The 56030-nt window shown below is 71.5% G+C and carries 52 protein-coding genes and 1 pseudogene (1 of these 53 only partly in view); 26 read left to right on the top strand and 27 right to left on the bottom strand.

Annotation, left to right across the window (positions count from 1 at the left end; translation table 11 throughout):
- Both ACFWV2_RS16315 and ACFWV2_RS16310 read left to right on the top strand, forming a co-directional pair.
- A protein-coding gene (locus ACFWV2_RS16315) for a right-handed parallel beta-helix repeat-containing protein (RefSeq protein ID WP_384405687.1) crosses the window boundary here: on the top strand, window positions 1-553 show its 3' portion. The gene continues 1118 nt to the left of window position 1, outside the view; the window shows 553 of its 1671 coding nt (coding positions 1119-1671); its start codon lies beyond the left edge, outside the window; its stop codon occupies window positions 551-553.
- 227 nt (window positions 554-780) lie between these two features.
- Complete coding sequence (locus ACFWV2_RS16310) at window positions 781-1359, top strand: TetR family transcriptional regulator (RefSeq protein WP_384405686.1); 579 nt, start codon at window positions 781-783, stop codon at window positions 1357-1359.
- 319 nt (window positions 1360-1678) lie between these two features.
- Here the strand turns inward: ACFWV2_RS16310 and ACFWV2_RS16305 are convergent, their stop codons facing one another.
- Complete coding sequence (locus tag ACFWV2_RS16305) at window positions 1679-2818, bottom strand: helix-turn-helix domain-containing protein (protein ID WP_384405685.1); 1140 nt, start codon at window positions 2816-2818, stop codon at window positions 1679-1681.
- Window positions 2819-2904: 86 nt separating this feature from the next.
- Here ACFWV2_RS16305 and ACFWV2_RS16300 point away from each other — a divergent pair, with 86 nt between their 5' ends.
- Together ACFWV2_RS16300 and ACFWV2_RS16295 are read left to right on the top strand one after the other, a co-directional pair.
- Window positions 2905-3960, top strand: coding sequence for a ferredoxin reductase (locus ACFWV2_RS16300; protein ID WP_384405684.1), 1056 nt, complete (start codon window positions 2905-2907; stop codon window positions 3958-3960).
- Between the two features lie 7 nt (window positions 3961-3967).
- A complete protein-coding gene (locus tag ACFWV2_RS16295) occupies window positions 3968-5086 on the top strand; it encodes a fatty acid desaturase family protein (protein ID WP_384405683.1) in 1119 nt (372 codons plus the stop codon).
- A gap of 235 nt (window positions 5087-5321) precedes the next feature.
- Here ACFWV2_RS16295 and ACFWV2_RS16290 read toward each other — a convergent pair whose 3' ends face one another.
- On the bottom strand, window positions 5322-5972 hold the full coding sequence (locus tag ACFWV2_RS16290; protein ID WP_384405682.1) for a hypothetical protein: 651 nt from the start codon (window positions 5970-5972) through the stop codon (window positions 5322-5324).
- A 308-nt stretch (window positions 5973-6280) separates the two neighbouring features.
- Between ACFWV2_RS16290 and ACFWV2_RS16285 the strand changes: the two genes are divergently transcribed.
- Window positions 6281-6592, top strand: coding sequence for a hypothetical protein (locus tag ACFWV2_RS16285; protein WP_384405681.1), 312 nt, complete (start codon window positions 6281-6283; stop codon window positions 6590-6592).
- Between the two features lie 283 nt (window positions 6593-6875).
- Here the strand turns inward: ACFWV2_RS16285 and ACFWV2_RS16280 are convergent, their stop codons facing one another.
- The 3 genes from ACFWV2_RS16280 to ACFWV2_RS16270 all read right to left on the bottom strand — a co-directional run bounded on the left by ACFWV2_RS16280 (window position 6876) and on the right by ACFWV2_RS16270 (window position 10241).
- Window positions 6876-8138, bottom strand: coding sequence for an ABC transporter substrate-binding protein (locus tag ACFWV2_RS16280; protein ID WP_384405680.1), 1263 nt, complete (start codon window positions 8136-8138; stop codon window positions 6876-6878).
- A 320-nt stretch (window positions 8139-8458) separates the two neighbouring features.
- Window positions 8459-9058, bottom strand: coding sequence for a tetratricopeptide repeat protein (locus tag ACFWV2_RS16275; RefSeq protein WP_384405679.1), 600 nt, complete (start codon window positions 9056-9058; stop codon window positions 8459-8461).
- 265 nt (window positions 9059-9323) lie between these two features.
- Complete coding sequence (locus tag ACFWV2_RS16270; RefSeq protein WP_384405678.1) at window positions 9324-10241, bottom strand: TetR/AcrR family transcriptional regulator C-terminal domain-containing protein; 918 nt, start codon at window positions 10239-10241, stop codon at window positions 9324-9326.
- 115 nt (window positions 10242-10356) lie between these two features.
- On the opposite strand from ACFWV2_RS16270, the gene ACFWV2_RS16265 reads away from it, so the two are divergent.
- Complete coding sequence (locus ACFWV2_RS16265) at window positions 10357-11940, top strand: MFS transporter (protein ID WP_384405677.1); 1584 nt, start codon at window positions 10357-10359, stop codon at window positions 11938-11940.
- Between the two features lie 104 nt (window positions 11941-12044).
- Here ACFWV2_RS16265 and ACFWV2_RS16260 read toward each other — a convergent pair whose 3' ends face one another.
- The 3 genes from ACFWV2_RS16260 to ACFWV2_RS16250 form a co-directional block, all read right to left on the bottom strand.
- Window positions 12045-12422, bottom strand: a complete 378-nt coding sequence (locus tag ACFWV2_RS16260) for a hypothetical protein (RefSeq protein WP_384405676.1) — start codon at window positions 12420-12422, stop codon at window positions 12045-12047.
- 110 nt (window positions 12423-12532) lie between these two features.
- Window positions 12533-12967 (bottom strand): hypothetical protein, encoded by a 435-nt coding sequence (locus ACFWV2_RS16255; RefSeq protein WP_384405675.1) that lies wholly within the window; start codon window positions 12965-12967, stop codon window positions 12533-12535.
- Window positions 12968-13087: 120 nt separating this feature from the next.
- Window positions 13088-16357, bottom strand: a complete 3270-nt coding sequence (locus tag ACFWV2_RS16250) for a BTAD domain-containing putative transcriptional regulator (protein ID WP_384405674.1) — start codon at window positions 16355-16357, stop codon at window positions 13088-13090.
- A gap of 255 nt (window positions 16358-16612) precedes the next feature.
- On the opposite strand from ACFWV2_RS16250, the gene ACFWV2_RS16245 reads away from it, so the two are divergent.
- The 7 genes from ACFWV2_RS16245 (at window position 16613) to ACFWV2_RS16215 (ending at window position 22105) form a co-directional block, all read left to right on the top strand.
- On the top strand, window positions 16613-17278 hold the full coding sequence (locus tag ACFWV2_RS16245; protein ID WP_384405673.1) for a M15 family metallopeptidase: 666 nt from the start codon (window positions 16613-16615) through the stop codon (window positions 17276-17278).
- Between the two features lie 121 nt (window positions 17279-17399).
- Window positions 17400-17882: an RNA polymerase sigma factor gene (locus ACFWV2_RS16240; protein WP_384405777.1), complete on the top strand. Its 483-nt coding sequence runs from the start codon at window positions 17400-17402 to the stop codon at window positions 17880-17882.
- Between the two features lie 158 nt (window positions 17883-18040).
- The gene (locus ACFWV2_RS16235) at window positions 18041-18916 is read left to right on the top strand and encodes a C40 family peptidase (RefSeq protein ID WP_384405672.1); all 876 of its coding nucleotides are present in this window, start codon (window positions 18041-18043) and stop codon (window positions 18914-18916) included.
- Window positions 18917-19010: 94 nt separating this feature from the next.
- Complete coding sequence (locus ACFWV2_RS16230; RefSeq protein ID WP_384405671.1) at window positions 19011-19781, top strand: M23 family metallopeptidase; 771 nt, start codon at window positions 19011-19013, stop codon at window positions 19779-19781.
- Window positions 19775-20194, top strand: coding sequence for a hypothetical protein (locus tag ACFWV2_RS16225; protein WP_384405670.1), 420 nt, complete (start codon window positions 19775-19777; stop codon window positions 20192-20194). The genes ACFWV2_RS16230 and ACFWV2_RS16225 overlap by 7 nt, the downstream gene beginning before the upstream one ends.
- Window positions 20195-20445: 251 nt before the next feature.
- On the top strand, window positions 20446-21645 hold the full coding sequence (locus ACFWV2_RS16220) for a hypothetical protein (protein ID WP_384405669.1): 1200 nt from the start codon (window positions 20446-20448) through the stop codon (window positions 21643-21645).
- A gap of 88 nt (window positions 21646-21733) precedes the next feature.
- Complete coding sequence (locus ACFWV2_RS16215; protein ID WP_384405668.1) at window positions 21734-22105, top strand: peptidase inhibitor family I36 protein; 372 nt, start codon at window positions 21734-21736, stop codon at window positions 22103-22105.
- Between the two features lie 459 nt (window positions 22106-22564).
- On the opposite strand, the gene ACFWV2_RS16210 is transcribed toward ACFWV2_RS16215, so the two are convergent.
- The 5 genes from ACFWV2_RS16210 to ACFWV2_RS16190 form a co-directional block, all read right to left on the bottom strand.
- Window positions 22565-22945 carry a toxin Doc gene (locus tag ACFWV2_RS16210; protein WP_384405667.1) on the bottom strand — a complete coding sequence of 127 codons (381 nt, stop codon included), beginning with the start codon at window positions 22943-22945 and terminating at the stop codon, window positions 22565-22567.
- 2 nt (window positions 22946-22947) lie between these two features.
- Window positions 22948-23199 (bottom strand): antitoxin MazE7, encoded by a 252-nt coding sequence (locus ACFWV2_RS16205; RefSeq protein ID WP_360792226.1) that lies wholly within the window; start codon window positions 23197-23199, stop codon window positions 22948-22950.
- A gap of 353 nt (window positions 23200-23552) precedes the next feature.
- Window positions 23553-24287 carry an SOS response-associated peptidase gene (locus tag ACFWV2_RS16200; RefSeq protein WP_384405666.1) on the bottom strand — a complete coding sequence of 245 codons (735 nt, stop codon included), beginning with the start codon at window positions 24285-24287 and terminating at the stop codon, window positions 23553-23555.
- 156 nt (window positions 24288-24443) lie between these two features.
- Window positions 24444-24878 (bottom strand): DUF6892 domain-containing protein, encoded by a 435-nt coding sequence (locus ACFWV2_RS16195; protein WP_384405665.1) that lies wholly within the window; start codon window positions 24876-24878, stop codon window positions 24444-24446.
- A 338-nt stretch (window positions 24879-25216) separates the two neighbouring features.
- Window positions 25217-27904, bottom strand: coding sequence for an FAD/NAD(P)-binding protein (locus tag ACFWV2_RS16190; protein ID WP_384405776.1), 2688 nt, complete (start codon window positions 27902-27904; stop codon window positions 25217-25219).
- Between the two features lie 224 nt (window positions 27905-28128).
- Between ACFWV2_RS16190 and ACFWV2_RS16185 the strand changes: the two genes are divergently transcribed.
- From ACFWV2_RS16185 to ACFWV2_RS16165, 5 genes and pseudogenes are all read left to right on the top strand, one after another.
- Window positions 28129-28590 (top strand): RrF2 family transcriptional regulator, encoded by a 462-nt coding sequence (locus ACFWV2_RS16185; RefSeq protein WP_384405664.1) that lies wholly within the window; start codon window positions 28129-28131, stop codon window positions 28588-28590.
- Between the two features lie 168 nt (window positions 28591-28758).
- Window positions 28759-29280, top strand: a pseudogene (locus ACFWV2_RS16180) (phosphotransferase); the annotation flags it as partial.
- A gap of 205 nt (window positions 29281-29485) precedes the next feature.
- Complete coding sequence (locus ACFWV2_RS16175) at window positions 29486-29794, top strand: hypothetical protein (RefSeq protein ID WP_384405663.1); 309 nt, start codon at window positions 29486-29488, stop codon at window positions 29792-29794.
- Between the two features lie 151 nt (window positions 29795-29945).
- A complete protein-coding gene (locus ACFWV2_RS16170; RefSeq protein ID WP_384405662.1) occupies window positions 29946-31346 on the top strand; it encodes an APC family permease in 1401 nt (466 codons plus the stop codon).
- Between the two features lie 489 nt (window positions 31347-31835).
- Window positions 31836-33086: a PP2C family protein-serine/threonine phosphatase gene (locus tag ACFWV2_RS16165; RefSeq protein ID WP_384405661.1), complete on the top strand. Its 1251-nt coding sequence runs from the start codon at window positions 31836-31838 to the stop codon at window positions 33084-33086.
- A 145-nt stretch (window positions 33087-33231) separates the two neighbouring features.
- Here the strand turns inward: ACFWV2_RS16165 and ACFWV2_RS16160 are convergent, their stop codons facing one another.
- A complete protein-coding gene (locus ACFWV2_RS16160) occupies window positions 33232-34278 on the bottom strand; it encodes a fatty acid desaturase family protein (protein WP_384405660.1) in 1047 nt (348 codons plus the stop codon).
- 318 nt (window positions 34279-34596) lie between these two features.
- On the opposite strand from ACFWV2_RS16160, the gene ACFWV2_RS16155 reads away from it, so the two are divergent.
- The 3 genes from ACFWV2_RS16155 (at window position 34597) to ACFWV2_RS16145 (ending at window position 36842) form a co-directional block, all read left to right on the top strand.
- On the top strand, window positions 34597-35022 hold the full coding sequence (locus tag ACFWV2_RS16155; protein ID WP_384405659.1) for a hypothetical protein: 426 nt from the start codon (window positions 34597-34599) through the stop codon (window positions 35020-35022).
- Between the two features lie 447 nt (window positions 35023-35469).
- Window positions 35470-35886 carry a DUF2243 domain-containing protein gene (locus ACFWV2_RS16150; RefSeq protein ID WP_384405775.1) on the top strand — a complete coding sequence of 139 codons (417 nt, stop codon included), beginning with the start codon at window positions 35470-35472 and terminating at the stop codon, window positions 35884-35886.
- Window positions 35883-36842 (top strand): cytochrome c oxidase assembly protein, encoded by a 960-nt coding sequence (locus ACFWV2_RS16145; RefSeq protein ID WP_384405658.1) that lies wholly within the window; start codon window positions 35883-35885, stop codon window positions 36840-36842. Before ACFWV2_RS16150 ends, ACFWV2_RS16145 begins: the two co-directional genes overlap by 4 nt.
- Before the next feature lie 239 nt (window positions 36843-37081).
- Here the strand turns inward: ACFWV2_RS16145 and ACFWV2_RS16140 are convergent, their stop codons facing one another.
- A complete protein-coding gene (locus tag ACFWV2_RS16140; protein WP_384405774.1) occupies window positions 37082-38716 on the bottom strand; it encodes a cellulase family glycosylhydrolase in 1635 nt (544 codons plus the stop codon).
- Window positions 38717-39082: 366 nt separating this feature from the next.
- Window positions 39083-39256: a CsbD family protein gene (locus ACFWV2_RS16135; protein ID WP_384405657.1), complete on the bottom strand. Its 174-nt coding sequence runs from the start codon at window positions 39254-39256 to the stop codon at window positions 39083-39085.
- Window positions 39257-39525: 269 nt separating this feature from the next.
- Between ACFWV2_RS16135 and ACFWV2_RS16130 the strand changes: the two genes are divergently transcribed.
- A complete protein-coding gene (locus ACFWV2_RS16130) occupies window positions 39526-39732 on the top strand; it encodes a hypothetical protein (protein ID WP_384405656.1) in 207 nt (68 codons plus the stop codon).
- Window positions 39733-39947: 215 nt separating this feature from the next.
- Here ACFWV2_RS16130 and ACFWV2_RS16125 read toward each other — a convergent pair whose 3' ends face one another.
- The 9 genes from ACFWV2_RS16125 to ACFWV2_RS16085 form a co-directional block, all read right to left on the bottom strand.
- On the bottom strand, window positions 39948-41171 hold the full coding sequence (locus ACFWV2_RS16125; protein ID WP_384405655.1) for a hypothetical protein: 1224 nt from the start codon (window positions 41169-41171) through the stop codon (window positions 39948-39950).
- A 293-nt stretch (window positions 41172-41464) separates the two neighbouring features.
- A complete protein-coding gene (locus ACFWV2_RS16120) occupies window positions 41465-42013 on the bottom strand; it encodes a YciI family protein (protein ID WP_384405654.1) in 549 nt (182 codons plus the stop codon).
- 90 nt (window positions 42014-42103) lie between these two features.
- Entirely contained in the window at window positions 42104-42526 is a 423-nt protein-coding gene (locus ACFWV2_RS16115; protein WP_384405653.1) for an acyl-CoA thioesterase, read from the bottom strand.
- Window positions 42527-42936: 410 nt separating this feature from the next.
- Window positions 42937-43551: an HAD family hydrolase gene (locus tag ACFWV2_RS16110; RefSeq protein WP_384405652.1), complete on the bottom strand. Its 615-nt coding sequence runs from the start codon at window positions 43549-43551 to the stop codon at window positions 42937-42939.
- Between the two features lie 260 nt (window positions 43552-43811).
- Window positions 43812-45137, bottom strand: coding sequence for an MFS transporter (locus ACFWV2_RS16105; RefSeq protein ID WP_384405651.1), 1326 nt, complete (start codon window positions 45135-45137; stop codon window positions 43812-43814).
- Window positions 45134-46174 (bottom strand): Gfo/Idh/MocA family protein, encoded by a 1041-nt coding sequence (locus ACFWV2_RS16100; protein ID WP_384405650.1) that lies wholly within the window; start codon window positions 46172-46174, stop codon window positions 45134-45136. The genes ACFWV2_RS16105 and ACFWV2_RS16100 overlap by 4 nt, the downstream gene beginning before the upstream one ends.
- A gap of 226 nt (window positions 46175-46400) precedes the next feature.
- Entirely contained in the window at window positions 46401-47933 is a 1533-nt protein-coding gene (locus ACFWV2_RS16095; RefSeq protein WP_384405649.1) for a GMC family oxidoreductase, read from the bottom strand.
- Between the two features lie 46 nt (window positions 47934-47979).
- Complete coding sequence (locus tag ACFWV2_RS16090; protein WP_384405648.1) at window positions 47980-48768, bottom strand: SDR family NAD(P)-dependent oxidoreductase; 789 nt, start codon at window positions 48766-48768, stop codon at window positions 47980-47982.
- Window positions 48765-49973, bottom strand: coding sequence for a sedoheptulose 7-phosphate cyclase (locus ACFWV2_RS16085; RefSeq protein WP_384405647.1), 1209 nt, complete (start codon window positions 49971-49973; stop codon window positions 48765-48767). The genes ACFWV2_RS16090 and ACFWV2_RS16085 overlap by 4 nt, the downstream gene beginning before the upstream one ends.
- Before the next feature lie 664 nt (window positions 49974-50637).
- Between ACFWV2_RS16085 and ACFWV2_RS16080 the strand changes: the two genes are divergently transcribed.
- Entirely contained in the window at window positions 50638-51531 is an 894-nt protein-coding gene (locus tag ACFWV2_RS16080; RefSeq protein ID WP_384405646.1) for an oxaloacetate decarboxylase, read from the top strand.
- A gap of 338 nt (window positions 51532-51869) precedes the next feature.
- Here ACFWV2_RS16080 and ACFWV2_RS16075 read toward each other — a convergent pair whose 3' ends face one another.
- Together ACFWV2_RS16075 and ACFWV2_RS16070 are read right to left on the bottom strand one after the other, a co-directional pair.
- Window positions 51870-52148 (bottom strand): GlsB/YeaQ/YmgE family stress response membrane protein, encoded by a 279-nt coding sequence (locus ACFWV2_RS16075; RefSeq protein ID WP_221743200.1) that lies wholly within the window; start codon window positions 52146-52148, stop codon window positions 51870-51872.
- 377 nt (window positions 52149-52525) lie between these two features.
- A complete protein-coding gene (locus ACFWV2_RS16070; RefSeq protein WP_384405645.1) occupies window positions 52526-53641 on the bottom strand; it encodes an AI-2E family transporter in 1116 nt (371 codons plus the stop codon).
- Between the two features lie 121 nt (window positions 53642-53762).
- On the opposite strand from ACFWV2_RS16070, the gene ACFWV2_RS16065 reads away from it, so the two are divergent.
- The 3 genes from ACFWV2_RS16065 to ACFWV2_RS16055 all read left to right on the top strand — a co-directional run.
- Window positions 53763-54266, top strand: coding sequence for a hypothetical protein (locus ACFWV2_RS16065; RefSeq protein ID WP_384405644.1), 504 nt, complete (start codon window positions 53763-53765; stop codon window positions 54264-54266).
- Between the two features lie 213 nt (window positions 54267-54479).
- The gene (locus tag ACFWV2_RS16060; RefSeq protein ID WP_384405643.1) at window positions 54480-55373 is read left to right on the top strand and encodes a DUF1206 domain-containing protein; all 894 of its coding nucleotides are present in this window, start codon (window positions 54480-54482) and stop codon (window positions 55371-55373) included.
- Between the two features lie 290 nt (window positions 55374-55663).
- A partial coding sequence (locus tag ACFWV2_RS16055) for a tectonin domain-containing protein (protein ID WP_384405642.1) occupies window positions 55664-56030 on the top strand: 367 nt, incomplete at its 3' end.

Below are 56030 nucleotides of genomic sequence, written 5' to 3'. Positions count from 1 at the left end.
CGGTGGCAAGGCTCCCGAGGTCAAGGGTCCGCACGACATCGTCGCCGACCCGAAGTTCGTCGACGCGGGCACCACGGCGGAAGCAGCCTTCCGGCTGCGAGACCACTCCCCGGCCATAGGGTCGGGCACTCCGTTCCCCGCTGTCACCGCCAGCGCCCACCGGGCCGGCGGCGCACCTGACCGTGGCGCCTACGGCTTCGGTGCCGGTACGGGTCCCGGTGCCGGTGACATGACGCAGGGCGCCTCCGAGACCGACCCCGGCGATTCCGGCCCCGGCAGTCAGCAGGATGAGGCCCGGCCCAGCGAAGAGCAGCCCGGCGAAACCGACGCAGGCACCTCGCCCGGCACGAGCGGAACCACCACATCGGCGCCCAGCACAGGAGGACCGAGCGACGACGGGGGTGACAGCGGCTCCAGCCTGCACGCGAACGGCGAAAGCGGTCCGCTCGCGCAGACCGGCGGCTCCGATCCCCTGGTCCCTCTCGGCATCGCGACGGCCGTCCTCGCCCTCGGCGGCGGTCTCGTCCTGGCCGCCCGTCGCAAGCGTTCCTGACAGTCCGATCCACCCGGACTCCCTGACGTGGTGCCGGCCCCGTCCCCCGTACCAAGGGGTCGGCACCACCGCATCCTCATCCGGCCCCCTGCTCACGGACCGTTTCGTGCTCCGGCGGCTCAACCCGCGGACGGGCTTGTGTCATGGCAACCCGACAACGACGCAGAACGACACACCTCGCAGATGAAGAAGCACCCGATCCCCCGCGCGTCGCCTGGCGCAAGCAGATGAGGGAAAGCGTCCTTGCCGCCGCTTACGAACTGACCTGCGAAGCCGGGTGGGACCAGGTCAGTCTTTCGGCCGTCGCGGCACGCGCTCAGGTCTCCCGTCCCTCCGTCTACAAGGAGTTCGGCAATCGAGCCGATCTGGGACGCGCCCTGGTGGTCCGTGAGACCCGGCAGTTCCTCGCCGGGGTGGCCGACACGTTCTACCCCGGCCTGCCCGAGTCCCCAGCCTGCCTGGAGGCTGCCATCCTGTACGTACTCGAGGAAGCCGACAACCAGCCCCTTGTACGGGCGGTCATCGCAGCCGCCCGCCACGGCTCCGACAGCCTGCTCCCCTACCTCACCGCCCGAGCGGACCCCGTCTTCGACGCGGGTCAGACCCTGGTGCGGGAATGGCTGGGCACGCGGTTCCCGGAGCAGCACACAGAGACTCTCGAGATGACAGCGGACGTCATCGTCCGCATGACCGTCAGCCACCTCGTCCTGCCTGCCGCCGAACCACGGATCACCGCCCGAAGGCTTGCTACAGCCGCGATGAGACTGCTGCAGAATCCGGTGTCAGCTCATGCCCCGACCGCTTAGGTTCACCTGGTCGGCGCCTCCGGCTGTGCGTGTCCTCGAGATCGAGCTCGACGGTCCGACCGGGGTTTCGAGCGTGGCGGTCCCGGGGCCCCGGGACCGGGAGCCGACCAGGCCCCGCTGCCCGGTGCGGCTCGGTCACGCCGTCGTGTGATCACCGGTCGGACCGGTCTCCGACGTCGCGCTGATCGCGGAGGCGAACAGCCAGGTCGGGCCAGTGCTCGGACCACTGCACCGGATCACCGGCGGTCACCACCCGCCGAGAAGGGGGCACCGTTCCCGGACCGCTCGCGGACGCGGTCGTCGACGGTCGAAGAACGCGTCAGCCGACCCCGCGACCGACCGCCAGCGTCAGTTCGAGGACCCGGTGGGGCGAGGCGAGATCCGGAAACAGCTCCCGCAGCTGCGACATCCGGTACCGGACTGTCTGGGGATGGACGAACAGCGCCGCCGCCACCTCGTCCCGCCTGCCCTGGTGCAGCAGCCACGCCCGCAGCGTCTCCTCCAGTCGCCGTGCGGTCGCGACAGGCAAGGTCCGCAACGGTGCGAGGGCCCGGGCACGCAGGTCTGCGAACGCGTCCACGTCGGCGCTCAGCACCAGCTCGGGCAGGTGGTCCTCGGTGTCGCGGATATCAGGAGAGAGGGAACGCGCGCGGGCGGCTCGTGCGTACGAGGCGGACGCCCGCGTCCATGGCCGGGCCGGGCCGACCACGGCGGTACGGTCGGTCAGCTGCCGCAGGAGATGGGGGCGGTCGGCGTCGGGGACCAGCAGCACACCGGTGGCGTCCGGCAGGTCGTCGAGGACGAGGGTGCTCGGGTCGAGCGTGCGGTAGGCGGGTCGAGCCTGGGCAGCGGGCAGCAGGACCGCGGTCAGCGAAACCGGAGGCTGCCACCCGGCCCGTTGAACGGAGGTCAGCAGCACGTCCGGGCTCGCGCCGGCGAGGAGGTCGCGGGCCAGGTGTTCCAGGTGGCGCTCGTGGGCTCTGCCCCGGGCGGCCAGCTCGTCGGCGTGGCCCGCGGCGCTCGCGGCGGAGAGCTCGTCGATGTAGGCGAAGGTCAGTTCGGCGAACTTGGCGACCTCGGCGGCGGGCAGACCCGCCGGTACGGCACCCGCTGCCAGGCATCGCCAGGCCACGCGGGCGCCGACACGGTAGGCGCTGAGCAGGGCGTCCATCGAACGGCCGTCGCGGACCTCGCCGCGGCCCAGCTCGTAGGCTGCGTCACCCCCGTCGCCGCCCGTGGCGTTCCCGCTCGCGAGGTCCAGGTAGTGCCCCAGGGCGGTACGGACGGCTCGGCGGATGGTGCCGCCCATGCGGCCCGAGAGGGCGTTGGCGTAGGGAGGGACCTCGTCGATGATCGCCTGCACGACCTCGTCGGCGGTGGTCTTCACCGCGGCCCGAAGTGCGGTGACCGTCGTCTCATTGAGGGCCAGTTCGCCGGCCCTCTGGATTGCATGGCTCACGTTTTGTTTCCTGCGAACAATTCAGGCGACCAGATTCACATCCTGCGGTCAGGACTTTACCCCTTGAGGCGCAGCAAGCTGGAGTCATGACGAGTGCAGCCCTCCGCAGCAGGGCGTGGAAACTACTGGAGATGGTCACGACGCCGCTGCTGCCGTCGGACTACCTCGACCTGGTCAGCCCACTGCGCGCGGGCGCCGACCTGCGTGGGCGCATCGAGGCCGTGCACCCCGAGACGGCGGACGCCGCGACTGTCGTGATCAGGCCGGGGCGGGGCTGGCGCGGCCACACAGCCGGCCAGTACGTGCGGATCGGGGTCGATGTCGACGGGGTGCGCCTGTGGCGTGCCTACTCCCTCACCTCGCCGACGAACCGCCAGGACGGCCGCTTCACGATCACCGTGAAGGCGATCCCGGACGGCAAGGTCAGCAACCACCTGGTCCGCAGGACACGACCGGGCACGCTGATCCAGCTCGACCATCCGACCGGTGACTTCGTGCTGCCGCAGGCCAAGCCCGCCAAGGTGCTCTACCTGACGGCAGGCAGCGGCATCACGCCCGTGATGGGCATGCTGCGCGACAGCGAGTTCGACGACGTCGTCATGGTCCACTGCGCGCCACGGCCGCAAGACGTGATCTTCCGCGACGAACTGCACGACCTGGTCGCGGACAGGAAGCTGCGGCTCACCGAGGTGCACACCGACACGGACGGCCTGCTCGACATCGCCCGTCTCGACGACCTCGTGCCCGACTGGGCCGAGCGCGAGACCTGGGCCTGCGGGCCCGCCGGCCTGCTCGACGCCGCCGAAGAACACTGGACCGAGCACGGCGTACGAGAGCGCCTGCACACCGAACGCTTCCGTCCCCGCATCGTCGTCGCGGGCGACGGCGGCGAGGTCACGTTCAGCGCCACCGGCAAGACCGTCGACGCGGACGGCGCCACGCCGTTGCTGGACGTCGGCGAGGAGGCCGGCGTGCTCATGCCCTCCGGGTGCCGCATGGGCATCTGCTTCGGCTGCATCACGCCGCTCACGGCCGGCGCCGTCCGCGACCTGCGCACCGGCGAGATCACCGAGGCCGAGCCGGGCGTCCTCATCCAGACCTGCGTGTCCGCCGCGGCGGGCCCCTGTGACATCGAACGGTAGGAGCACCTTGACCGCCATCGACCCCACCGCCCACCTGACCGCCGAGCAGATCGAGGAGCTCGGCCGCGAACTGGACGCGATCCGCGACGAGGTGATCGCCGACCGCGGCGAGAGGGACGCCGCCTACATCCGCAAGGTCATCTCGGCGCAGCGCAAGCTCGAGCTGGTCAGCAGGGGCGTACTGCTGTTCTCGATCTTCCCGCCCGCGTGGCTGATCGGCACCGCCGGTCTGTCCGTGGCGAAGATCATGGACAACATGGAGATCGGCCACAACATCCTGCACGGCCAGTGGGACTGGATGCGGGACCCGAAGATCCACTCCACCACCTGGGAGTGGGATCACGTCTCGCCGTCCGAGCAGTGGAAGCACTCGCACAACGAGCTGCACCACACGTACACCAACGTGATCGGCAAGGACAACGACCTCGGCTACGGCATCATGCGCGTCGACGAGGACCAGAAGTGGCATCCGTTCCACCTCGGCCAGCCGTTGTGGAACTTCATCAACGCCTGCTTCTTCGAGTACGGCATCGCCGCGTACGACCTGGAGCTGGGCAAGAACCTGCACAAGCGTCGCCGCAAGAACCCGGAGTTCCGCGCCCAGGCCAGGGCCGTGGGCCGCAAGATCCGCAAGCAGGTGCTCAAGGACTACGTGATCCACCCCCTGCTGTCGGGCCCGTCGTTCCTCCCCACGCTCGCCGCCACGTTCACCGCGAACCTGGTCCGCAACATCTGGTCCCACTCGGTGATCATGTGCGGGCACTTCCCCGAGGGCGTGCAGGTCTTCGAGCGCCGGTCCATCAAGGGCGAGACGCGCGGCCAGTGGTACCTGCGCCAGATGATGGGCTCGGCGAACATCAGCGGCAGCAAGGCCATGCACTTCATGACCGGCAACCTGTCGCACCAGATCGAGCACCACCTGTTCCCGGACCTGCCGAGCAACCGGTACGCCGAGGTCGCGGTGAAGGTGCGCGCGCTGTTCGAGAAGTACGAGCTGGCGTACGTCACCGGCCCCCTGCCCAAGCAGGTGTTCTCCGCGTGGCACAAGGTCTTCCGGCTCTCGCTGCCGAACAAGAAGCCCAAGGTCGAAACGCCGGACCGCGAGCGGGAGCTCGTCGCGGTCTGATTCCCGGTCTCGGTCCAGATCTTTCGACCGCAGGCAGCCCTCACCTCGGGCGGGACCCACTGGTGAGACGAAGGAGACAGCGGCGGGTCGGGAGAGGTCGGCTTCGGCTCGCAGGGCGGCGGGCTTCCCCTCCCTCTGCGCGAGCTCCACCCCGACTTCCGGATCGCCGTGGTCAGCCGCGCAGAGGAGTGCGAGGTCTCGGCGAGCACGCGGGCGGCGGCGGCAGGCCAGGGTCTCAGGCGGCGAAGGGGGCGGTGCGACCGGGCGACTGCTGCCCCGGGCGCAGGAACCGCTGGGCGCCCTGTTCGTCACGCACCGCGAGGAACCCGGCTTCCGTCAGCCGCTGTGCGATCTTCCGGCGGCGGATCGCGCCCACCGTGAACGCCACGGTGATCAGCAGCGCGACCGCCCCGCCGGAGGCGACCGCTTCGACCGGCGACTGGTCGACGAGCAGGAGGACGGTCAGGACCGCGCAGGCGAGGTAGCACATCACCTTCTGTCTCCGGTCGGCGACGTACAGGGCCATGACGTCGAAGGCGATGAGGTCCTTCAGCACGGCCACGGCGCCGACCGCTTCGGGGAGCGGCTTCAGCGAGCCCTGCTCCAGCCCCGGCGCTGTCCCCCCGTTGCCCGCGTGCGGATGGGCGGTGATGGTTGCCGCCTCGCGGACACGGGCGTCGGGCTGCGGGTCCCGGTACATCCGGACCTGGACGAGCGAGTTCTTGAAACCGGTCCTGTACGCCGTGCCGTACGTGTAGCCGTACTGCTCCGCCACGTGCGCCAGGGCTGCGGCCTTCGACGTGGAGCCCTGGGGGGCGATCTCGACGATGTCCTGCTGACGGGCGATCTGCCGGAGCATCCCCGCTATGTGACGTTCTACGGACATCCTGTTCCCCGCCCCCTGGGACCCCGCGCCTGGGGCCGACCGGCGCACAGCCTAAGGGGTGCGCCGCCGACCGGTACACCCCTGCGAAACCTCCCACCTGGGGCAACGCCTGGCGGGGGATAGGGCCACCACCAGACAGCGCAGGAATGGGACCCACTCTCATCCGGCCGTGGGGCGCGTCAGCACACGGCCAAGAGAGCGCATTGTGCCGCCTGTCCGTACGAATCCGCGTGTCCTGAGCAGCGGAAGGAACCGGGCACTGGTGAAGTCTGCTGCGTCCCCGCCCTCCGCTTCTTGGAAGGAAAATCATGCTGTCTTTCCGTAAGACCTTCGCGGCCCTCGCTCTGGCCTCTGCCGCGCTGATGGCCGGCTCCGGTATCGCCTCGGCCAACGACTACTCCGAGCGGGGAGCGGAGCCGACGCACTCCGCGCAGTGCAACGACTTCACCACGCAGCTCGGCGTGGTGAACTACAACCAGGGCCCGATCTGTGTCGACTTCGGTTCCTCCTACGGGCAGGAGGACAAGAACGGCGGCGGGTTGGACTTCTCCTGCAACGGGGCCGTTACGCAGCTCGGCGTGGTGAACTTCAACAAGGGTCCTGTCTGCGTCAGGTTCTGACGCACGCACCGACGGGGGGCTGCCCCAGGGCGCGCCCCGAGGACGGCCGTGCGTGTGCGGCCGGGAAGTGCCGGCACTCACCGCTCGTGCCGCTACGGCCCGCCCCACGAGGCGGCACCGGCTGAAGAAGCCGGACACGTGCCGGGCCCGGACCTCGCATGGAGGGCCGGGCCCGGTGGCCCGTTCACCGGAGAGCGGTGACAAGCCGTTCGGCCCCCACACGCTGAGTCGTTCGACCCGGGCGGCATCGTCGCCCCGGACCGGACGCGGGGCGGGCGTACGGTCACGGCTGTCGTTGCTGCACCGCGGCCCGGGCCTGCTGGGCGATGCGCTCCAGTACGACCTTCGGTTCGGCGGACGGTGCCACCGCCTTGCCGATGTTCCGCTTGACGGTGTCGCTGACCTGCAGCCAGGACGGATCGTCGACCGGATAGAGCCGGGCACCGCGCAGCGCACCCAGGAACTGGTCGACGCCGGGATCCGCCGCCGCGTCCTGGGACGCCTCGGCAGCGGTCACCGTCGACGGCAACAGGTGGTAACGCCGGGCGAAATCGGCGAGGTTCTCGTCCTCGTAGACGAAGTTGAGGAAGAGGCCCACCAGTTCCCGATTGTCGCCGTGCTTGAAGGCCATCATCCAGTCGGCGACGCCCACAGCCGGCGGGGTCTCCTCGGTGTCCAGGGTGTCCGACACCGGCATGCGCAAGGTGTCCACCTTCATGCCCTTCTCCCGGGCCTCGTGGAGGAGGGAGGGATAGCCGTTGAGCATCCCGACGTCGCCGCGCAGGAAGGCCGCGAAAGCGTCCTTCCGGTTGAGTTCGGCCGGTGGGACGGGGCCGGTCAGCGCAGGCGAGACCAGGTTGTCCCTGATCCAGCGGAACGTCTGGGTGTTCCGTTCGGACGCGAGGCTGTAGTTGCCGCGGTCGTCGGTGTACCCGCCGCCGTTGCTCAGTTCCCAGATCAGGGCTTCGGCGTGTGCCTCCTCGGGGCCGAGCGGCAGGGCGTAGGGGTAGAGCACGCCCTCCTCCTTCAGCGCCGTGGCCGCGTCCTTCAGGTCGGACCAGGTCTTCGGCGCCTTCGCCCCCGCCTTCTCGAACAATTCCGCGTTGTAGAAGAGCAGTCGGCTGCTGGCCACGAACGGGAAGCCGTAGAGGGTGTCGTCGACCGATCCCGCATCCGCGAGCGCAGGCAGGAAGTTCGCCTCCGTCCTGATCGACATGACCTCACTGGCGGCATAGAGACGGCCCTGCGCGGCGAAGTCGGAATACGCGCCCATCAGGGCCACGTCCGGGGCGTTGTTCTCCTTGACCATGCGGGTGACCTCACGGTCGACGTCGGCCCAGGGGTGGATCGTCACCTCGACCCTCTTGCCCGGGTGGGCGGCGGTGAAGGCCTTGGTCAACCCGTCCCAGTACGCCCTGGAGCTGGTCGTCGGGCTGTCGCCGTACTCGGGGACCACCAGGCGCAGCGTCGTCCCGCCGCTCTCGAACGAGCCGCAGGCGGTGACGAGGGAGCCCAGCAGTCCGAATGTGGCCACTGATGCGGTCACGCCGAAGAATCTTGGTCGCACGGATCGTTCCTCTTGTTCTTCTGGACAGTGCGCCGGGAATTCTCTCCGACCCCGGGGCGAATTGCGCCCCCTGGTGAACCTTTGTGGTCGTAGCTCCAACGGGGACGCATCCGAGTGGTGTTTTCCGATATGCCGCCACTGATTCCGGAGCGCGTAAACCACGCCGCGATGTCCAGAAGGACTCCGGTGAGGAGGGTTGACCAAGGCAGGGGGGACGTCAGCGGCTGCATGGCCTGTCACCATGGATCATGATCCACCCATACGGGGTGGTCGGCCGTCGCTCAGAGCGCCGTAACCCGCTATGACCCTGATCGCCCGCCGTCCGCGTTCCGTTCCGCGATCCGCAGAGTGTCGGCGATGTCCACACGCACCGGATGCCCGGTCGGCAGGCCCGCGCTCTCGGCGTGAGCGCGGCGCAGGACCGTGAGGCCGTCGCGGCGGAGGCCCGCGGCGAAGAGGGTCGCGCCGAGGGTGTTGGCGGTGGTGAGGGTGGATTCGTGGGCTGCTCCGAGGCGGCGGACGCGGCGCTGCCAGGTGTCGTCGAGAACCGCGACGGCCGCGGAGACGTCGCCCTGGATGGCCAGGGCCGCGCCGAGATTGTGGGCGCAGTCGAGGGTCGCGGGGGCGTCGGGCCCCCAGACGCGGGCCGCACGGTCGGTGGCCTCGCGGGCGATCTGTGCGGACGCAGCCGCCCTGCGCTGTTGGTAGAGGGTGGAGCCGAGCAGGTCGAGCAGGCCGATGGTCTCCTCGTGGTTCGCTCCCAGCTCCGCCTCGCAGTCGGGCAGCAGGCGGCGCAGAAGCACCTCCGCCGCGGCGAAGTCGCCGCTGTCGAACAGGACGCGCGCCGTGCGGAGCTGCCGGCGCAGGCCGGATCGGTTCGGACCTTTACGACGCCACACGACGCCCCCTCGCCCACGGCGTCGTCGCCGTGTCGCAGTTCCGGTGGTGCGGCCGACCATCGTATAAGCGGGCCACGTTGATCAGGAAGGGCGCGGGCGTGGGCCGCGCAGCGGTGGCACTCGGTGAGGTCGGCGTCCTTGCGCAGGTGCTGCCGCCGGGGTGGGGCGACCTGGATCTGTGGCGAGGCCGGCCCGGTTCGGCACGGTGCTGCGGTGGTCGTACTCGGCGCACGGGCGTCGGATGCCAGGTGCGGGCTCAGCAGAACTAGAAGCTCCCACCTCCGGATCGCCCGATGAGTGACTCGACTCCGTCCAGCATCCGCGCGAGCCCGAACTCGAAGAGGGTGTCGAGTTCGAGGTCGAACCCCTCCTGGTCGAAGAGCGTGAACAGGATCGGGTGGGACCCGGCGGTCTGGATCGTCTCCATCCGCGGCTCGTTGGAGGTCATCCACTCCTCGGGCGTCATGCCGGTGTCCTGCCGCGCTTGCGACTCCAGCTCGACCGCCGCCGCGACGCCCTGCGCGTACCCGAGAAGGGTGAGGTGGACGTGGATCATCTGGGTCGGTGTCAGCCCCAGGCCGGTCAGGGCACTGAGGACGCGCTCCGTGAAGCGCATCGCGTGGGGCGAGACCATGGGCCGGGTGAGGGCGGCCATGGCTCGTGCCAGCCAGGGATGGCGTTGGTACAGACCCCACAACCAGCGTGCCTCACGTTCCAGTTGCGCGCGCCAGCCGTGCGGTCGCGACCCCGGCGGTTCTCCGTTGAACGCCGTCTCGGCCATGAGCCGTACGAGCTCCCCCTTGCTCGGGACGTGGCGGTAGAGCGCCATGGTGGAGACGCCGAACGTGGTGGCGACTCGGCGCATGGAGAGCGCGGCGAGCCCTTCCGCGTCGACGAGAGCCATCGCGGTTCGGACGATCCGTTCCCGGCTGAGCCCGTGGTGGGGAGTCAGGGGCTCTTCTCGTCCGGGCTCCACCACCACGGTGCCGACACCGGGTACGGCCCGCACCAGACCCTCCTGCTTCAGGGTGGCGAGCACCTTCGTGGCGGTCGCCATGGCGACGCCCCACTCCTGGGTGATGCTCCGAGTGGAAGGGACGCGGGCACCGGGTTCCAGCTCACCGGAGTCGATACGCCGACGGATGGCGCCGGCGATGCGGAGGTAGGGCGGTTCCATTGCCATGACCGCACTGTACTAGTGCACTCATGGGGCATTCGGCCTGTTCAAAGCCGGGACCTGGTGGGGTGCACTAGGTACGTGTTTGCGGCGTACGCCAGTCCCCGCTTTCCTGCCGGGCATGGAGAACACACCCCACCCTCGCGCGGGGCGCAAGGAATGGACCGCCCTGGGCGTCCTGATGCTGCCCCTGCTCCTCGTCTCGATGGACGTCTCGGTCCTGTACTTCGCGATTCCCTACGTCAGCCAGGACCTGGAGCCCAGCGCGACGCAGCAGTTGTGGATCCTCGACATGTACGGCTTCGTCCTCGCCGGGCTGCTCATCTCGATGGGTGCGCTCGGCGACCGGATCGGCCGGCGCGGCCTGGTGCTCGCGGGAGCGGTGCTCTTCGGAGCGGCCTCGGTCGCCGCCGCGTACGCGCACACGGCTGAACTGCTCATCTTCGCGCGTGCGTTGCTGGGTCTCGGCGGCGCCGCCCTGATGCCCTCGACCCTCGCCCTGATTCGTAACCTCTTCCACGATGAGAAGCAGCGTGGCAAGGCGGTGACCCTGTGGACCGCCGTCATGACGATGGGCATCTCACTGGGGCCCGTGGTCAGTGGTCTGCTGCTGGAGCACTTCTGGTGGGGCGCGGTCTTCCTGATCAACCTGCCCGCGATGGTGCTGCTGCTCGTGCTGGTGCCGTTCCTGGTGCCGGAGTTCACGTCGCCGAAGCGCGAGCGCTTCGACCTGCCGAGTTCGGTGCTGTCCCTCGGCGCTGTGCTCCTGTTCATCTACGGCGTCAAGGAAGTGGCGCGGCACGGTTACGAGCCGCTGCCGGTCCTCGCCATCGGCGCGGGGCTCGTGCTCGGACTCGTCTTCGTACGTCGGCAGAAGCACCTCGCGCATCCGATGATCGACCTCGAACTACTCGGCCGGCGAACCTTCGGCGGCCCGGTGTTCGCCAATCTCCTCGCGATGTTCGCCACGGTCGGGATGGCCGTCTTCCTCACCCAGTACCTCCAGTCCGTCCTCGGCCTGAGCCCGTTCACCGCCGCGCTGTGGAGCCTGGTGCCGACCGCGGGAGTGGCCGTCATGGCCCCGGCCGGAGCCGTGCTCGCACGGCGCGTGGACCGCGCGTACGTCATGGGCGGAGGTTTCCTCCTCTCCGCCTGCGGGTTCCTCTGGCTGACCCAGGTGCGCCCCGACTCGGCACTCTGGTTCACCCTCGCCGGCGTCTCCCTGTACGTGGGCGGCCTGGTCGCCGCCATGATCCTCGCCAACGAACTCGCCCTCGGCGCGGCCCCGCCGGAGCGTGCGGGATCAGCCGCGGCCGTGCTGGAGTCGGGCCAGGAGCTCGGCGGGGCGTTGGGCATGGCGATCCTCGGATCCATCGGGGCGGCGGTATACACCCGGGACATGGCCGGAGCGCTGCCCTCGGGAGTACCGCAGGCCGAAGCCGTCCGCGAAACGCTGGGCGGCGCGACGGCCGCCGCGGCCCAGCTGACGGACGGGTCCGCGGATGCCGTACTGGCGGCCGCGCGTGACGCCTTCACACACGGGATGAACCTCGCAGCCGTGGGCGCGGCCGTCGTCATGGCCGGTGCCGCCCTCTTCTCGTTCACCTGGCTGAGGGGCGCAGGGACGACGACACGAGCGGCGGACCCGTCTGCCGGACTGGCCATCACGACGCGAGGGTCGCGGGCCGCGACTCGTGCACGGTAGGTCCCCTGCCGTGCCTCGTCCCGGACGCGACCGCGCCCCCGGGCATCCGTACACGACGGAGGTCTCGGGGGCGTGGGGCGCGGGAGGGCGGCGGGGCGTGTCGGTCAGCAGCGGGGGATGCCGGGGGCCGGGTCGGCGCCCACGTTCACGTTGCCGCCCCACACCCACACGTCCCCGTAGGAGTGCGCCGGTGTCGCGTCGTCGTCGAAGACGTTGCCGTAGTACCAGACGTCGGTCCCGTAGTTGCCGACCCTCACGTACTGGCCGCGCGTGTAGCACTCCATGTACGCCGTGCTCAGGAACTCGGTGGTGCCGACGAGCCGGCTGTTCGTGGTGGCGGCCGCCCGGATGTTGCTGCCGGCCTGGACGGTGGTGTTCACGCCTTGCGCGGCGGCCTCCGCGCTGCCGGCCGCGCCGAGCAGGGAGACGGCCGCGCCGAGCGCCAGTCCCACTGCCGTCAGCCTGGTGGATCGCTTCGCCATGGTCCTGCCCTTTGCCGTTGTGGTGGATGCTTGCTGTTCGGCTGTACGACGGAAGGGGCGGTGCGTCCGTATGACCGTGTCGCGGGCCACCTTCGCGAGGGCGTTCCCTGTCAGAACGGGCAGTCGCTGACGTGTGCCAGATGCTCGTCGCCCGTGATGTACACGTTGTTCACCCAGCCCCAGTGCCGGCTCGGTGACTCCAGGTAGGTCCACCACCGGCTGCTGTAGCCCGAGTCGCTGATGAGCTCTCCCCGCTTCTGGCAGTAGGCGGTCACGGTGGTCTGGGACACCGTCGCCACGACCTGGCAGTTCTGGCGGGAGGGGAAGGTCTTGCACTGCTCGAAGGGGGCTCCCGAGGCGGCGTTGCGGACGTTGACGCCGGTCGCCCACACGTGGACATCCGTGAAGTCCGTCGCCGCCGCGGCGGCCGGCCGCGCGGTGGCGGTCGCCGTCGCGGTCGCGGTCGCGGGACCGGCCAGCGCCGCGGCGGCGACGAGGAAGGCCGTGGTCAGCCCTCTGAGCATGCGTGGTGACGGGTTCGTCATGGTGGAGGCCTCTTCCGGCGGAGGGCGCGGGCGGCGGGTGCCGCCGTTCACACCAGCGACGGGAGGTGGTCCCCTCTCGTATGAGTACGGCGCCGCGGCGCTCGTCGTACGGCGGCCGCCTCAGGGCCCCGGAGCGTCCCCCGGCTCCGGGAGCTCCAGCGCCTCGCGGGTGCCGAGCCTGTGGAAGACCTCGTACGCCTCCCGCTCGAGCTCACGCCCCGCTCCGGTCTCGCCCCGGGCCAGGGCGGCGCGGGCCAGATCGCGCAGGGTGCGGGCACGCCACAGCGGCAGTTGCAGCTCGTCCCACAGGCCCAGGGCCTGCCGCAGGGTCGCGGTCGCCGTCTCCCAGTCGGACGCGACGAGGTGCCACTCACCGATGGTGCGCAGGACGAGGGCCTCGCCGAACAGGTCCTGCCGCTCGCGGGTGATCTCCAGACACCGGTCGAGCCGCTGCCTGGCTTCGGTCATCCGGCCCTGCCGGAACTCGACCTTGGCCAGGGACTGGCTCGCGTACATGATGCCGAAGGCGTCGTCCGTCTCCTCGAAGATGGCGAGGGACTGCCGCAGGAGGGGCTCCGCACCCGCCAGGTCCCCCCGCGCCCGGTGGCACAGGCCAAGTGAGCGCAGCGCGAGGGCCTCGCCGTGCCGGTCCCGGGCGGTGACGTACAGACGGTGGGCGCGCGAGAGGGCCTCCCACGCCTCGTCGTCGCGGCCCTGCTCGCGGTGCACGTACCCGATGCCGTACAGCACATGGGCCATGGACGTGGTGTCCTCCGGCTCCCGGTACTGTTCGAGCGCCGAGGTCAGCAGGGGCAGCGCCTCGTCGAAGCGCGCCTGTTCGCGGCGGGCCGCACCCATGCCGGCTCGCGCGTCCGCGCAGCCGATGCGTACGGATCGCTCCTCGAACAGCCGCAGCGCCAGGGCGAAGAACGCGTACGCTTCGTCGAAGCGGTCCTGCTCCAGACGGAGTTGACCGAGACCGTTCAGCAACCAGGCCTCGCCCTCGACGTCCCCGCCACGGCGCACCGCCGCGAGGGCCACGTCGTGTGAACGGGACCAGGCGTCGAAACGGTTGTAGAGGGCCACTGAGGCGGCCATGAGGGTGGCGGCGAGTTCGCGGGCGGCGTCGTACATTCCGTGGTCCGCGCAGTGGATGACGGCGGCCAGCAGACAGGGCTGTTCAGCGGCGAACCACGCGGCCGGCTCGTCCCTCAGGCGGGCCCACGCGTCCGTCGGCGGGGCCGGCCCGTCCGAGACCTCCGCGCCCCGGCCCGACCCGCCGGCGACGTACACCGCCCCGTCGGCGCCCCGTACGACCCCGCCCGTGACCTGCACCGCCCCTTCCACGGACCGCGCCAGGTCGCCCGCGCCCCGCACGGCCCCGTCCGCGGCCCGCGCCCGCCCGGCCGTCGTGGTGACCGGGAGGAGACGGGACGCGCCGCCCGGGCCGTGGGCCGCCGCGACGCGGGCCATGTCCAGCCAGCGGGCGACCAGTCTGCGAACCGCCGCCTCCCGTTCCTCCCTGGCCTCGTCGGCCAGACAGCGCTCCCGGGCGTACTCGCGCGCCAGATCGTGGATGCGGTAGCGCGTCCTGCCCGTCTCGTCGGTGGCCACGACCTCCACGAAGTGGCAGTCCACGAGTTGTTCGACCGCGTCCTCGGCGTCGTCCTCGCTCACGTCCAGGAGCGGCCCGGCGACCCACGCGGCGAAGTCCGGCAGATCCATCAGGGCCAGTCGGCGCAGGGCGCGCTGCTCCTGCTTGTCCAGGTCCGCGTAGCCAAGTCCGAGGCTCGCGCGCACTTCCAGGTCGCCCGCCTGCAGTTCGTCCAGTCGGCGGCGCTCGTCCCTCAGGCGCGACGCGAGCCGCGCCGGGGTCCAGTGGGGGCGGGCGGCGAGACGGGCACCGGCGATACGGACGGCGAGCGGAAGCCGGCCGCACAGCGCGACGATCTCGGCGGCCCGGTCGGGCTCCAGGGCGGGCCGGGCCGGGCCGGCCACGCGGGCCAGCAGGTCCCGCGCCTCCGTCTCGGACGGCACTCCCAGATCGAGGTGGGCGGCGCCCTCCAGCGCGATCAGCCGGCGCCGGGCGGTGATCAGCACGGCCGAGCCGCCGCCCGGCGGGAGCAGCGGGCGCAGCAGGGCCTCGCTGACGGCGTTGTCGAGGATGAGCAGGACCCGGCGGCGCGCGATGTGGGTGCGGTACAGCCCGAGCAGGTCCTCCTCGTCGCGCGCCGGGCTCTCCGGGTCCACCCCGAGGGCGCGCAGCAGTCGGGCCAGGGCGTCCGCCGTCCGTACCGGCTCGGAGTCGGAGGCCCGCAGGTCGACGAAGAGCTGTCCGTCGGGGAAGAGCGCGGCGGTGCGATGGCCCACGTGGACGGCCAGGGCGGTCTTGCCGGTGCCCGACCGGCCGGAGATCACCCCGATGGGCGGCGCGGTGCGCAGCGGGTCGCGCACCCCCTCCAGAAGGGCGGTCGCCCAGGCCGTCTGCTCGGTGCGGCCTATGAAGTCGGCCACGTCGGGAGGGAGTTGAGTGGGCGCCGGATGGCCCCTGTCGTCGTGGGGCCGCTCGGAACGGCGGGGCGCCGTGTCCTCGTCCGGGCGCGGGGGAACCACCGCCGGTGCGAGCACGGGCCCCTTCCCGGCGGGCTTGGTCCTCCGGGCAGCCGGCGCTCCCAGCACCGTCGTGTCCGCCCGGAGCAGGGCCTGGTGCAGCGCGCGCAGTTCCGGGCCGCAGTCCACGCCCAGTTCCGTACGGAGCAGACGGCGGCCCTCGTCGTAGCAGCGCAGGGCGTCGGGCATCCGGCCGGCGCGGAACAGGGCGGTCATCAGCTGGCCGCGCGGGCGCTCCCGGAGGGGGTGGGCGGCGACGTGGGCGACGAGTTCGGAGACGAGATCCGTACGCCGGTCCAGGTCCAGTTCGACGGAGAAGCGGAACTCCGCCGCCTCCAGCCGGAGCTCCGTCAGGCGCATCGCCTCCACCCGGGCGAAGGACTGACCGAGCCCTTCCAGGGCGTCCCGGCCGCGCCACAGGCGCGACGCCGCCTGGAGGATCTCGACGGCCTCCTCGGCCCGCCCGGCGGCGGCCGCCTTCCGGCCGGCCGCGCACGCCTCCTCGAAACACCGGGCGTCCACGGCGGAGGGCGGGAACTCGGCGACGTAACCCGGGGAGCGGGTACGGATGGCGTCCGCGCCCTCCGTACCTGCCAGGGACCGGCGCAGTCCGGAGACGTGCGAGGCGACGAGCGCCCGCGCGGTGGCGGGCGGCTCCTCCTCCCAGACGAGGTCGACCAGCCGCTCGACGGACAGCACCTCACCGAGATGCACGACGAGGGCCGCGAGGATCACGGTCGGTTTGGCGCCGTTCAGCGCGATCCGGCGGCCCCCGCTCAAGACCTCGACCGGGCCCAGAAGGCAAACGTCCACCGTGTCCCCCGATTTCACGTTTCCGCAGTCGGGGACAATTTATCGGCCCCCAGGGACACTCACGCCGGACATCGGACAGCCGGTTTCACACCTGGCCGATGTGGCCTACGGGGTGGCCGGAACCCATCAGGTCTGCCGGTGCGGGTGGCCCGTTCCCGGCGCTGCATCCGTCCTGCAGAGGATCTGCATCGATCCTGCATCGCCCGCCTCCACGCTGTGAGCGTGACGGACATCATCCTTCTCTCGGACCCCCGGGTCGCCGCCACGCGTGTCATCGAGAACGGCGAACCCCTGCTCGACGCCAGGGAGTTCGCCGGACTGCGGGTCGACACGCGGCAGACCGACCGCGACGGCTCGTACGCCCATCTCAGGGCCGACGTGCTGCGCCGGCTCCTGCTCGCACAGGACGCGCTGCCTCCGGGCATCCGCCTGCTGATGGTGGAGGGCTTCCGGCCGCCCGCCCTGCAGCGCCGCTACTTCGACGAGTACGCGGCGACGCTGCGCGCGGCGCACCCGGACGCCGGAGCGGACCGGATCCGCGAGCTGGCCAGTGCGTACATCTCGCCCCCTGAGGTCGCCCCGCACGTCAGCGGCGGCGCGGTGGACCTGACGCTGTGCACGGACGACGGCGCCGAACTGTCCCTCGGTACGGAGGTCAACGCCACCCCCGAGGAGAGCGAGGGCGGCTGCCGCACCGCCGCGCTCAACATCGACGCCGACGCCCGTGCCAACCGGGCGGCGATGAGCCGGGCCATGACGGCCGCGGGGTTCGTCAACTACCCCACCGAGTGGTGGCACTGGTCGTACGGGGACCGGTACTGGGCGCTCCTGACCGAAGCGCCGACGGCCAAGTACGGTCCCGCCTCCCTGAGCCCAACCACAGTCTGAGACAGCCGGACCCCGGGGGAACACCGTGGAGCACACCTGCATCGCGACGACGATGACCACGTCGTCCGAGACCTCCTGCACCACGACGCCGAGCACGTCGCCGGCGGCCTTCACCGACCACATGACCGCCAGCGAGTTCGACGAGGCTTTCACCGCCGTGATGCCGAGGCTGCGGCGCAGGCTGCTGGCCCTGACCGGCAATCCGCACGACGCCGACGACCTGCTGCAGGAGACGTACCTGAGACTCTCCCGCCGGGCACGTGCCCGCACCCTGACGCGTCAACAGCAGCCGTACGCCTACACCTGCGCGGCGGCGCTGAACCTGCTGCGCGACCTGTGGCGGCACCCCTCGCGTCAGGAGCGCTGCACCGACCGGCTGCCGGAACACGGCTGGGACGGCGGCTTCGCGAGGCGGGAGGCCGAGGCGGTGACGGCCGCGCTGCTGCGCGGGCTCTCTCCCAAGGAGGCGGCGGCCGTGATCCTGGTCGACATCGAGGGCCTGACCCACGACATGGCGGGGGAACGGCTCGGCGCCCACCGCGGCACGGTCCAGCGCAACCGCATGCGAGGCCTCGCCAAGATCCGCGCCGCGCTCGACACCTAGGAACCAGCCGCCGCACGGGCCGCCTCCTCCACGACGACCACCGACAACCCACCGACCACCACCCACGACGGCTGCACGACGCAGCTCGACCGACTGCCGAACGCCGCCGATCCGTACGCACCCGCGCACATCGCACCGACCACCCAAGGGGGAACCCCATGCGCCGCACCAACCGCACTCTCGCGACGGCGGGAGGACTGCTGCTCGCCACCGCGTTGACATGTACCGGTACGGCGATGGCCGCCTCGTCGCCGGTCTCCTCGACGGCCGGGGCCTCCACCGCCTGCCGTCCCCTGGCGGACGCGCCCGCCCAGGCACAGGCGATCGTCAACGCCGCGTGCTCGCAGATCGGGGTGCCGTACTCGTGGGGCGGCGGTTCCGTCCACGGGCCGACGTACGGCCAGGACTACCCCGGCGGCGGCCCCGGCGCCCACGACAGCCAGGTCAAGGGCTTCGACTGCTCGCACCTGGTTCAGTACGCGGCGTGGCAGGGAGCGGGCATCGCCCTGCCCGAGGGGACGTGGAACCAGGCACGGTGGAGCGGGGCCACCGCCCGGTTCACCCGCGCCCAGGGGATCGCTCCGCTGCAGCCGGGCGACCTGCTGCTGTGGGGGACGGACCCGGCCAACCTCGGCAGCGTCCATCACATCGCCATCTACCTCGGCAACGGCAAGATGATCGAGGCCCGGGAGTCCGGGACGCTCGTGATGGTCAGTGACGTACGGATCAACTCCCAGTACGCGGGGGCTTTGCGCATCGCCGGCGCCGAGCAGCCGCCCACGGGCACCAAGCGGTTCATGACCTGGGGCACCGATGTGGGCCTGCGTCCCGACCCCAGCACCCGGCAGCCTCCCGTGGGCCGGCTGCCCGGCCCCACGGCCGTGGACGTGCTCTGCCAGGCACACGGGGAGTCGGTCACCGCCGAGGGCTACACCAACGACGCCTGGTCCTACCTGCCGAAGTACAAGGCCTGGATCTCGAACATCTACATCAACGACCCTGCGGCCTGGCTGCCCGGGGTTCCCACCTGCTGATCCACGGGGTCGGCACCCCACGTCCCTCACGCACCCGACACCACGCACACCCGACGTCGCTCATACCGCTATCGCTCACAGAGGAGACTCCGCCATGCGCACACTCACGCGCGCCAAGTCCATCGGCCTGCTCGTCGCCACCGTCGTCGCGGCCGGACTGGTCCCGCTCGCGGCCGGCACGGCCGGCGCCACCCCGGTCGCCGCGGCCGCGGCCACCGGATCCTGCCCGACCGCCGGCACGGTGACCCAGGGGTACCACTCCGGTCACGACGGCGTCGACATCGCCAACAACCGGGGTACGCCGATCTACTCCACCGGGGCCGGCACCGTCATCGTCTCCGGCACCGCCAGCGGCTACGGCCAGTGGATCCGCATCAGGCACGACGACGGCACCGTCACCGAGTACGGCCACATGTACGAGCGTCTCGTCTCCGTGAACCAGCGGGTGAACAGCGGCCAGCTCATCGCGCGCATGGGCTCCGAGGGTCAGTCCACCGGGCCGCACCTGCACTTCGAGGCGCACTCCTCCACGGCCAGCACCCGAGGTATGGACCCCGTGCCCTACCTGGCAGCGCGCGGTGTGAACCTGCCGTGCACCCCGGGCAGCGGAACGCCCGGCACCAACTTCACCACCTGGGGCACCTCGGTGCGGGTGCGCCAGGAGCCGCGCCTGAACGCGGCGGTCGTACGCACGCTGACCGGGCCGACCGCGGTCTACGTGCAGTGCCAGACGCGCGGCGACTCGGTCACCGCCGAGGGCTACACCAACGACGCCTGGTCGTACATCCCGGCGCTCGGCGGCTACATCACCAACATCTACATCGACCACCCCGCCTCGTGGCTGCCGGGGGTGAACCAGTGCTGACCGTCCCCCTGAGCCGCTTCCGCGCCGGCACGAAGGGGGTCGCGGCGGTCGCTCTGGCCGCCGGGCTGCTCCTCTCCCCCGCCCTCACCTCGTCCGCGCAGGCCGCCGACTCGGCGCCCTGCACCCCCGACCCGGACTACCGGGGCATGTTCCGGTGCCCGATCTGGGGTTCGAACGTCAACCTGCGGTCCGCCCCCGATCCGCAGGCCCCGGTCATCGCCACGTCGCCCACCGACGGCTTCCTCAGAGTGCAGTGCCAGGTCAAGGGCGGCCGTGCGACCTACGGCGCCTACTGGCACACCTGGTGGGTCAAGACCCCGGCGGTGGGTATGGCCCCGTCCGCGTACATGAGCGAGATCTTCCTCGTCGGAGGCGGCAACGACGAGCGGGACTCGGGTCTGCCGAACTGCTGAGCGACGGCCCGCACCGACCGGATGCCCCCAGGACCACGACAGGTTCCCGGGGGCATCCGGCCTTGGGGCTCTCGTACGGAGGACCCCGATACGAACCCCTTCCTGTACGGACTCCTCCTCCTGTACGGACTCCCGGCCGGGCGCTCATACGGCACGGGGCGTGCCCCCGTCCTCCGTGTGGTGCGAGCGACGCTTCTCCGGCTCCGCCCTCACCTCCACCACCCCCCTCTCCCCCGATTCCGAGGACAGTCATGATCACCTTGAACAGCGCACGGGGCGCGGTGCGGGCGGGCGTGCTGACCGCCGCCCTCGCCGCGCTCCTGTGCACCACCGCGACCACCGCCTCCGTCGCGTCCGCCGAGGTTCCCTCGCCGCGCCCGGCGGCGGCGCAAGCCGACGTGCCGGCCGGGGTGACGGCGGGCGTCGCCGTCTTCGACCGCCAGACCAGCACCTTCACCGAACAGCTGAATACCGCCGCGCAGTTCAGGTCCGCGTCCGTGGTGAAGCTGTTGATCGCCCTGGACGTGCTCTGGAACCGCAGCCCCGACGCCCTGTCGGCCACCGACCGGGCCCGGATCGACACCATGCTGCGCGGCAGCGACGACACGGCCGCGAGCACGTTCTGGTCGAACAACGGCTCGGGGACGATCATCGACCGGATGGTCACCCGGCTCGGCCTGACGGACACCGCCCGGCCGCCGTCGACCCACCCGGGCTACTGGGGCTACACGGCTCTCTCGGCCCGTGACACCGTGAAGATCTACCGGCATCTCCTGGACTCCGCCCCTGCGGCGACACGCGACTACCTCCTCGGCGGCCTGCGTCAGTCCACCCGTTGCGCCACCGACGGCTACGACCAGCACTTCGGCATCGCCGGCTCCTTCAACCGCCCCTGGGCCGTCAAGCAGGGGTGGTCCGGATTCAGTTCGGGCGGCTGCACGGCGCCGACCACGACGGCCGCGAAGACCGCTGAGACCGCTGGTGAACCGGCGGGAACGGCCGCCGCCCGGACGTCGGCGGGCGCCGAGGCCGTGGACCTCTCCCGTCCGGCACTGCACACGACGGGTGTGGTGGGCGCGGGTGACCGTTCCATCGTGGCGGTCTTCACCCTGCACCCCGGCGGAACGTCCTACGGCAAGGCCTACACGGACATCGGCCGGCTGACCCGTTCGCTGAACGTCCCCGGCGCCTCCCGCCCCGCCGGTACATGGATCGGTACGTGGGGCAGCGGGGTACGGGTCCGTACCCAGGCGACGACCAGCTCCGGGGCGGTCACCACACTGCCCGCCGGAGTCGAGGTCCTGGTCGGCTGCCAGAGGCGCGGTCAGCAGGTCAGCCAACCGCCGTACGTCAACGACTGGTGGGCCCACCTGCCGCAGTACGGCGGCTACATGACCAACATCTATCTCAGCGTGCCCGAGAACCAGGTGCCCGGAGTACCGGTCTGCTGATCGGGCCGGGAGGAACCGCCGGGGCTCATACCGCGAGCGCCGACTCACCGTCCCGATGCGGGACAACCTTCGATCAAGGAGAACCGATATGAACAAGCGTGCGCGTGGAGCCCTGGCCGCGGCGGCGGCGATCACCGGCGTCCTGGGGGCCGCGCCGACGGCCTCGGCCGCGGAGGTGCCGCCGGGCTGCGACAAGGGCTACTTCTGCGTCTACTCCGGTGACTACGGGACGGGTCGGCTCGTCCTGAAGTCGGACGGCAACTGGTCGGGCAGTGTGACCGGCCGGTCCATCTTCAACAACGGCGCGCCCTTCCCCGGCTTCGACCACATCCAGGTCGAGTGGAAGGGCGTCAGCAGCGGCTCGGAGTGCGTTCACTTCTACCCCGGCCCGGGCCACTACGGCCTCAGCTTCCACCACGACGCCGTCATCACCAAGGTGACATGGCGCGGAGAGTGCTGAGGCTCGTTTCGGAAGTAGCCTTCTGAGGTCCTCGTGAGCGCTGTGCGCCGAGTTCCTGCGGTGCACCCGGACCGGTGGGCCGGTCTGCGGCTTCCCCGGCGAGACACCGAAGCATGGATCCGGGCGCTCGGAATCGCCGCCGCACCGCGGGCTGACGACTGCCGTCGCTACGGCGTCGGCCTCCCGGCCTCGGGCGCCGTCCTCGACGGACACCCCGTCCGCCGCCGGCTCCGCGGCGGTGAGAGCGCTGCGGCTCTCCATACCCGCGAAGCCGCGGCCGCTGTCACCCAGCCCACATGGACTGCCGGGTCCGGCCCGGCAGTCGCTGCCCCTGCCGGATCCGGCCCGGCAGTCGCTGCCCCTGCCGGCCCGTGCCGACGTGCTCCGCCTGCACAACGGGCGGAGCCGTCGCCGGAATCAGGCCCGGGCGGCGCCGACTCGTCGCCATGGGACCGCTGGTCAGCGGAGCGGCTGCATCGATCGGAGCCGGTCAGCGATGTCATACACCGACAGCCGCAGCCCGCGGACATCGCGAATCAGCGCCTCCCACGGCTCGAAGTCGTCATCGACACCCGCTCCGGAAGCCCGGATGTACGCCACCGCCACGCCGTACGCGAAGAACGCGTTGCGGGCCGGCAGCGGCCGCAGCAGTACCAGGGCATCCAGCAGCGCCGCGGCACGCCAGTAGGCATCGGGCTCGCCTGCGTCGAGACCCGGGGTGTTCACCTTGTGCCGTGCGACGGCGGCCACCAGGCTCGACCAGTCACGGACACCGAGTTCCTTGCCGAGCAGTTCCTCCTGGCGGTCGAGGAGCCATCGGAGGTCGACGTGCAGTTCCAAGGTCAGGCCACCCGGCGTGCGGCATCTCGGGGGGCCGGGGCGTCGTCGGGGAACGCGGCATCGAACGCCTCCGCGATGCCCGGCCGCCCGGTGACCTCGCGGAACACGGCGGTCGCCCGGGTCAGCTTCAGGTGGTTCTCCTCCTGGACGGCCAGGTCCGCCAGGAACGCGCGCAGGCTCATGCCGTGGGCCTCGGCGACGGCGGCCAACCGGTCCCTGGTCTCGGAACTGACCTTCACTGTGGTGTCTGCCATGCCTCCGAGTATGCACTGATAGGCACCCTCATGAATACCGGTTGCGCTGACCCCGTGGCAGCCGGCCGGACGAGCGGTGGTGCCGCTCGTCCCGCGGGGCTGACGGCGCGCACGAGCGGTGGCACCACCCTCTCCGGCCTCCGCCGACAGACCGTCGCCGACAGGACAGCGAGGAGTTGTCCACGTGGCACCCTGCGGCGCGCTCGGTACGACCTCCTGCACCACCCCCGGTGATCCCGCTGGCCCGCGGTATGCGGAGCGTCGCCGACGGTGGGGCCGCGCGAGGCGCGCCGGTCGGAGCGCTGGGCTTCGGCCGAGTGACCAGCGGGGTGGCCCGAACGACGACGGCGCGGTCAGGTGGCCGCGTCGAGGAGGTGGGCGCCGTTGTTGCGGACGCTGTTGACGGCCGCGGAGACAGGCCGGGCGTCGAGCCGGCCGTCCGCCGGCTGGATGAGCAGGGCGCGGAGGTCTTCGATGTCGTGGTGGCGGGGGTCGAGCCAGGCGTCGTAATGGACGGGGCTGAGGGCGAGCGGCATGCGGGGGTGCACGCGGCCGGCCGCGTCAGTGGCATCGGTGGTGAGGATCGTGCAGGTCGTCAGCCAGGCGTCAGGGTCGTCGTCGTCCGTGACGTCGGGGTTGCGCCAGTACTCGTACAGACCCGCCATGGCCATCACCTGACCGTCGGCGGGATGGATGAAGTACGGCTGCTTGCGGGTCTTGCCCGTCGCCTCGTCCTTCACCGGGTCCCATTCGTAGAAGCCGTCGGCCGGCAGCAGGCAGCGGCGTTTCGCGAAGGCACGCCGGTACGCCGGCTTCTCGTGCACGGTCTCGACCCGGGCGTTGATCATCCGGGAGCCGACCTTGGGGTCCTTCGCCCACGAGGGCACCAGCCCCCACCGCAGCGCCCGCAGCTGCCGTCGTACCTCGTCGCCTTCATCCCGCGCGGTGCGTTCAAGGACCGCGTAGACCTCGTCGGTCGGGGCGACGTTCCAGCTGGGGGCCAGCGTCTCGTCAGGGTTCCAGTCGGTGACCCGGAAGAGCCGGGTCAGGTCCTCGGGACCACGGGTCGAGGCGTAGCGGCCGCACATGAAGCCACTGTGTCACGGGACGCCTCCGGCGGGACGCTCGGGTCACGGGCGCCGGAACAGTCCCAGGCGCCGGAGGCGTGCGCGGGACGGCGGTGCGCGGCCTCCCCGGGCCGGAGGGGCCGGGGAGGCGCAGCCGGTGACGGACGGGTTCCTGGCTCAGTCGGTCCCGATGCCGCGCGCGGCGAAGACCTCCGCCGCGTCCGGCACGGCCAGGACGCCGTCCTCCACGAAGGTGACCTCCCGCAGGTTGGGCAGCAGGGCGAGGTCGTCGAGCGAGCGGACGTCGAACAGGTCGTCCTCGCCGTCCCAGGCGGGGGCGCAGTGCCGGAAGACGTCCGCCCCGGCGTCGAAGCACAGCTCCTCGACGCGGGCGAGCAGCTCGGCCGGGATCTCCAGTTCCTCGAAATGAGCCCGGGACTCCGGCAGCACCTCCGCGTAGAGGTCGTTCTTCAGGACGTAGGAGGCGGGGTCGCCGATCCCCCGCTCGGCCAGCCGCGCGGGCAGGTCGTAGACCGGGAGGAGCGGATCGGGGCCGTACATGAGCTCCTCGATGACGAGCAGCTTGAGGTTGAAGTCGCGGAACTGGCTCATGCGACATGAGTACCACGGGGGTACGACACGGGCGGCGACCCGGGTCCGGCGCCCGGCCCCGCCCGGCCAGGGGAGGGCCCGGGTCCGGCGCCCGGCCCCGCCCGGCCAGAGGAAGGCGGTGGCGTCCTGAGCGGGCCGGGCCCGGGCCCGCTCAGGACGCCATGGCGGTCAGCCTGCGCAACCGCATGCCGTGGCGGCAGGAGTAGTCCCTGGACAGCCGGGTCTTCCTTCGTGGTACCGGGAAAGCCGCTCCGCACCAGCACGTTCACGGCGTGAAGCCCGGCGCGTGAACCCCGACTGGGGCGGAGCTGAGCGCGACGTCCCCTTCCCTCACGCCGTCAGAGGCTCAGTCCGGCCAGCCTGCGCCGGTCGAGCGGGGACGCACGGCGATCGAGGCGTTGTTCGAGGAGGTGGCGGGCGGTGTCGCTGTGCCCCGCTTCCACCAGCGCGTACAGCAGGGTCTCCTCGACGACCTCGCGCTGTGCCGCGCTACCTCCCACACGGCGCAGCGAGGGCAGCAGTCCGCGGAGTTCCCGCACCGCGGTGGCCCATTCCTCTTCGAGGACCGCTTCCAGTGCGCTGCAGAGCGGGACGACGACCTCCCGCTGCACCGGGTCCGCGCCGGCCGCGTGGGTGCGCAGGCGGCGGAGTGCGGGGAGGTCGCCGGCGGCGGTGAGGGCGACGGCGCTGTGGAGGGCCGTGAACGCGGTCGCCGGACGTTCGACGAGATCGCGGGCGACGGTGTCGAGCACTCCGTCGACGGGGACGCGGCCGGTCCAGCTGCGGGACATGCGGGCCCTCCACAGCAGAGAGCCGGAGTCGACGAGGGCCCGCACCCCGTCGACCTGGCCCGGCGCGAGCTGGGCGAACCAGCGGCGGCGTACAGCCGCGGAGTCGTCGAGGGCCAGTTCGTGGAGGGCCACGTGCCAGGAGAAGTGCGCCCGGTGGACGGCGCCCCGCCCCTGGCCCCCGATCCAGCCGTCGAGCCAGTCCCGGCCGGTGCGGTGCTCACCGGACTCGTAGTGGACGTGGGCGAGGGCGTGCACGGCGTGCCCGGAGGCGGGTTGGGCGGCGAGTGCTGACCGGGCGAGGTCACCGGCCTCCTCGATCCTTCCCTGCTCCTGCCGGACGAAGGAGAGGAGCGAGGTGTGGAACCAGTGCCCCTCGTAGGCGGACGCGGTCCTCTCCACCAGATCGAGGGCGAGTGTGCCGTCGAGATCCGTGATGCCGGAGAAGGCGATGGTGGGAACGCCGATACCGAGCACGAACGCGTCGGCGGGGAACCGGCCGAGGTGGTGGATGAGCGCGGTGTCACCGTCGCCCGTTCCCTCGCCCGCGGCACCCGCGTGGGCCTCGCGGTCCCTGATGCGGCGGGTGACGACGTCGACGAACGACCGCTCCCGCTCGTCGCCGCGGTCCCGCACGCTGCGCTGGGCGTCCGCCAGCTCCCGGGCGACGTCGACGTCCGCTCCGCACTCGTGACCGAGCAGGGCGAGTGCGGCGTGCCCGAGCGCGAACCCGGGGTCGAGTTCGGTGGCGCGCGCGAACGACTCCGCCGCCTTCGCCCGTACGGTGATCACCCGGGTGAGTCCGCAGCGGAAGGACGCCGCAGCCGCCGCATGGGTGGACAGCGGCAGCCCGAACTGGTCGGTGGGCCGACGGCGTACCGGACGGGGAGCACTGGTGAGCGGGCCGAGTACGGCCTGGGCGACCTCCTCGGCCTGGGTACGGATCTCGGGGATCGCCGTCGTCTCCCACAGCTCGCCTCGGCGGGGCGAACCCAGCGTGAACAGCGGCCGCGTCAGGCGCCCCTGGGCGTCGAGCAGCCGGCCGCCCTCGGTGGACACCCCGATGCCCAGCGGTCCGGGTACGGCGAGACCGTCGGACAGCAGCCCGCTCCACAACGGGTCGCCGCCGGCGTCGGCCCGCAGCCCCGGCCCGGTGCAGTCCACCACCCAGCCCACGCGCAGCTCACGGCCGTCGGCGAGGGAAACGACCAGGCCACCGTCGCTGCACGGTCCCGCGGCGGCGACCCGGCCGACGTGGACCTGGAGCCTGCGGGTGGCGCGTGCCCGGGCGACGGCCTCGGCGGTGGAGGGTGCCATGCGATGCCGGTGGACGTTCCACGGGGTGGCGTCACGGCCGAGGAACTCCGCGCGCTCGTCGTCGGTGAGGCCCTGCCAGAGCCGTACGATCTCCGGCCGCAGCCCGTCGAGTGCGGGCCGCCAGTCGCCGTGGGCCCGCCGCGTGGCGGCGAAGTGCCGCATCAGCTCCCTGCGGAGGCGGTGGAACGGGAGGGCCGCGAGCCCTGGCGGCGGCGGTACGGGAGGCAGCGGGGCGACCGCGTGCGGCTGGGGCAGCAGCCCGCTGCGGGACACGGCGTGCACCGTGCGGCCGGGACGGTCGAGGGTGAGCGCGAGATCGACGGCGGTGAGACCGGTGCCGACGAGGAGGACATCGTCCGACTCGCCGACGGCGTCGAGCGCGCCCGGCCTCCAGGGATGGGGGACGAACCGGTCGGAGGCGAGCAGCTCGGGCGGAGCCCAGCCGGCCCGGCCCGCCGCGGGCCCGGTGGCGAGGACCACGCTGTCCGCCGTGATCGTGCCACCGTCGGCGAGCCGGAGTTCCAGCCGTTCCCCGGTCGCGTCGGCGCATCCGGTCACCCGGGTGCGCAGTCGCCGTACGGAGACCGTGCCGTGCGCCCTGATGGCGGCCCGGCCGAGCGTGTCGGCGAGGTACGAGCCGTAGCGGTACCGGGAGACGAAGTCCGCCGTGGTGACGGTGGATTCGCCGTGCCGACAGAGCCAGCGCCGGAAGTGGCCCGGATCGTCCGGGTAGCAACTCATACCGCCGACGGGCACGTTGAGCCGGTGCTCGGGTACCTCGGTGGCGTACGCGGTACCCCGGCCCGCCTCCGGCGCGGGGTCGACCAGGACCAGCTCGAGCTGGATACGGCGTCGGCCGGCCGCTTCGCACAGCTGGACGGCGACGAGTGCGCCGGCCGCGCCCGCGCCGACGACTGCCACGGTGCTGCGAGGACGGGCGGACTCGACGGACGGCGAGGACACGACAGGCACCACGGAGACCTCCGGACCAGGGCTGGGTACTGCGGACCAATGTTCACTATGTCGATGGACAAAGTGGAGTGGCAACGCCGCTTCCGGACAACAACGTGGCGCCGGAGTGCTGTTGACGAGCCCGTGAACGCCGCTCCAGGTCAGGTCCCCGCCACTCGTGAGACATTGAGTCCGTGAGGATCTCAGCACGAACGGACTACGCCATCCGGGCCATGGCCGAGTTGGCCTGCACGTCGGACCGGCCCCTCAAGGCCGAGGACATCGCCGGACGCCAGGACCTTCCCGTCCGCTTTCTCTTCGTCGTGCTCAGCGACTTGCGGCAGGCGCGTCTGGTGCGCAGCGTGCGCGGCCCCGACGGTGGTTACACCCTCACGCGGCCGCCCGCGGAGATCACCCTCGCCGACGTCATCCGCGCGATGGACGGACCGCTCGTCAGTGTGCGGGACCTGAAGTTGACGGGCCTCGAGTACCAGGGTGCGGCGGCTCCCATGCCGGACGTGTGGCGTGCGGTGCGGACGAGTCTGCGCCAGGTACTGGAGAGCACGACCCTCGCGGATTTGGCGACGGGCACCCTGCCGGAGCTCGTACGGGACCGGGCCCGCGACTACAACGACGACGTGCGCACGTACCCGTAGCGCCTGTGGTCGCTCGGCGTCCCACCCCCTACGCTCACGGATGTGCTGCCCCCCACCGAACCTTCTGAGCCCCGCGGACCCGTCGGCGGCCCAGCACAGCTCGAAGCCCAGCTGGAGCAGGATTCGCCCATGCGCTGGGTTGAGCCAGACCCGCAAAGGGCGCCGTGCGGGGCGTCGGCGGCGTGGGCCGCGGCCGGCGCCGCCATCCGGAAGCTGCACGACGCGCCGCTGCCGCCCCGGCCGGGCCGGGGCGGCAGGGGCATCGTCGCGCTGGCGGCGGAACTCGACGACGAGTGCGAGTTGCTCGTGACGAACGGACTCCTTCCCACTGACCTGGTCACCCGTAACCGCCGGGTCGCCGAGGCCTCGCTCCGGCCGTGGACTCCGGCGTTCACGCACGGTGACCTGCAGATCGCGCACGTCTTCGTCGACGGCGACGAGGTGACGGGCAGCATCGACTGGTCCGAGGCGGGCCAGGGTGATGCTCTGTACGACCTCGCCACCTTCACGCTCGGACACGAGGAGCACCTTGACGACGTCCTCGCCGGCTACGGCACCGACGTCGACCTCGACGTGATCCACGCGTGGTGGTCTTTGCGAAGTCTGCTGGCAGTTCGCTGGCTGATCGAGCACGGCTTCGACCCGTTCGCGCCAGGCTGTGAGGTCGACGTGTTGAGATCCCGGGTATGAGGCGGCGGGGGAACCGCTGTGCGTGCTGACGCATGGAGCAGGCCTTCGCCTGGGGCAATCGACTACCGCTATGGGCAAGCGCGCGCTCTCGTCACGGCAGGGTCGGTGTTCTGCGAGGACACCCGGCGAACCAGCCCGCCCCGAGGGACATCGACGACGACAGACCGGGCACTCGTTCGACTGATCGAGCATCGGGGAGAACGCCATGGCACGCGTCAAGCAGTACTCCGTCGCCGCTTCCGGGCAGTGGACGGACGAGGAGGAAGGCAGGCGCCGCCTGCCCGCCGGCGAGGTGCACGCCTGGGAGCCCGGCATGAACCAGACCGTGTGCGGTCTCTCCCTGAGCCGCTCCCAGCTCGGACGCTTCCCGCACATCACCTGGACGGACGCCTTCCCCGAGTCCGGCGGTGCGGCGGATCGCGTCCAGCGCCGATGTCCGCGCTGCGCCTCTGTCGCCGGGCGTCGCGGTGGCGACGCCCGCCCTCGGTGGCACCGCACCGACCCCAGGCCCTGAGCCGCCCCCTCCCCGGCGGGCGTCCACAGGGAATGGGGGCCTCCTGTACGCGCAAGCGCCTCCCGCCTCCCGCCCCGCGCGGTGTAGCGCTTGAAGGGTGAAGTGCTGGTGGGAGGGTGTGCTTCCCGTCATCCAGGGGATACGGGTCGACATGTCGACAGGTAAAACCGCGCCCCCGAGGGTCGCGACAGAAACGTCCCTCAACCGGACCCTCACCACTCCCCTGCTCTTCTTCTTCATCCTGGGAGACGTCCTGGGCGCCGGCGTCTACGTCCTGGTCGGCCAGGTCGCCGCAGACGCGGGCGGCGCCGTGTGGGTGCCTCTCGTCGTCGCCCTCCTGCTGGCTCTCCTGACGGCCGCCTCGTACGCCGAGCTCGCGACGAAGTACCCGAGAGCCGGCGGAGCTTCCCACTACGCCACACGGGCGTTCGGTCCGGCCGTCGGCTTCGTCGCCGGATTCTGCATGCTCGCCGCGGGAATCGTCTCGGTCGCGGCACTCGCCCGAGGCTTCGGCGGCGCCTACCTCTCGGCATTCGTCACGCTTCCCGTCGGACTGGTCGCCCTGGTCTTCCTGGCCGCTCTCGCGCTGGTCAACGCGAGGGGCATCAAGGAATCGACCCGTGCGAACGTCGTCGCCACCGTCATCGAGGTCGGCGGCCTCGCCGTCATCGTCGGCCTGGGCGTCTGGCTGCTGGCGCGTGGCGAAGGCGATACGAGCCGGCTCACCCAGCTCGGGACCCCGGAGAAGGGCGCTGCCGCAGCTGTCCTGAGCGGTTCCGTGCTGGCGTACTACTCCTTCGTCGGCTTCGAGACCTCGGTGAACGTCGCGGAGGAGACCCGAAACCCGCGCCGCTCCTACCCGCGAGCGCTGTTCGGCGCACTCGCGACGGCGGGCGTCGTCTACGTCCTCGTGGGGATCGCGGCCTCCGTCGCCGTGCCGACCGACACGCTCGCCGGTTCCAGCGGCCCGCTGCTCGAAGTCGTCAAGGCGGCGGGCGGCGTTCCGACATGGCTCTTCAGCGCCATCGCACTCGTCGCCGTCGCCAACGGCGCGCTGCTGACCGGCATCATGTCGTCCCGCCTCGCCTACGGCATGGCACGCGACGGGCTGCTCCCGACCGGTCTGACCAAGGTGCTGCCCGGTCGCCGAACGCCCTGGGTCGCGATCGTGGCCACCACGGGGCTGGCGATGCTCCTCGCGCTGACCGGCAGTGTCGCCGACCTGGCCTCCACTCTCGTCCTGCTGCTCCTTGTGGTGTTCTCCATCGTCAACACCGCGGTCCTCGTCCTGCGCAGGGACTCGGGCGAGACGGACCACTTCCGGGCTCCGACCGTGATCCCCGTCCTGGGCCTGATCTCTTGTGTCGTACTCGCCACACAGATCGAGGCGCAGGTATGGATTCGTGGTCTCACGGTGATCGCGGTGGGTGTGGTGCTTGCGGCGGTCGCCGCCACGAGGCGTGCGAAGGCCACCGGCGGGAGGCGGGGGGAGGCCGTCGGCACGAGCGGCTCGGACGAGGCGTCCGGCGCGGAACCGACCGAAACGAGGTGACCGTCGGCGATCGTCCGGTTACGGCGTCGTGCCATTGAGACCCGGTCAGCTGCCCTTCTTGCTGTCGCCGACGCCGGTGAGTGCAGGGGCGAGCAGCAGGACGCCCGCCCCTCCCCGTGCCCATGGTCGCCAGGGGGGCAGGCCGTACGATCACCGTCCTTCGGGCTCGTGAGCGTCAGTCTCGGTGATCGGGTCCCCGCCGTCCTCGATCTGGTCGTCTGTCCGAGTGAAGCTCTCGTCCGGCGCCCGCGAACTGCTGTCCGTGCCGCACCGTTCGCCGCTCGTCGAGACCGCTTCTTGGCACCCGACAGCACACCGTCACGTGGTGCAATGTGACGTGTCCGGTCGCCCTGGCACGGATGTGCGGACGTCCGGACGCAGTCCCGGCCGACATCGAGTAGTGAAGGATCGATCGTTGTGAGCTCAGAAGGGCCGGACGGCGGGCAGGCCCCTCGTCCCACCGCACGCGGGAGCCTCCAGGGCGGAACGATGACTTTGGCCGGGGCCTTGGAGGCGGCGGAGGCCGCAGCCCCCGTGGAGTCGCTCGACGTGGTCGCGCGCATGTTGAAGGAGCACCTCGGGGCGGCATCGGTGTCGTTCCTGATCACTGACTTCACCGGCAGTTCGGTCGTGCGGCTGGGGGCGGCGGGCAGCGTCGAGACCGATGAGCCGGCCCGGCGTATCTCTCTGCGAGGCACCCTCTACGACGACGTCATCCGCAGCCAGCGGCCGAGGGTGGAGGACGGGGGCGGAGGTGGGCTGGTGCGGGTCGTCGCCCCGGTGACCAACCGCGGCGACGCCATCGGGCTCCTCGAACTGTTCCTGCCCGCGGTGCCGGGCGCCGAGGTGATGCGGGAGATCGGTGAGACCGCGCACGCGCTGGCGTACATCGTCATCGCGAACCGGTCCCACACCGATGTGTACCAGTGGGGCCGGCGCACCACCCCGCTGAGCCTGGCCGCGGAGATCCAGCACCGGCTCCTCCCGGCGTCGCTGGCGTGTGAGGCGGCGCAGTTCGCGGTCGCCGGGGCGCTGGAGCCCGCCGAACACGTGGGGGGCGACACCTTCGACTACGTGATCGACCGGGACACCGTCCAGCTCTCCGTGACCGACGCCATGGGCCACGATGTCGACGCCGCGCTGCTGGCCACCCTCGTGGTGGGTGCCCTGCGCCGGGCGCGGCGGGCGGGCGCCGGACTCGCGGAGCAGGCCCGCCAGGCCGACCAGGCCATGCGGGAGCACGGTCGCAAGGGCTACGTCACGGGGCAGCTGCTGCGCATCAGCCTGCTCGACGGCCGGGCCGAGTTCGTCAACGCCGGGCACCCGTGGCCGCTGCGGCTGCGGGACGGGGAGGTGCAGGAGATCGTTCCCCGGGTCGACCTGCCGTTCGGTCTCAGCCCTCACGCCGCACGCGCGCACATCTACCGGGTGCAGTCGCTGGATCTGCGGCCGGGTGATCGGCTGGTGATGCTGACGGACGGCATGCTGGAACGCAACGCCGAGAACCTCGACCTGTCGGGCCTGATCGTCCGTACTCGCGAGCTTCATCCTCGCGAGGCCGCCCGCACCCTCATCGGGGCGGTCGTCGACGCCGGCCAAGGCCACCTGGACGACGACGCCACCGTCATGTGCCTGGACTGGCACGGTGTCGCCCATACCCAGCGGGACGCCGCCACCGGCGCCGACCTCACCGACGCCTCGGAACCCTCGAAGACGGAACGGCCCGCTGCCGGATCGTGAAGCCCGGGATGGACGGAAAGACGGCGGCCCCGGGCGGGGAGCCGCCGCGATGCACCCAGGAGCTGGTGGCCCTGGGATCGTCCGCCCCGGAGGCCGGCTCCGGGAAGGCACCTCGTACGGACCGTGCCGGCCACCGGGCGTTGCGTCAGGCGGTGCGCGGCCTTCTGAGGGGGGCTCCCGCCGCGTGGAGGCTGGCCAGGCTCTGGCGGTAGGAGGTGACGAGGCTGGTCTCCAGGTAGCTGACCCCGAGTTCCTGGCAGTACGCGCGGACGATGGTCTGGGCCCTGCGCAGATGCGGGCTCGGCATGCTCGGGAAGAGGTGGTGCTCGATCTGGTAGTTGAGACCGCCGAGGAGGATGTCGGTGAACCGGCCTCCGCGCACGTTGCGGGAGGTGAGGACCTGGCGCCTCAGGAAGTCGGGCCGGTCGGCACCTCGCAGGATCGGCATGCCCTTGTGGTTGGGGGCGAAGATCGAGCCGAGGTAGACGCCGAAGAGGCACTGGTGGACGAGGAGGAACACCACCGCCTTGCCGGGCGGCAGCACCAGGAACAGCGCGCCGAGGTAGGCCGCGAAGTGTGCGGCGAGCAGGGCCGCCTCCCACACGCGGTGCTTGAGCGAGCGGTCGAGCAGCGAGCGCACCCCGGACACGTGCAGGTTGAACCCCTCCAGCGTGAGCAGGGGGAAGAAGAGGAACGCCTGGGAGCGGCCGAGCAGCCTCGGCAGTCCCTTCGCCTCGCGGGCCTGGTCCTGCGTCCAGACGAAGATGTCCGGGTCGAGATCGGGATCGAGGTCCTCGTGGTTGGGGTTGGCGTGGTGGCGGGTGTGTTTGTCCTGCCACCAGCCGTACCCCATGCCGATGCCGAGATTCCCGGCGACGCGTCCTGACACCTCGCTGGCCTTGCGGAGGCGGAAGACCTGCCGATGGGCGAGGTCGTGCGCGAGCAGGGCCACCTGCCCGAACACGAAGGCGAGGAAACCGGCTGCCAGCAGCGTCCACCAGCTGTCACCGATCAGGACGAAGGCCGTCCACCCTCCGGCGTACAGGGCCGTGACGGCCGCGATGCGCAGCGCGTAGTACCCGGGACGCCGGGCCATGAGGCCGGCGTCCTGGATCTTCCGGGAGAGCCGGGCGAAGTCACTGCCGGTATCCATTCGTACGGGAGCGGGCCCGACCGTTGGTGAAGGGTTCATGATCAGATACCACTTTCCGTAACCCGGCGGAGGAGGGGCGCAGCCGAAGAGGGTGCGCGCGGTCGCGAGCGCGGCCCGGGCGGGGGCGGGCCGCCCCTGCCGAGGTCCGTACCCGGTACGCGGGTGGCGCTCCCCGTACTGCGCCTACCCGGGATTACGGACTTGACGTACGTCTCCTCCCGTCGCTTCCGTTCCGGTCTCCCGGCGAGCAGAAGCGTGGGCGGCACGCTCCGCAGGGGCGGAGTACCACCGTCGTGCGGAGTACCACCGAAGGGGAGGGGTAGTCGCGCATGAGCCGTACCGGAGGAGCTGAGATCCATGGTGATCCACATCGATAGGGGTCTGACCCCTCGCGTGTCGGACCCGGCCCACACGCTGCGTCAAGGAGCCCACGATCAGATTCTCGGCCTGCTGATGCTGGCGGTCGGCGTACTGCTGATGCTGATGCCCATGGCGACGCAGCTCGGCCCCAAGGACGCTCAGGTGAACGAGATGCTGGTCGGGCTCGTCGTCGCGTTCACCGCGGGCCGGCGCATGTACCGGGGCTCGGGACCGTGGTCCGACGCCGTCATCGGCATCGCGGGTGTCTGGCTGATGATCTCGCCCTTCGTCCTGGAGGCGCAGAACACCGCCGTTCACACGGCGGACCGGATGCTCGCCCTCGTGACCGGCGGCGTTCTGGTCGTTCTGAGTCTGGTGTCCGCGCTGATCTGGCGGCTGGACCGCAAGCGCCGCACCCGGTGACCCGGGCTCCCCACTGCGGCCGGCTCCTCGACCGGCTCTGTGTCACGGGAGCCCCGCCGTCGCCCGTCGGCCGCGAGCGAGGGGCGACGCTGCGGGTCTGCGCGGGGAGCCGGGAAGGACGTCCATGGGGCCGGCAGGCGCGTCGGGTAGGAGGCCGGGGCGGGTCGGTGGAGAGTGGTCGGGAAGGAGGTGGGCCGTGACGTCGTCCTTGCCGCACGGCGGTGGCCGCGCGGGCAATCGGCGGGGAGTGCCGCGTCGAGCGGGCATCCGGCGCGCGATGCCCCGGCGTGCGGGCACTCGGCGAGCCGTGCCACGTCGTGCGGGCACTCGGCGGGCCGTGCCGCCCCGTGGGGAGACCTTCGGCTTGGCGGGCCGGTGGTAACGGCCGGTGACGAGGAGGCCGTCGACCTCCCCCGCGATGCCCGGCGCTCCGTTGTGGTGTCCGCGATGATCGGGGCGGCGGTCATGGCGGCCGTCGACGAGATCGTCTTCCATCAGATTCTCGGCTGGCACCACTTCTACGACCGCTCCACTCCTGCTGTGGGGCTGCTGTCCGACGGTCTGCTGCACACGGCGGAACTCCTCGCGCTCGTCCTCGGCTTCGTCCTGTACGCGGATCTGCGGCGACGCGACGCCCTGTCCACCGGTCACGCCTGGGCGGGGCTTCTCCTGGGCGCCGGGGGCTTCCAGTTGTTCGACGGAGTCGTGGATCACAAGCTGCTGCGCGTCCATCAGATCCGCTACGGCGTGGAGATCGCGCCCTACGACTGGGCGTGGAACGTATCGGGCGCGGTGGTCCTCCTGGTCGGCTGCGGCCTTGCCGTACGTGCCCGCCGCCGTACGACGCGGACCGCCCCGAGGTGACGTCGCCGCACGGTCACTCCGGTCCGGCCGCGGGCGGCGTGGCGGCCCTCCTCGCGGGGGCGGCGTTCGTCGCGGTCGCCGCCTACCCGGTGGCCGCAGCCCGTCTCCGGCGTCGCGGTGACGCCTGGCCGTGGCATCGGGACGCGTCCTTCGTCGCGGGCGGGGCCGCGCTGGTATGGGCCGTCCTGGGCCCGCTGCCAGGGGGGCCGTTCACCGGGCACATGGTCCGCCATCTCCTCACCGGCATGGTCGGGCCGCTCCTGCTCGTACTCGCCCGTCCCCTCACGCTGCTGCTGCGCAGCCTGGCGCCGGGCCGCGGGCGCCGCGGACTCCTGGCCGTCGCGCACAGCAGGATCGCGTCGCTGCTGCTCTTCCCTCCCACCGCCGCGCTGCTGGACCTCGGCGGCCTGTGGCTGCTGCACCGCACGTCGCTGTTCGCCGCCACCCAGCACCGCCCGTTGCTCCACGCGGCGGTACAGGCTCACGTTCTGGCCGCCGGGCTGCTCTTCACCTTCGCGGTCTGTCGGCTCGACCCCGTACGCCAGGGAACCAGCGGCTTCGGGGTGCGCGGTGGCACGCTGCTCGCGGCCGGAGCCGCTCACGCCGTTCTCGCCAAGAGCCTGTACGCCACGGCTCCGCCAGGTGTCCCCATCGCCGCCGCCGACCTGCACACGGGCTCACAGCTGATGTACTACGGCGGGGATCTGGTCGAACTCGCGCTCGCCCTCGTCCTGGCCGTCCAGTGGTACACCGCCACGGGACGCGCGCGGGCGCGGGACCGACGCCGGCGTCAAGGCGAGGAACGGCGCCCCCGCCCCCGTCCCGGCGGCGCCCTCGGCCTCGGCCTCGACACCCGGGCTCCCGTCCCAGGAGGCGGGCGAGCGTGTCGCGGTACGGACGGGCCCGGACGAACAGCTCTTGTCCGGTGGGGCAGGCGGTCGCCACCCACAGCGTGAGCCACCCGGCCGCGTCGTGCCGGGGTTGCCGGCCCACCTACCTTCGGCCGGCGCGGCCTGCGGCTCCACCCCGGCGAACCCCGCATCCCTCGAAGCGGCGTCTTCCTGGGTCTGGTCCGGCGGGTGTCGTAGAGCTGGTGGGGGCAGTCCTGGTCGTCGCGGGGGTGGAGATCCGCTCGCCCGCCGCCCCGGCCGAGGAACGGCCCGGGCGGCGGGCGGTGTGTCCGCGCCCCGGGGGGTCAGGACGTGGTGCAGGGTGCGCCGTCGAGGGTGAAGGCGGCCGGGGCCGGGTTCGTCGCGCCCTTGGTCCCGATGAAGCCGACGGTGACCGCGCCGGACGGGGCGATGGTGGCGGTGTAGGACGCGGGCGTCACCGCGACCGCGCTGCCGGTCTGGGTGGCGGTGCCGCCCCAGGCGTGGGCGACGGTCTGCCCGGCGGCGAAGGAGAAGCCGAGCCTCCAACCCTGGATGGGGGTGGTGCCGGTGTTGCGCAGGGTGATCTCGCCCTGGAAGCCTCCCGGCCATTCGCCGACCGCGCGGTAGCCGACGGCGCAGCTCACGCCGGGGACGGGGGTGCCGTCGTCGGTGGTGACATCGACGGAGGCCGAGCGGGCGGAACGGTTTCCCGCCGCGTCGCGGGCGTACACGGCGAAGGTGTACGTGGTGTCGGCGGCGAGGCCCGTCACCGTGACCCCGGGTGTCGCGGTGGCCGCGACCGGCGTCTCGGTGGCGCCACTGACCCGGACGACGTCGTAGCCCGTGACTCCGGTGTCGTCGGTGGCCGCGCCCCAGGTCAGGGTGGCGGAGTCGGCGGTGACGGCGGTGGCCGAAGGTACGCCCGGGACGGTCGGGGCCTGGGTGTCCGGGGCGCCGCCGCCGAAGACGGTGGCCTCTCGCGAGGTCTGGGCGATGCCGTTCGCGCCGTGGAAGATCCGCTCACCCCAGCCGCTGAGCCGGCTCGGGTCGAAGTCGACGGCGAGGTCGAGGACGGGATCGGTGTTTCCGCTCCATGACCACGCGAGGTAACCGACGCGGAGTTCCTCGGCCGCGGCCATCATGGTGTCCTCGTCGGGGTCGCCCCACTGGTCGGCGGGTCCTCCGAACTCCCCGATGAGAATCGGGAGCCGGGCGGCGGTGAACGCCCCCAGGTAGTCCCTGATCTCCTGCGCGGTGTCGAAGACGCTGTACATGTGGATGGAGAAGACCAGGTTCCCGGTGGTGTCGGCGGCGTACACGGCCCGCGCTTCGGCCTTCATGACGCCCTGCCAGTCCTGACCCCAGTTGGGTGCGTCCACCATGATCGTGTGCGCGAGTCCGGCGGCGCGCAGCTTCTTCACGGCGGCGATGGTGGGCGCGGTCCAGCCTGCCGGGTCGGCGTTGCCCCACGGCTCGTTGCCGATGTTGACGATGATGTGGTCCTCCTGGCCCGCGAGGACACTCTTCAGACCGATCCAGTAGTCGGCCGCCTGGTCGAGGGTGCCGGCGGCCGCCTCCTCGCCGTACCCGGTGGTGTCGTGGACCTCAAGGACACAGATCAGCCGGTTGGCCTTGCAGTCGGCGACGACCGCTCGGACGTCGGCGGGGCTGTTCGCGGCCCAGCGGTGGCCGTTGGAGAGCACGACCCGGACAGTGTTGGCGCCGAGGGCCTTGATGTCGGCGAGCGCCTGGGTCTCGCCCGGATACCAGGTGTGGGCGTGGTTGACGCCCCGCATCACGAAGTCGTTGCCGTTCGCCTCCAGCAGCCGTCCGTCGCTGACGTGAAGTCCCGACGCCATGGCGTCGGCGGCCCGGGCCTCCGCGTGGACGCCCCCGAGGAGGACGTACGCGAGCAGAGTCGCGATCCCGGTCACGAGGGCGAGGACGGCACGGGACATGGGCGCTGCTCGCGTATTCACGGGGGCCTCCAGTCGTCGAGGGGTGCTCCCGAGGGGTGGGAGCGCTCCCATGAAGTCATCGCGACGCTGACACGTCAAGACCTTGGGCAGGTAACTGTGTTGCGCAGAGGCTTTTCTGATGTGCTGTCAGGCGCTGCGCGCAGCTGCGATCGTGGCGGCGCCGGCCTGCTCCCGCACCCTCGCCGGGCAGGTCATCGTCTCGGGCGGGGCGTGCGCGGTGTCAGCGACCTGCTGCGGTCGCGCCGGAGGCGGGCGCCTGAGGATTCACCCCGCGGACACGGCCGGGCCCCCGACCTGGGGGACAGATCGGGGGCCCGGTCCTGCGCGAAGTGCCGCTGCGCGTGCCTAGTTCCGGAAGGTGTCCTTGACGTCTTCCTTGGCCTCACGGGCGTTGCCCTTGGCCTGGTCGGCGCGGCCTTCGGCGGTCATGCGCTCGTTGTCGACGACACGGCCGACGTTCTCCTTGGCCTTGCCCTTGATCTGCTCCGCCTGAGCCTTGCTCTTCTCCGTGCCCGACATCGGGACCTCCTCGTGACGTACCGGATGGGTCTCAACCCCCTCCTGCTCCCAAGTGCCACCCGTAAACCCCCTACTCCCCCGGTCAGCCGGCCCGGCCATCGTGCGGGGGCGGAAGCCCCGGGGTTTCCGGGTGGCGGGCCAGCCGGTGGGCGGCGGTGCCCTTGCCGAGGCACACCGCCGACGAAGACCTTGTCCGCCGCCGTACGTGCGGGGTGTTCGGGGCAGACGTACAGGAACGGCCGATGGGCGGCCGGGCAGGAGGCGCAGTCATGGCACAGGAACCCCGACCCGTCTCGGCGGCCGATGCGGCCCGGTCGGCCCTGGAGGAGGTGTCCGACCCCGGCACGAGGGCGGTGGCGCTCGCGCTGCTCGCGGTCTGCGACGAGCTGCGGGCCGTGTCCGAGAGGACCGGCAGCATGGACGCGCGACTGGAGCAGGTGAACCAGTACCTCGGGGCCCTTGCCAACAAGCCCTGATCTCCGGCCGCAGGGCAGGCGGGCCGGCCCACCTCGGTCTCAGCGCGGTCTCACCTCGGACCACCCGCCTGCCCTGCGACCACCGGGACCACCGGGACCACCGGAAAACCGTCGTGTGACCGGTACGGCTCCGTGAAGTCGTACCGGGGCATCGCGGTGGTGAGGTTCCGCCCCCAGGCGCGATCCCCGCCCGTACTCGCGGTGTGAACCGTCGCTCAGTCCTGCCAGTAGAACAGCAGGGTGTCGACGTCCAGAGGCCTGCGACCGCCGAAGTGGTAGACGCACAGATCGGTGACGCGGATCGCGCCCGTCGTGGTGTCGATCCAGCGGAAGCCGGCCGCGGCGAGGGCCTCACGGGCCGCGGTCGGGCCTTCGGTTCCGCCTTCGGGCTCGGCAGCGGAGGCGAACATGCCGAGCGTGCTGACGAACACCTCGCCCGCGCCGCATGCGATCACGTGGTAGGTCCCCCCGCCCTGCTGGTGGAACTCACCGCAGGAGATCGGTGCTCTCGGCGCGAGACCCGCAGCGGTCAGCGCGGCGGTCGCCCTTCGGAGCCGCTCGTCCTCATCGGGCAGGAAGGGCGGGTCGGTGCAGAGGGCTTCGACGCGCCACCGGGGGTCACTGTCCCGCTGGCAGCCGCCCGCGTACGCGTGCACGATCGCGCTGCGGACTTCCTCGTCCAGGCCGACCACCTCGACCCGGGGGCGCCCCAGCCCGTCGTAGATCGTTCGCGTCTCGGCCGCGTCCCCGGTGAGGCGGTGCAGCGCGAAGGCGGTCCAGAGCTTCGCCTCCGTCGTCGGCGCCTCAGCGAGGTAGCGGCGGAGGCGATCCGCGTCCGAGACGAGCGACTGGGCGAGATACGCGACGCCACGATCGGCGTCCGCCAGTCCGTCGGTCACGTCCACCCCCGAGCGGTGGCGCGTCCGGATACGGAAGGCACGGTCCTCCGGCCGTTCGTCACCGACGTCGGCAAGAACCGCCTCGGCCCCGTAGCGCGAGACCAGCGCGTCCAACCCCGCCTCGCCGAGCGCCTGCTGACGTGGCCACGGCGAGGCCGCCAGCGCCGCCAACTCCGCTACGGCCGAGCGGTCGCCCAGAAGGCCACGGGCCTTGAGGATCGCCTCGGGCAGGCCGTACGACTCCTCCTGCCGTCGGTCCTCGTGCCGCAGCCACGGCAGGAGTTCCTCCCGGCCCGCGAGGACGTCGAGCAGGGCGATGCGCACCTCGCCGACGTCGCCCGAGTCGCGGACGCGGGCGATCAGGTCGGCGACGTGCCCCTCCGGCACCCGTCCGGCCAGCGCGTGCACGCACGGTCTGCGCCGCCACCACGGGTGCGCCGGGTCGGCCGCGTACCGGGCCAGTTCCGCGGCGTCGACCCCGCGCAGGCCGACGGCGTCCGCCTGACCCGCCTCCGGGACCAGCTCCTGGATGTTGCGCATTCGCGGATGCTACTTCCCCGAGGCGGCACCCGTCGGTCGAATTTTGGCGGGCGGACGGGTCCGGGCGGGTACTTCGCGTACGCGCGTAATGCAGGTACTCGCGTACTCGGGACGCAGCTGAGTACCCGCGCTCTGGGAGGCGAGCCGCCGGGCGGACAGGGTGAGGCCATGCAACGACGAATCGATGGAACCTCCCCACTGTCGGCTCCGGCCCCCCGTCACGTCGGCGGGCGTCGCGGACTGGGGCCGTGTCGGTTCTGGCGCGGTACACCTACCCGTAGCCCGTCAGCCCCTCAGCGTCGGCCGCCGAACTCCCACTCGTGGACCTCGATGTCCGCGTACCGATCCGGAGTGAGTACGGCACGTGCCGCGGCGGCGTCCGGCGCCCGGACCAGCGCCACCGTACCCAGCCAGGCGGTGGTGTCGTCGGAGAGCAACGGGCCGTACGCGATCAGCTCGTCCTTGCAGGCAGGCACGGCGAGGTCCGCGGCCTCGCCCGAACCGAGGCCGAGCACCAGGTACCGGTTGCCGCCGGTCGGACCACCGGGAAAGTCCCCCATGGTGCGCCCCAGCGTGTTGTGCCACCGGCGCACCAGCACGTCGCGGTACACCCCGGCCTGGTAGTTGGGCTCGTCGAAGGCGAACGAGCGCGCCGCGGCGGGGCTCGGCAGGTCGACGATGTGCACACTGCCGCTGGGCGTCCCGCCACCCTCGGCGAAGGTCGGACCCCGGGCGATCATCTCCTTCGTGTACTGGTCCATGAAGGACCAGTGCTCTTCGATCAGTTCCTCGCGCAGGGTCATGGAATCGGCGCGGTCGCGGTGGTAGCAGAAGAAGTCCATTTACGGACCCTCTCCGAGTCCGGCCGCCATGGCAACGGCGAATTCGCCCCTCTCACCCGCCCCGGTCGGCCTCGCCCGCCGTCCGGGCCGTCAGAGGCCGAAGACCTCGGGGGAGGCTGCCAGCGTACGGAAGACGGCGCGCGGGTCGGGCACCAGCTTGCGCGCCGTCAGGTCGAGCAGACCGCCGACGCCCGTCACCTCGGCGGCCACGGTTCCGTCCGTCTTCCGGATGGTCTGCTCGATACGGAAGGTCTTGCCCTCGCCCCAGACGAAGGCGCACGTCACCTCGACCTCGTCACCGGCCCGCAACTCCCGTCGGTAGCGGACCGTCACCTCCAGGGCGACCGGCCCCACGCCCTGCTCCAGCAGATCCGCCTGCCGGATCCCGCTCTCCTGCAGGAGCGACCAGCGGGCGTGCTCCGCGTACTGGAGGTAGACCGCCTGGTTCAGGTGCCCCTGTGTGTCGGTCTCGTATCCGCGTACGACGACGGGTACCGAGAATGGCTCTGCCACGGTCTTCCTCTCGACGACAGCACATGTTGAGCGCTCGCTCATCCAAGCAACCGCCTCACGGTACGCGGCATTCCGCCACGGGCCGACGTGTCGTGGGCTCGCATCCGCCGGCGTCAGGGGGTCGGCCGGGGGGCACGTCAGCGCCTCACCCGCCGGTCGGAACTGGCGCCCGTAGGTGGAGGGGCTGCCGCCCCTCGCCTCGTGGAAGTGGCGACGGAAGCGCGCGACGGTCATGCCTGCGCTGCCGGCCGCGCCGTCGATCGGCTGGTCCGCGGCCGCCGGCAGTACGTGTGGACAGCTGGGCCCGGCGCCGCGGCCGCCGGAGACGGCGGGGGGACGGGCGGGGACAGCGCGTCCGGGAAGGAGGTCGACGGGGCCGCCGCCTCCCTCAGCGGGGCGGGGCGATGTCGTCACGTGCCGTGCCGGAAACCGGCGCTGGTGTAGGGGCGTACGTCGATGACGGGCATGCCCGCCGCGTGTGCCGCCTCGATGCCCTCGTCGCTGTCCTCGTAGACGGTGCAGCGCGAGGGGTGAGCCCCGAGCACCTCGGCCGCGCGCAGGAAGATGTCGGGGGCGGGCTTTCCGCGGTCCACGTCGTCGCGGGTCACCAGGGCGTCGAACCGGTCGCTGAACGGCTGGTGGCGCAGGGTCGCCTCGATGACGTGACGCGCTCCGCCGGACGCCACCGCCATGGGAACCCGGCCGTGCATGGCCTCGACGACCTGGAGCAGCTCCGGGTGCGGCCGCACGGTGTGGGCCTCTTCGAGGAACATCCGGTCGCGGTCGGCGACGAGGTCCTCCACGGAGCGGGAGAGCCGGAGGGAGCGCTCGCCGACCAGCGTACGGATCATCTCGGCCGACGAGAGTCCCGTGCGCGCGTCGAACCACTCCTGTTCGAGGTCGACGCCCTCGGTGGAGAGGACGGCGGCCATGGCCCGGTAGTTGGCGTACTGGCTGTCGACCAGAGTGCCGTCCCAGTCGAAGAGCAGGCAACTGGCGTGGCGGGGGGCGAGCTGGGGGTGCATGTGTGCCTTCTCGGGTTGGGGGTGGACGGGTCGTACTGGCACGGAGGAGGGCTGTGCGGGCAGGGGTCCGGTGCCTGGCCGTCACCTTCCCGCACGCGGGCCGGGGGACCCGTGCCCTCGGCCGCCTCCTCCCGGGCGGAGCAGGGGCCGGTGCCTTCGGCGGTCCCTTCCCGCGCGTTCGGATGCGTCGCTGGAGACCCCGGCCGCGCCGGAGTGAGCGGGAAGGGGAGGCCCCCGGCCGGTGCGCCTACGCTCCTCGGTCACTCCGCGACACAGGCGGGCGTCGGTCGCGGGGCCGTCACCAGGGGCTTACCGCGTGTCTCGGGCATGTACCGGGCCAGGGCCAGCGCCGACGCCGCGGTGATGGCCGCGTACAGCGTGAACGTACCGGCCAGGGACAGGTGCCGCACCAGCGGGAGGAACGTCGTGGCCACCACGAAGTCCGCCGCCCAGTGCGCCGCCGTCGCCAGGCTCATCAAGGCGCCACGGGCCTCGGCGGGATAGATCTCCGCGATGTACACCCAGAAGACCGCCGCCGGGCCCACGGCTCCGGCGGTGATGAAGAGGCACAGCAACAGGGCGGTCGCTGCTCCCGTGCGACCGGAGAGCTCGGCGGCGGTGACGGCCACGGCGGCGAGCGCCATGACGACGAGTCCCCCGATCATCAGCGGGCGTCGGCCCCAGCGGTCGAGGAACAGCACGGTGATCACCGTGGCCAGGACGTTGCACACGCCGACGAGGATCGATCCGACGATCCCTCCGGCCGAGGTGAGGCCGCCGGCGGCGAGGATCGTCGGGGCGTAGTAGATGGCCGTGTTCAGGCCGGTCAGATGGACCAGGATCGCGATGGCGAGACCCAGCCCCACCCATCGGCCGCCGGCGAGACGGCAGGCTCGTCGCAGTCCGGCGCGCCGCGGCGGGACCGTCGGGGCGGGACCGTCGGCCGCCCCGAGACCGAGCCGGGCCGCCGCTCGTGCCGCCCGCACCGGATGGCCGCGGCTGCGCAGCCAGTCCGGCGACTCGGGGACGAGGAGCATCCCGGCGAGGAGGAGCAGGGCGGGGGCGATGCCGATGCCGAGCATCCAGCGCCAGGCGCCGGCCGGTTCGAGGACGTAGGCGACGACGTAGGACAGCAGCAGACCGATGGTGATCATGAGCTGGTTGAGGGTGACCAGTGCGCCCCGGCGGGCCGGCGGTGCGATCTCCGAGATGTACAGGGGTACGGCGAAGGAGGTGGCGCCCAGGGACAGGCCGACGAGGAAGCGTCCGGCGAGGAGCGACCCGGCCCCGACGGCGGCCGCGGATGCGAGGGTGCCCAGCGCGTACACCGCCGCCGCGGCACCGATCACCGGGAGACGGCCGAAACGGTCCGCGAGCCTGCCGCTGCTCGGAGCCGTCAGCGCCGCGCCCAGCAGAGCGGCCGAGACGGCGGCGCCCTGCGACCAGGAGGAGAGGCCGTAGGCGCCGGTCACGAGCGGCAGGGCACCCGCGATGACACCGGTGCCGTAGCCGAAGAGCAGCCCGCCGACGGAGGCGACGCAGACCGTCAGGGTCCGGGTGGTCGCGGGGGATCCGGTCCGGGTCACCGCGTCTCCGTAACCTCTCCCGAGGTGACCACGGCGGCGCCGCCGGCGGCTGCGGACGCCACGAACGCGCTGCTCACTCGGGCGGTACGCCGCGATTCGGCGAGCGACATCGGGGCGGGTGACCCGTCCCGTACGGCTTGCGCGAAGGCTGCGACCTGGCGCTGGTAGTGGTTGGCCGACGGGACGGTCTCCTCGCGGACGCCGTCCCCGGAGAGAACCGTGATGACCCCGTCCTCCCCCTCCATGGCCCAGGCGTTGCGCACCGTGAGGGTGCCGTGCGTCCCCTGGAGTTCGTACGCCGCACGAGGTCCGTAGTCGATGCTGTAGTCGACGACGGCCGAGCGCCCCTGCCCGAAGTCCATGGTCGCGACCGCGCTGGTGTCCACGGTGAGACCGGGACGGCTGCTGAACCTGGCGCTCACCTGGTGCGGCGCCTCGCCGAAGAAGAGCAGGGGGACGTCGACGGCGTAGCAGCCGACGTCCCAGGTCGCTCCACCGCCGAGGGCGGGGTCGAGCCGGATGTTGCCGCTGCCGCTCTCGATGCGGAACGCGAAGGAGGCGCGTACGAGACGCAGTTCGCCGATCTCACCGGAGCGGAGGATCTCGGCGGCACGCCGCTGCTGGGGGTGGAAGCGGTACATGAACGCCTCCATGACGGTCCGGGACGCCGCTTCGGCCGCCTTCTCGATCCGGGCGCACCCCTCCTCGTCCATCGCCATGGGCTTCTCGACCAGGACGTGCTTTCCGGCGGCGAGGGCGCGCAGGGTCCAGTCGACGTGATCGGTGTTGGGCAGCGGGATGTAGACGGCGTCGACCGCGGGGTCCTCGACGAGCGCCTGGTAGTCGGCGTGGGCCGTGGCGCCGTAGGTACGGCCCAGTTCCGCCGCGGCGGCGTGCCGCTCGGGGCGGCTGGCGACGGCGGTCAGTGCGCAGCCGGGCGTCGAGGCGACCACCGGCATCAGGTGGGTGGCGATGTAGGAGGTGGCTCCGAGGACGCCCCAGCGCAGGGGGTGGTCGTGCTCGTCGTGCGTCGTCATGGGTGATCCCCTGTCATGCGAGTGCCGTTGTCATGCGAGTCCATGCGCGTTCGGTGGTCGTGTGTGGTCTGGTTCCGTGTGGGTCCGCGTGCCGTGTGGGGCCCGGGTGCCCTGTGTGGTCCGGGTGTCGTCATGTGTGGTCCGGGTGCCCTGTGTGGTCCGGGCGCCGTGGGCGCTCCGGGCACCATCCGTGCTCTGGTGCCGCGTCGGGCCCGGCCGGTCCCGGTCATCCGTGGTCCTCCTGGATGAACCGGGCCGCCCGCTCTGCGACCGCGGCCACGGAGGCGTGGATGTTTCCGGTGATCATGCTCGGGATGACGGAGGCGTCGGCCACGCGCAGTCCCGTCGTGCCCCGCACCCTGAGCCTGGGGTCGACGACCGCGTCCGGGTCCCCGTCGGCGCCGATCCGGCAGGTCCCGACCGGATGGAACTGGGTCTGGGCGTTGGCGCGTACGAACGCCTCCACCTCCGCGCGGGTGGCGTTCGCTCCCAGCGGGGCACGCCCGCTGGTCAGGCCGGAGAGCGGATCCGTGGCGGCGATGTCGCGGGCGATGCGTACGCCTTCCACCAGGACGTCCAGGTCGGCGGGGTCCGTCAGATAGGCGGGGTCGATCAGCGGGTGGGCGTCGGGATCCGCCGAGGCGAGGGTGAGGCGGCCGCGGCTGAGGGGGCGCGTGACGCCGGGGCCGATGGTGAAGCCGTGTCCGAGCCGGGCCGCGTTGTTGAGGTCCTTCATCGGTGCGAAGGACAGCTGTATCTCGGGTTCGCCCGGCGTGCCGTCGAGGCGGACGAAGCCGCCAGCCTCGCCGAGGTTGGAGAGGTCGGCGACGGGGCGGCCCTCGACGGTGTCGTAGGCGAGCGACACCTGTACGTGGTCGTGCAGGTTCGCTCCGACGCCGGGCAGGTCGACCGCCACCGGGATGCCCAGGGCCCGCAGGTCCTCGGCGGGGCCCACGCCGCTGAGGAGCAGCAGCTGTGGGGCGGCCACCGCACCTGCGCACACCACGACCTCCGTCGTGCAGGCCACGGAGGTCGTCGTGCCACCGCGCCGGACCCGGACCCCGGTGACGCGTCCGCCGTCGGTGACGAGGCCGAGGACGGTGGTGTCGGTGACCAGGGTGAGGTTGGGGCGGTCCAGAACCGGTTCGAGGTGCGTGCGGGCGGTGTTGCCGCGGCGGGCCGGAGCGCCGGGGGCGTCGGCGGTGCGGGTGGTGCGGTAGAGGCCCACCCCTTCCTGGCGGCCGGCGTTGAAGTCGGGGTTGCCGGGCAGTCCGTACTTCTGCGCGGCGGTGACGAACGCGGCGGCGAAGGGGTGCGGGTCGGTGTTCTCCGCGACGGGGAGCGTGCCGTACGGCGCAGCGTGGGCGGGGCCTTCCAGCCGTTCCAGGTACGGCAGGAAGTGCCGCGCGTCCCAGGTCTCGCCTCCCCAGCGCTGCCAGGCGTCGAAGTCGGAGGCGGCGCCGCGGATGTGCACCATGGCGTTGATCGCCCCGGATCCGCCCACGACCCGGCCGCGCGGCCAGGCGAGCCGCCTGTCGTGGAGGGCGGTCTGCGGCACGGTCCGGTAGGCCCAGTCCAGTTCGCCGCCGAGTAGCGAGGGCCATGAGGCGGGCCGGGCGATGCGCGGGTCGGTGTCCGGAGGCCCGGCTTCCAGGAGCAGGACGCTGCGGGCGGGGTCCTCGCTGAGCCGTGCGGCGACGACGCTGCCGGCCGCGCCGGCGCCGACCACGATGAAGTCGTAGGTGCTGAGGTCATGCATGGATGTGTCCTTCGCTTCCCTGGACGGGGAGGGGGAGGTGGACGGATCAGGTCGCCAGGAATCCGCCGTCGACGCCGATGACCTGCCCGTTGACGTACGAGGAGGAGCCGGAGAACAACCACAGCGCGACGTCGGCGACCTGGCGCGCGGTGCCGATCTCACCGGACGGGATCAGTCCGCGCCAGGTGGTCGCGCCGCCGACGGCAGCCTCCGAGGCGGCCAGCATGGCGGACTCGACGGGGCCGGGGGCGACGGCGTTGACGCGGATTCCCTCGCGTGCGTGCTCCATGGCCGCCATGCGGGTCAGAGCCACCGCCGCGTGCTTGGAGGCCACGTAGGCGCCGATGCCGGGGAAGACGGTGCGGACGCCGTGGACCGACGTGTTGTTGACGATGCTGCCGCCGCCTCCCTGGGCGGACATGAGCCGCAGTTCCTCCCGCATGCAGAGCCACAGGCCCCGGGCGTTCACGGCGAAGGCGCGGTCGAAGGTCTCGGGCGTCAGCTCGGCCAGGCGTCCGTCACCCGGCACCCCGGCGTTGTTGAAGGCGCAGTCCACCCGGCCATGACGCTCGATCACCCGGGCGAACAGGTCGTGGACCTCGTCCGGGAGGGTCACGTCGCAGCGGACGAAGTGCGCCTCACCGCCACGTGACCGGATCTCGTGCGTGGCCTCGGCGCCGAGGTCCTCGCTGCGGGCGGCGAGGACGACCCGCATGCCGGCTTCGGCGAACGCGACGGCGGACGCCCGGCCGATGCCCGTGCTCCCGCCGGTGACGACGACGACCTTCCCCGACAGGGAGTCCGGGGCGGCCGGGGCGTCGGCGTTTGCGCTCACCGGTCCGCGCCGACGGGCCGCTCGGCGTGGGCGGCGTCGAGGGGGAGCAGGCGGCCCATCCCCCGGCAGGCACGCTCGATCTCGTTCTCGGTGACGTCGTTGAGGAAGCAGACCTGACCGATGCCGGTGAGCATCGGCAGGTTCTGCCGACCGTCGCGGTGCAGCACGGTGTCCGCGAGACCCTCGAGGACGAGTGCCACGTCGCAGAAGAGCGGGTGGGACGGTTCGAGCCCCAGGCGCCGTGCCACCGCCACGATGCGCTCCAGCTCGGCGGCGTCGATCAGACCGCGGTCGGCGGCGATGAGGGCGGAGAAGACGCAGTCCATGGCGACGGCCTCGCCGTGGAGCAGCTCGGGGAGGGCGCGCATCTCCACCAGGGGGGAGAACGAGTGCCCGTAGTCCACGGATCGCTGGAGGTCCTTCTCCCACAGGTTCGGCTGCAGTTCCTCGGCCATTCCCGCGATCGCCCGGCCGATGACCTCGTCGGCCACCGCGCCCGGCAGACCGGTGCTCCCGGGCTCGGGGTCCTGGAAGCGCGTCTCGATGAGCTCGGCGCCGTACTCCTCCAGGAGCTCGAAGAGCCGCAGGTCCTTGATCAGGGCCATCTTGAAGATCTCGCCCATGCCGTTGCGCAGTTGCCGGTCCGGGACGGTGGCGAGGAAGCGGCGGTCGATCAGCGTCCTGGGGGGCGGGGTGTAGGCGCCGAGGCGGTTGCGGTATCCGCCGTAGTTGATGCCGGACTTGGCGGCGACGCTGACGTCGACCTGACCGAGCAGGGTGGTGGGCACGCGCACGAAGGGGATGCCGCGCCGGTAGAGACTGGCGGCGAGCCCGACCACGTCCGCCACGACGCCGCCGCCGATGACGATGGGCGGAGAACTGAGGCGGTTGGTGCCGACCTCGTTGAGCTTGTTGACCACTTCCAGGACCCGCTCGATGGACTTGTTCTCCTCCGAGCCGGGAAGCGTCAGGTATTCGACCGCGACCTCGTTCTCCGAGAAGTAGTCCCGAATTTTCTCGCCGTATAACGCGTCGACGGAATGGTCGAGGATGACGAGGCGGGTGCCCCCCACCCGGCCTCCGCCGGGAATGGTCAGGAGTTCGGGGTTGCCGGGGTCGAGCAGGCCGTGGCTTTCGACTATCTCGTACTCGACGGGCAATTCCGTCCGGATCTTCCAACTCTGCTGCCGCAGGGCGTCGTTCATGGTCGTTCTCCTCCTGGCCGGGCGTCCGGCACGGCGTCGCGTTTGTTGCAACCCGGAACATAGGCCGGGAGCCGGCGCCCCCACAACCCGGCGGATTGCGCCATACGTCCACTTCTGGGCGCCCTGTTGTGTACGCGATGAGTCCTCTCGTTCTCTCCGAGGCGTCCCCACGGACGAGCCGTGGCGTCGTACGCGATGGCCGGAAAGGCTTCCCCTCCCTCCCCCGCCATCCGCGACACGAAGGCCCTGGGAGCCGCCGCAGCTCTCCCTCCGAGAGGGCTGAAACCATGCGGTCGGCAATTTCCCATCCGGAAGTGCCGTGCGGGAGACGAGGGCGGTTCGTATACGGTTCAACTCACGGAGCTGTGGCGGAAGTCACCACCGATTCGCACGGCGAGTCTTACGAGTCGAGACAACCGAGCGGAATTCTTCCGCAGCCCCCTCACTCGACTCCCGGTGGCCTCCGAAAGGCCGCCAGGAGAACGCAGATCGACCCGAAAGGCTGTTCCGGGGTGAGGCGAACGGGCCGACGCGCCGGCGTTCGAAGCGCTGCAGGAACCATTCGCCACAAGACGGTCACGAGATGATCCTTTTCGGTGGAGCGCTGCCGAGGCGCAGCGCCCTCCCCTCCCCCATGTGCGACACACTCTCGGAGCAACTGACCATGAGTTACGGGAACACCCTGCGCGACGACATCGCCCAGCCGGGCACCACGCCCCTGATCGGCGTGTACGACATGTACTCGGCGTCCGTGGCGGCCGGACATTACAACGGACTGTTCGTGTCCGGGTTCGGATTCGCCGCCTCCTACTACGGGCTGCCCGACATCGGGTTCATCGCCTGGCCCGACATGATGGCCTTCGTGCAGCGGCTGCGCGGCGCCTTCCCCCACCACCACCTCCTGGTCGACATCGACGACGGCTACGTCGATGCCGAAGTCGCCTGTCATGTCGTGGACGGCCTGGAACGGATCGGCGCCTCGGGCGTCATCCTCGAGGACCAGAAGCGCCCGCGCCGGTGCGGGCACGCCGACGGGAAGCAGGTCCTGCCGCTGGACCAGTACCTGGAAAAGCTCGACATGGTGCTCAGCACCCGGAAGGACCTGGTCGTCGTCGCCCGCACCGACGCGACCGAAGAGGCGGACATCCTGGCCCGGGCGCGGGCCCTGGCCGCCACGGATGCCGATGTCGTCCTCGTCGACGGCGTCCGCAGCATCGAGTGGATCGAGCGGATCCGGGAGGTGGTCGACGGCAAGCCGCTGCTCTTCAACCAGATCGCCGGCGGCAAGTCCCCGCGTCTCTCGCTCGGCGAACTGGACGGCCTCGGGGTCGACGTCGCGATCTACAGCACCCCGTGCCTGTTCGCCGCGCACCGGGCGATGGACACCGCCCTGGCCGAACTCCGGCTCGCCGACGGACGACTGCCGGCCCCTGAAGGAGGCGCCGAGATCGGGGTGGCCGAGTCCACTCGCCTCCTGACCAAGAACCTGGCCCGCCACCGCACCGCCCCAACCGTACGGGACGGGTCCGACGTGAGGGGGCGTCCGGTACCCGCATGATGTCGGGGGCGGGCGGCGTCCCGGGCCGACGACCCGAGGAAGACTCAGGTGCGTCATGGCCGGGGCGGGGGTGTCGGCCAGGGCCTTTCGTGTGGATCAGGTCGGGTGGAGGCGTACGCGGCGGCCGGCGATCACCTCCGGTTCCCCGGCGCCGCTCGTCGGCGCGCGGCGACGGCGTACTGCGGAGGGGCGCGCTGCGGGGGCGGCGGCGCGTTGCGGCGGCGGTGCCTCGGGCTTCGGGCGGGCCGGGTCCCCGGTCTCCGCACGCCGACGGCTCCCGTCCCACGAAAGGGGAGGGGAGCCGTTCGGGTATGTCGAGGGCGTACGCCGTCAGTGGATCACGCGTGGCGGTGCGAGTGTCGGTTGCCGGTGAAGAGGCGGTACAGGGCGAGGAGGATGACAGAGCCGATGATCGCGGCTATCCAGGTGGAGAGGTCGAAGAAGCCGTCGATCGAGTCGACACCGAAGATCACCTTGCCGAGCCAGCCGCCCAGCAGACCGCCGACGATGCCGATGAGCATGGTGACGATGATGCCGCCCGGGTCCTTGCCCGGCATCAGGGCCTTGGCGATGGCGCCGGCGAGGAGGCCGATGATGATCCACGCGATGATGCCCATGGTGTGTCTCCGCTTCGTCGTGTAAAGGCTGTGTTAGGTCAGCGTCTGCACCGATTCCAGCCGTACAAACGTCTTCCTCGCGAGGATCGTGAACCGGCACCGGAGATCCACGCCCTCTGGCATCCCCCTCGGATGTCACGGACCCGTACGTGCCGGGGGCGGCTGCCGCAGGTGGACGCGCCGCACGCGGGCTGAGGGCGGGGGCGGGCGAGGCAGGCTCCGGTTGGCGTCGCGGCCCTTGCAGGCGCGGGCAAGGACTCCCGCGGGCCCTCGGGGTCGTCGCCGGTGATCGGCGACGGTCCGGACATCGGCAACGACGACGTCCTCACCTCGACGAACGTGGTGCTGCTCGGTCTGCCGCCCCCTACCGCCGGGTGCTACGCCGGTGCGTTCTCGGAGGTGGGCGGCTCGTCGGTGTCCGGTTCCTCCCGGGGGACGGCGAGTTGCTCCCGTACGTAGTTCCAGATCACCGCGATCAGCGCGGCCGCGGGTACCGCGAGGAGGCTGCCCACGATGCCGGCCAGGCTGCCGCCCAGAGTCACGGCCAGCAGGACGACCGCCGCGTGCAGGCCGAGGCCGCGGCTCTGGATCATGGGCTGGAACACGTTGCCCTCGAGCTGCTGCACCACGACGATGATCGCGAGCACGAGCAGCGCGTCGGTCAGTCCGTTCGACACCAGGGCGATGAGGACCGCGACAAGGCCGGCGAAGAGGGCTCCCACGATGGGCACGAAGGCGGAGACGAACGTCAGCACTGCCAGCGGGAGTACGAGGGGGACGTCGAGGAACCACAGGCCCAGGCCGATGAACACGGCGTCGAGCAGGCCGACGAACGCCTGCGAGCGTACGAACGCGCCCAGGGTGTCCCAGCCGCGGGCGGTCACGACGGGGATGTCGGTGGCGAGGCGGCCGGGCAGCTGGCGGGTGAGCCACGGCAGGAAACGCGGGCCGTCCTTGAGGAAGAAGAACATCAGGAAAAGCGCCAGGACGGCCGTGACGAGACCGTTGAAGACGGTGCTCACGCCCGAGACGACGGTGGTGACCATGCTGCCGACACTGTCCTGGATGCGGGCGACCGCGGCATCGAAGGCGCCGGAGATCTGGTCGTCCCCGATGTTCAGCGGCGGTCCGGCGGCCCACTCGCGGACCTTCTGGATGCCCTCGACCACCCCGTCGGCGAGCTCTCCCGACTGGGAGGCGACCGGCACCGCGATCAGTGCGACGATGCCCGCGACCACCAGGAGGAAGAGGACGGTGACCACGGCCGCGGCCAGGGCGGGTGCCCACCCGCGGTTGCGCAGGAAACGGGTGAGGGGCCAGGTCATGGTGGTGAGGAACAAGGCCACTATGAGCGGCCAGACGACCGACCACATGCGGCCCAGGATCCACAGGGCCACTGCCGCCATCAACAGGACCAGCAGCGACTCGGCGGAGATCCTCGCTGTTCTTCGTAGTGCGGCGGCAGTCTTCGTTGAACTCAACATGGCAGGCATGGGGCTCACCCTATTGATGCCGGCCGTCCGGATGGGTATCGCCCCCGCGCACCGTCTCGCAACCGTCGAGCGACCTCCATGTGGGGTGGGTACCGCTCGATGTTCGGGGCACACGACGCTCATGCACGGACAACATGCGCGTCCCACGAGCACACTGTTCGGCCCAGCCCCCACGGCCCAGACACCGCCCTCCGGCCGAGCCGGTGCCAGGCACTCACGCCGAGGCCGCCTCGTCGGCCGGCTGCACCGTCGGCTCCTCGCCTACCGGGCCATCGACTTCCTGTCCACGCACATCCCGGACCACTCCGGCCCGGGCGAGGAATGCCTGCTCCTCGTCCACGGCCGCCAGGTGGTGGGGCAGGTCCAGTACCGGATCTGCGCCGACTGCGCGCACGGCGTGATCAGCGCCATCACGCTCGACGAGCGCTTCTGCAGCACGGGGCTTGACACCCGGGCGCTATCGCACCTGCGTTCCCGGCACCCGGGCGTTGCGTGGCGCAGCACGCTGAGCAGGCGCACCACTCGTGATCTCCTGCGCCGGATGCGCATTCCCACGATCCCGGCTGACACGTCCTGTTCCCATGCTCCCCAGCCGCTGTCCACCCCGGCCCTCGCCGACCGCTGACAACCAAGATCGCGGATACCGAGCAGTAACCGCCTGCGCTGGTCGACTGCGCCGCCCGGTGACATGGTGGGAGGAGCGGCTGTGAACGGACGCCTCCGCCGTGCGGCTGTGTCCCGGCCACGGGTCCTCGCGAGTCGTGCGGGTCGCGGATCGCCGTACGCGGTCGCTGTCACGCCGTGCGACCTCGGTAGCTCGCGTCGGGAGGTGTCGGGTATGGCGACCGACGACAGTGGCGGCCGGGCCAAGACCCAGGGGCAGCGTGTGGCCGACAGCCGGGCCATGGAGGTCGCCTCCAGGGTCGGGCTCTGCGCCCGGGGAGTGATCTACGTTCTGGTCGGTCTCCTGGCGGTGCGGATCGGTCTCGCCGGAGACAGCGGCGGCAAGGAGGCCGACAGGTCCGGTGCGGTGCGGACCATCGGCGAGCAGCCGTACGGACGGGTGCTGCTGTGGGCGCTGGTGGTGGGGCTGGCGGCGATGGCGCTGTGGCGACTGTCCGAGGCCGCGTTCGGCCAGTCGACGGCAGGCGGTGACAAGTGGACCCGGCGCCTGGGCTCGTTGGGGGTGGCCGTCTTCTACATCGTGATCTGCATCAGCGTGGCGCAGACCGCGCTGGTCGGCGGAGCGGCCGGGACGCGCGCCAGTGACGAGACGTCGAAGGACTACACGGCGCGGGTGATGGAGTGGCCCTTCGGCCGCGTACTCGTCGGGGTGTTCGGCGTCGTGCTGGCCGTCGCGGGCGTGGTGATCGTGGTGCGCAGTGTGATGCGGAAGTTCGAGAAGAACCTCCGGACGGACCGGATGGACGACAGGACGCGGCGCGTCGTCGCCGTCGTGGGCGTCATCGGAGGCGTTGCGTGCGGGGTCGTCGCGGCGGCGATCGGGGTGTTCGCCCTCCTGGCCGCGGTGCGCTTCGACCCCGGTCAGGCCAAGGGGCTGGACGAGACACTGCGATCGTTCGCGGACACGCCCGCCGGACCCTGGTTGCTGATCGCCGCGGCGCTGGGCCTCCTGATGTTCGGCCTCTACTCCTTCTGCGAAGCCCGCTGGCGCAAAGCCCCCGAGCACCACCCTGCGGCAGGGCAGTCGCTCAGCCGCGGCAACGGCTGACCGGGACATCCCCGCCGTTCATCCCGGGAACCGACGCCATCGGCTCATGGCCGCCGACCTGATCGCCCGGCCGGCTTCCTCCGTGGGGACGCCCCCTCGTGTGGGTTACGGCGGTTTTGGCCTTCCGTGAGAGGCGCCTCCTGCCGCGGCGTCATGTGCCGGGAGGGCAGGCCTGTGCCAAACATCGATTTCTGGATGTTTTGAACGGTCAATCGACATATGCGCACGTTTGGGTGTCCTGGTCGCGTCGCATGTACCAGGGGCAGGACGCGACGAGGAAAGAGGCAAGCGTGGCTGATTGGAAGAACATCTCCGGCGGTCTGACGACGATCTCGGTGGGGTCGCGGACCCATGTGTGGGGGGTGAACTCCTCGGGTCAGATCTACCGGTACACCGGTCACGACGCGAATCCCTGGGTGGGCATCCCGGGCAGCGCGGTGGACATCGGCGTCGGCGCCGACGGCACGGTGTGGCACGTCAACTCCGCAGGGGGTATCTACCGTTACACCGGGGACCAGGGCTCGACCAACTGGGTCAACGTCTCCGGCGGCCTGACCCGGATCTCGGTGGGGTCGCGGACCCATGTGTGGGGGGTGAACTCCTCGGGTCAGATCTACCGGTACACCGGTCACGACGCGAATCCCTGGGTGGGCATCC

This window comes from Streptomyces sp. NPDC058671 (genome assembly GCF_042716475.1).
Taxonomy (GTDB): domain Bacteria; phylum Actinomycetota; class Actinomycetes; order Streptomycetales; family Streptomycetaceae; genus Streptomyces.
This window is presented reverse-complemented; position numbering and strand designations above follow the sequence as displayed.

Bases quoted from the DNA above. Each gene is read 5' to 3' on its own strand.
- ACFWV2_RS16310 (WP_384405686.1), top strand. From the start codon at position 781: ATGAGGGAAAGCGTCCTTGCCGCCGCTTACGAACTGACCTGCGAAGCC.
- ACFWV2_RS16300 (WP_384405684.1), top strand. From the start codon at position 2,905: ATGACGAGTGCAGCCCTCCGCAGCAGGGCGTGGAAACTACTGGAGATG.
- ACFWV2_RS16290 (WP_384405682.1), bottom strand. From the start codon at position 5,972: ATGTCCGTAGAACGTCACATAGCGGGGATGCTCCGGCAGATCGCCCGT.
- ACFWV2_RS16285 (WP_384405681.1), top strand. From the start codon at position 6,281: ATGCTGTCTTTCCGTAAGACCTTCGCGGCCCTCGCTCTGGCCTCTGCC.
- ACFWV2_RS16270 (WP_384405678.1), bottom strand. From the start codon at position 10,241: ATGGCAATGGAACCGCCCTACCTCCGCATCGCCGGCGCCATCCGTCGG.
- ACFWV2_RS16265 (WP_384405677.1), top strand. From the start codon at position 10,357: ATGGAGAACACACCCCACCCTCGCGCGGGGCGCAAGGAATGGACCGCC.
- ACFWV2_RS16260 (WP_384405676.1), bottom strand. From the start codon at position 12,422: ATGGCGAAGCGATCCACCAGGCTGACGGCAGTGGGACTGGCGCTCGGC.
- ACFWV2_RS16255 (WP_384405675.1), bottom strand. From the start codon at position 12,967: ATGACGAACCCGTCACCACGCATGCTCAGAGGGCTGACCACGGCCTTC.
- ACFWV2_RS16240 (WP_384405777.1), top strand. From the start codon at position 17,400: ATGACCGCCAGCGAGTTCGACGAGGCTTTCACCGCCGTGATGCCGAGG.
- ACFWV2_RS16235 (WP_384405672.1), top strand. From the start codon at position 18,041: ATGCGCCGCACCAACCGCACTCTCGCGACGGCGGGAGGACTGCTGCTC.
- ACFWV2_RS16230 (WP_384405671.1), top strand. From the start codon at position 19,011: ATGCGCACACTCACGCGCGCCAAGTCCATCGGCCTGCTCGTCGCCACC.
- ACFWV2_RS16220 (WP_384405669.1), top strand. From the start codon at position 20,446: ATGATCACCTTGAACAGCGCACGGGGCGCGGTGCGGGCGGGCGTGCTG.
- ACFWV2_RS16215 (WP_384405668.1), top strand. From the start codon at position 21,734: ATGAACAAGCGTGCGCGTGGAGCCCTGGCCGCGGCGGCGGCGATCACC.
- ACFWV2_RS16205 (WP_360792226.1), bottom strand. From the start codon at position 23,199: ATGGCAGACACCACAGTGAAGGTCAGTTCCGAGACCAGGGACCGGTTG.
- ACFWV2_RS16200 (WP_384405666.1), bottom strand. From the start codon at position 24,287: ATGTGCGGCCGCTACGCCTCGACCCGTGGTCCCGAGGACCTGACCCGG.
- ACFWV2_RS16195 (WP_384405665.1), bottom strand. From the start codon at position 24,878: ATGAGCCAGTTCCGCGACTTCAACCTCAAGCTGCTCGTCATCGAGGAG.
- ACFWV2_RS16175 (WP_384405663.1), top strand. From the start codon at position 29,486: ATGGCACGCGTCAAGCAGTACTCCGTCGCCGCTTCCGGGCAGTGGACG.
- ACFWV2_RS16170 (WP_384405662.1), top strand. From the start codon at position 29,946: ATGTCGACAGGTAAAACCGCGCCCCCGAGGGTCGCGACAGAAACGTCC.
- ACFWV2_RS16165 (WP_384405661.1), top strand. From the start codon at position 31,836: ATGACTTTGGCCGGGGCCTTGGAGGCGGCGGAGGCCGCAGCCCCCGTG.
- ACFWV2_RS16160 (WP_384405660.1), bottom strand. From the start codon at position 34,278: ATGAACCCTTCACCAACGGTCGGGCCCGCTCCCGTACGAATGGATACC.
- ACFWV2_RS16155 (WP_384405659.1), top strand. From the start codon at position 34,597: ATGGTGATCCACATCGATAGGGGTCTGACCCCTCGCGTGTCGGACCCG.
- ACFWV2_RS16150 (WP_384405775.1), top strand. From the start codon at position 35,470: ATGATCGGGGCGGCGGTCATGGCGGCCGTCGACGAGATCGTCTTCCAT.
- ACFWV2_RS16140 (WP_384405774.1), bottom strand. From the start codon at position 38,716: ATGTCCCGTGCCGTCCTCGCCCTCGTGACCGGGATCGCGACTCTGCTC.
- ACFWV2_RS16135 (WP_384405657.1), bottom strand. From the start codon at position 39,256: ATGTCGGGCACGGAGAAGAGCAAGGCTCAGGCGGAGCAGATCAAGGGC.
- ACFWV2_RS16130 (WP_384405656.1), top strand. From the start codon at position 39,526: ATGGCACAGGAACCCCGACCCGTCTCGGCGGCCGATGCGGCCCGGTCG.
- ACFWV2_RS16125 (WP_384405655.1), bottom strand. From the start codon at position 41,171: ATGCGCAACATCCAGGAGCTGGTCCCGGAGGCGGGTCAGGCGGACGCC.
- ACFWV2_RS16120 (WP_384405654.1), bottom strand. From the start codon at position 42,013: ATGGACTTCTTCTGCTACCACCGCGACCGCGCCGATTCCATGACCCTG.
- ACFWV2_RS16110 (WP_384405652.1), bottom strand. From the start codon at position 43,551: ATGCACCCCCAGCTCGCCCCCCGCCACGCCAGTTGCCTGCTCTTCGAC.
- ACFWV2_RS16100 (WP_384405650.1), bottom strand. From the start codon at position 46,174: ATGACGACGCACGACGAGCACGACCACCCCCTGCGCTGGGGCGTCCTC.
- ACFWV2_RS16095 (WP_384405649.1), bottom strand. From the start codon at position 47,933: ATGCATGACCTCAGCACCTACGACTTCATCGTGGTCGGCGCCGGCGCG.
- ACFWV2_RS16085 (WP_384405647.1), bottom strand. From the start codon at position 49,973: ATGAACGACGCCCTGCGGCAGCAGAGTTGGAAGATCCGGACGGAATTG.
- ACFWV2_RS16080 (WP_384405646.1), top strand. From the start codon at position 50,638: ATGAGTTACGGGAACACCCTGCGCGACGACATCGCCCAGCCGGGCACC.
- ACFWV2_RS16075 (WP_221743200.1), bottom strand. From the start codon at position 52,148: ATGGGCATCATCGCGTGGATCATCATCGGCCTCCTCGCCGGCGCCATC.
- ACFWV2_RS16070 (WP_384405645.1), bottom strand. From the start codon at position 53,641: ATGCCTGCCATGTTGAGTTCAACGAAGACTGCCGCCGCACTACGAAGA.
- ACFWV2_RS16065 (WP_384405644.1), top strand. From the start codon at position 53,763: ATGCACGGACAACATGCGCGTCCCACGAGCACACTGTTCGGCCCAGCC.
- ACFWV2_RS16060 (WP_384405643.1), top strand. From the start codon at position 54,480: ATGGCGACCGACGACAGTGGCGGCCGGGCCAAGACCCAGGGGCAGCGT.